General features: G+C 69.9%; 49 protein-coding genes (2 of these 49 cut by a window edge). 34 read left to right on the top strand and 15 right to left on the bottom strand.

The window, feature by feature from the left end; translation table 11 throughout:
* From ACZ6O0_RS17765 to ACZ6O0_RS17755, 3 genes are all read left to right on the top strand, one after another.
* Positions 1 to 1,024 carry the 3' portion of a ferrochelatase gene (locus ACZ6O0_RS17765; protein ID WP_465765988.1) on the top strand. 56 nt of this gene lie to the left of the window's left edge, so the window shows 1,024 of its 1,080 coding nt (coding positions 57–1,080); the start codon falls outside the window, past its left edge; its stop codon occupies positions 1,022 to 1,024.
* A 73-nt stretch (positions 1,025 to 1,097) separates the two neighbouring features.
* Positions 1,098 to 1,898 (top strand): inositol monophosphatase family protein, encoded by an 801-nt coding sequence (locus ACZ6O0_RS17760; RefSeq protein WP_465765987.1) that lies wholly within the window; start codon positions 1,098 to 1,100, stop codon positions 1,896 to 1,898.
* Positions 1,899 to 2,193: 295 nt separating this feature from the next.
* Positions 2,194 to 2,493: a DUF4193 domain-containing protein gene (locus tag ACZ6O0_RS17755; RefSeq protein ID WP_130379292.1), complete on the top strand. Its 300-nt coding sequence runs from the start codon at positions 2,194 to 2,196 to the stop codon at positions 2,491 to 2,493.
* 74 nt (positions 2,494 to 2,567) lie between these two features.
* On the opposite strand, the gene ACZ6O0_RS17750 is transcribed toward ACZ6O0_RS17755, so the two are convergent.
* Together ACZ6O0_RS17750 and ACZ6O0_RS17745 are read right to left on the bottom strand one after the other, a co-directional pair.
* On the bottom strand, positions 2,568 to 2,894 hold the full coding sequence (locus ACZ6O0_RS17750; RefSeq protein ID WP_465765986.1) for a DUF4235 domain-containing protein: 327 nt from the start codon (positions 2,892 to 2,894) through the stop codon (positions 2,568 to 2,570).
* A gap of 29 nt (positions 2,895 to 2,923) precedes the next feature.
* Positions 2,924 to 3,379 (bottom strand): DUF3093 domain-containing protein, encoded by a 456-nt coding sequence (locus ACZ6O0_RS17745; protein WP_465765985.1) that lies wholly within the window; start codon positions 3,377 to 3,379, stop codon positions 2,924 to 2,926.
* A 52-nt stretch (positions 3,380 to 3,431) separates the two neighbouring features.
* Here ACZ6O0_RS17745 and dut point away from each other — a divergent pair, with 52 nt between their 5' ends.
* From dut to ACZ6O0_RS17725, 4 genes are all read left to right on the top strand, one after another.
* Positions 3,432 to 3,884 (top strand): dUTP diphosphatase, encoded by a 453-nt coding sequence (gene dut / locus ACZ6O0_RS17740; RefSeq protein ID WP_465765984.1) that lies wholly within the window; start codon positions 3,432 to 3,434, stop codon positions 3,882 to 3,884.
* A 72-nt stretch (positions 3,885 to 3,956) separates the two neighbouring features.
* Positions 3,957 to 4,613, top strand: a complete 657-nt coding sequence (locus ACZ6O0_RS17735; RefSeq protein WP_465765983.1) for a DUF3710 domain-containing protein — start codon at positions 3,957 to 3,959, stop codon at positions 4,611 to 4,613.
* Positions 4,614 to 4,631: 18 nt separating this feature from the next.
* Positions 4,632 to 5,021 (top strand): OB-fold nucleic acid binding domain-containing protein, encoded by a 390-nt coding sequence (locus ACZ6O0_RS17730; protein WP_465765982.1) that lies wholly within the window; start codon positions 4,632 to 4,634, stop codon positions 5,019 to 5,021.
* Positions 5,014 to 5,796: a DUF3159 domain-containing protein gene (locus ACZ6O0_RS17725; RefSeq protein ID WP_465765981.1), complete on the top strand. Its 783-nt coding sequence runs from the start codon at positions 5,014 to 5,016 to the stop codon at positions 5,794 to 5,796. The genes ACZ6O0_RS17730 and ACZ6O0_RS17725 overlap by 8 nt, the downstream gene beginning before the upstream one ends.
* Before the next feature lie 582 nt (positions 5,797 to 6,378).
* On the opposite strand, the gene ACZ6O0_RS17720 is transcribed toward ACZ6O0_RS17725, so the two are convergent.
* A complete protein-coding gene (locus ACZ6O0_RS17720; RefSeq protein WP_131341098.1) occupies positions 6,379 to 7,053 on the bottom strand; it encodes a potassium channel family protein in 675 nt (224 codons plus the stop codon).
* Positions 7,053 to 7,715, bottom strand: a complete 663-nt coding sequence (locus ACZ6O0_RS17715; RefSeq protein ID WP_465765980.1) for a potassium channel family protein — start codon at positions 7,713 to 7,715, stop codon at positions 7,053 to 7,055. The genes ACZ6O0_RS17720 and ACZ6O0_RS17715 overlap by 1 nt, the downstream gene beginning before the upstream one ends.
* A gap of 95 nt (positions 7,716 to 7,810) precedes the next feature.
* Between ACZ6O0_RS17715 and ACZ6O0_RS17710 the strand changes: the two genes are divergently transcribed.
* The 10 genes from ACZ6O0_RS17710 to ACZ6O0_RS17665 all read left to right on the top strand — a co-directional run bounded on the left by ACZ6O0_RS17710 (position 7,811) and on the right by ACZ6O0_RS17665 (position 24,557).
* On the top strand, positions 7,811 to 9,841 hold the full coding sequence (locus tag ACZ6O0_RS17710) for an APC family permease (RefSeq protein WP_465765979.1): 2,031 nt from the start codon (positions 7,811 to 7,813) through the stop codon (positions 9,839 to 9,841).
* A complete protein-coding gene (locus ACZ6O0_RS17705) occupies positions 9,838 to 11,034 on the top strand; it encodes a class I SAM-dependent RNA methyltransferase (protein WP_465765978.1) in 1,197 nt (398 codons plus the stop codon). The genes ACZ6O0_RS17710 and ACZ6O0_RS17705 overlap by 4 nt, the downstream gene beginning before the upstream one ends.
* Before the next feature lie 35 nt (positions 11,035 to 11,069).
* Positions 11,070 to 16,331 (top strand): hypothetical protein, encoded by a 5,262-nt coding sequence (locus ACZ6O0_RS17700; RefSeq protein WP_465765977.1) that lies wholly within the window; start codon positions 11,070 to 11,072, stop codon positions 16,329 to 16,331.
* Positions 16,332 to 16,341: 10 nt separating this feature from the next.
* Positions 16,342 to 17,274 (top strand): LLM class F420-dependent oxidoreductase, encoded by a 933-nt coding sequence (locus tag ACZ6O0_RS17695; protein ID WP_465765976.1) that lies wholly within the window; start codon positions 16,342 to 16,344, stop codon positions 17,272 to 17,274.
* A gap of 195 nt (positions 17,275 to 17,469) precedes the next feature.
* Positions 17,470 to 18,579 carry a Fic family protein gene (locus ACZ6O0_RS17690; protein WP_465765975.1) on the top strand — a complete coding sequence of 370 codons (1,110 nt, stop codon included), beginning with the start codon at positions 17,470 to 17,472 and terminating at the stop codon, positions 18,577 to 18,579.
* A gap of 173 nt (positions 18,580 to 18,752) precedes the next feature.
* A complete protein-coding gene (acnA, locus tag ACZ6O0_RS17685; RefSeq protein ID WP_465765974.1) occupies positions 18,753 to 21,527 on the top strand; it encodes an aconitate hydratase AcnA in 2,775 nt (924 codons plus the stop codon).
* Positions 21,528 to 21,581: 54 nt separating this feature from the next.
* Positions 21,582 to 22,160, top strand: coding sequence for a HEAT repeat domain-containing protein (locus tag ACZ6O0_RS17680; protein WP_465765973.1), 579 nt, complete (start codon positions 21,582 to 21,584; stop codon positions 22,158 to 22,160).
* Between the two features lie 37 nt (positions 22,161 to 22,197).
* Positions 22,198 to 22,563: a YciI family protein gene (locus ACZ6O0_RS17675; protein WP_465765972.1), complete on the top strand. Its 366-nt coding sequence runs from the start codon at positions 22,198 to 22,200 to the stop codon at positions 22,561 to 22,563.
* The gene (locus ACZ6O0_RS17670) at positions 22,553 to 23,791 is read left to right on the top strand and encodes an RNA polymerase sigma factor (protein ID WP_465765971.1); all 1,239 of its coding nucleotides are present in this window, start codon (positions 22,553 to 22,555) and stop codon (positions 23,789 to 23,791) included. Before ACZ6O0_RS17675 ends, ACZ6O0_RS17670 begins: the two co-directional genes overlap by 11 nt.
* A 73-nt stretch (positions 23,792 to 23,864) precedes the next feature.
* A complete protein-coding gene (locus ACZ6O0_RS17665; protein ID WP_465765970.1) occupies positions 23,865 to 24,557 on the top strand; it encodes a dihydrofolate reductase family protein in 693 nt (230 codons plus the stop codon).
* A gap of 608 nt (positions 24,558 to 25,165) precedes the next feature.
* Here the strand turns inward: ACZ6O0_RS17665 and ACZ6O0_RS17660 are convergent.
* Entirely contained in the window at positions 25,166 to 25,582 is a 417-nt protein-coding gene (locus ACZ6O0_RS17660; protein WP_465765969.1) for an HIT family protein, read from the bottom strand.
* Positions 25,582 to 27,489: a Na+/H+ antiporter gene (locus ACZ6O0_RS17655; protein WP_465765968.1), complete on the bottom strand. Its 1,908-nt coding sequence runs from the start codon at positions 27,487 to 27,489 to the stop codon at positions 25,582 to 25,584. The genes ACZ6O0_RS17660 and ACZ6O0_RS17655 overlap by 1 nt, the downstream gene beginning before the upstream one ends.
* A gap of 132 nt (positions 27,490 to 27,621) precedes the next feature.
* On the opposite strand from ACZ6O0_RS17655, the gene ACZ6O0_RS17650 reads away from it, so the two are divergent.
* Positions 27,622 to 29,139 (top strand): CocE/NonD family hydrolase, encoded by a 1,518-nt coding sequence (locus tag ACZ6O0_RS17650; protein ID WP_465765967.1) that lies wholly within the window; start codon positions 27,622 to 27,624, stop codon positions 29,137 to 29,139.
* Here the strand turns inward: ACZ6O0_RS17650 and ACZ6O0_RS17645 are convergent.
* Positions 29,118 to 29,612 carry a DUF402 domain-containing protein gene (locus ACZ6O0_RS17645; protein WP_465765966.1) on the bottom strand — a complete coding sequence of 165 codons (495 nt, stop codon included), beginning with the start codon at positions 29,610 to 29,612 and terminating at the stop codon, positions 29,118 to 29,120. The genes ACZ6O0_RS17650 and ACZ6O0_RS17645 overlap by 22 nt on opposite strands.
* 1,158 nt (positions 29,613 to 30,770) lie before the next feature.
* A complete protein-coding gene (locus ACZ6O0_RS17640; RefSeq protein ID WP_465765965.1) occupies positions 30,771 to 31,271 on the bottom strand; it encodes a DUF402 domain-containing protein in 501 nt (166 codons plus the stop codon).
* A gap of 147 nt (positions 31,272 to 31,418) precedes the next feature.
* Here ACZ6O0_RS17640 and dxs point away from each other — a divergent pair, with 147 nt between their 5' ends.
* From dxs to ACZ6O0_RS17615, 5 genes are all read left to right on the top strand, one after another.
* Positions 31,419 to 33,305: a 1-deoxy-D-xylulose-5-phosphate synthase gene (gene dxs / locus ACZ6O0_RS17635; RefSeq protein WP_465765964.1), complete on the top strand. Its 1,887-nt coding sequence runs from the start codon at positions 31,419 to 31,421 to the stop codon at positions 33,303 to 33,305.
* Between the two features lie 27 nt (positions 33,306 to 33,332).
* A complete protein-coding gene (locus tag ACZ6O0_RS17630; RefSeq protein WP_465765963.1) occupies positions 33,333 to 34,682 on the top strand; it encodes a gluzincin family metallopeptidase in 1,350 nt (449 codons plus the stop codon).
* A gap of 65 nt (positions 34,683 to 34,747) precedes the next feature.
* Positions 34,748 to 36,115 carry a hypothetical protein gene (locus tag ACZ6O0_RS17625; protein WP_465765962.1) on the top strand — a complete coding sequence of 456 codons (1,368 nt, stop codon included), beginning with the start codon at positions 34,748 to 34,750 and terminating at the stop codon, positions 36,113 to 36,115.
* 69 nt (positions 36,116 to 36,184) lie between these two features.
* Positions 36,185 to 37,666 (top strand): amino acid permease, encoded by a 1,482-nt coding sequence (locus ACZ6O0_RS17620; protein ID WP_465765961.1) that lies wholly within the window; start codon positions 36,185 to 36,187, stop codon positions 37,664 to 37,666.
* Positions 37,667 to 37,721: 55 nt separating this feature from the next.
* Positions 37,722 to 39,032 (top strand): hypothetical protein, encoded by a 1,311-nt coding sequence (locus ACZ6O0_RS17615; protein ID WP_465765960.1) that lies wholly within the window; start codon positions 37,722 to 37,724, stop codon positions 39,030 to 39,032.
* Positions 39,033 to 39,074: 42 nt separating this feature from the next.
* Here ACZ6O0_RS17615 and ACZ6O0_RS17610 read toward each other — a convergent pair whose 3' ends face one another.
* Positions 39,075 to 41,189 (bottom strand): 3-hydroxyacyl-CoA dehydrogenase NAD-binding domain-containing protein, encoded by a 2,115-nt coding sequence (locus ACZ6O0_RS17610; RefSeq protein ID WP_465765959.1) that lies wholly within the window; start codon positions 41,187 to 41,189, stop codon positions 39,075 to 39,077.
* Positions 41,186 to 42,388 carry a thiolase family protein gene (locus ACZ6O0_RS17605; RefSeq protein WP_465765958.1) on the bottom strand — a complete coding sequence of 401 codons (1,203 nt, stop codon included), beginning with the start codon at positions 42,386 to 42,388 and terminating at the stop codon, positions 41,186 to 41,188. The genes ACZ6O0_RS17610 and ACZ6O0_RS17605 overlap by 4 nt, the downstream gene beginning before the upstream one ends.
* 187 nt (positions 42,389 to 42,575) lie before the next feature.
* Here ACZ6O0_RS17605 and ACZ6O0_RS17600 point away from each other — a divergent pair, with 187 nt between their 5' ends.
* The 6 genes from ACZ6O0_RS17600 (at position 42,576) to ACZ6O0_RS17575 (ending at position 47,028) form a co-directional block, all read left to right on the top strand.
* Positions 42,576 to 43,241: a hypothetical protein gene (locus ACZ6O0_RS17600; RefSeq protein ID WP_465765957.1), complete on the top strand. Its 666-nt coding sequence runs from the start codon at positions 42,576 to 42,578 to the stop codon at positions 43,239 to 43,241.
* A 186-nt stretch (positions 43,242 to 43,427) separates the two neighbouring features.
* The gene (locus ACZ6O0_RS17595; protein WP_465765956.1) at positions 43,428 to 44,105 is read left to right on the top strand and encodes a dienelactone hydrolase family protein; all 678 of its coding nucleotides are present in this window, start codon (positions 43,428 to 43,430) and stop codon (positions 44,103 to 44,105) included.
* Positions 44,102 to 44,590, top strand: coding sequence for a glutathione peroxidase (locus tag ACZ6O0_RS17590; protein WP_465765955.1), 489 nt, complete (start codon positions 44,102 to 44,104; stop codon positions 44,588 to 44,590). The genes ACZ6O0_RS17595 and ACZ6O0_RS17590 overlap by 4 nt, the downstream gene beginning before the upstream one ends.
* A gap of 98 nt (positions 44,591 to 44,688) precedes the next feature.
* The gene (locus ACZ6O0_RS17585; RefSeq protein ID WP_465765954.1) at positions 44,689 to 45,279 is read left to right on the top strand and encodes a winged helix-turn-helix domain-containing protein; all 591 of its coding nucleotides are present in this window, start codon (positions 44,689 to 44,691) and stop codon (positions 45,277 to 45,279) included.
* Positions 45,276 to 46,478 carry an MFS transporter gene (locus ACZ6O0_RS17580; protein ID WP_465765953.1) on the top strand — a complete coding sequence of 401 codons (1,203 nt, stop codon included), beginning with the start codon at positions 45,276 to 45,278 and terminating at the stop codon, positions 46,476 to 46,478. Before ACZ6O0_RS17585 ends, ACZ6O0_RS17580 begins: the two co-directional genes overlap by 4 nt.
* Positions 46,479 to 46,542: 64 nt before the next feature.
* A complete protein-coding gene (locus ACZ6O0_RS17575; RefSeq protein WP_465765952.1) occupies positions 46,543 to 47,028 on the top strand; it encodes a VOC family protein in 486 nt (161 codons plus the stop codon).
* 6 nt (positions 47,029 to 47,034) lie between these two features.
* Here ACZ6O0_RS17575 and ACZ6O0_RS17570 read toward each other — a convergent pair whose 3' ends face one another.
* Positions 47,035 to 48,300: a ribonuclease D gene (locus tag ACZ6O0_RS17570; RefSeq protein WP_465765951.1), complete on the bottom strand. Its 1,266-nt coding sequence runs from the start codon at positions 48,298 to 48,300 to the stop codon at positions 47,035 to 47,037.
* Positions 48,297 to 48,905, bottom strand: coding sequence for a DUF3000 domain-containing protein (locus tag ACZ6O0_RS17565; protein WP_360380164.1), 609 nt, complete (start codon positions 48,903 to 48,905; stop codon positions 48,297 to 48,299). Before ACZ6O0_RS17565 ends, ACZ6O0_RS17570 begins: the two co-directional genes overlap by 4 nt.
* Positions 48,906 to 49,132: 227 nt before the next feature.
* On the opposite strand from ACZ6O0_RS17565, the gene hemE reads away from it, so the two are divergent.
* Genes hemE through ACZ6O0_RS17540 form a run of 5 tightly spaced genes read left to right on the top strand, consistent with a single transcriptional unit; the run spans position 49,133 to position 53,165 of the window.
* Positions 49,133 to 50,197, top strand: a complete 1,065-nt coding sequence (gene hemE / locus ACZ6O0_RS17560) for a uroporphyrinogen decarboxylase (RefSeq protein WP_465766425.1) — start codon at positions 49,133 to 49,135, stop codon at positions 50,195 to 50,197.
* Positions 50,184 to 50,681: a GNAT family N-acetyltransferase gene (locus ACZ6O0_RS17555; RefSeq protein ID WP_465765950.1), complete on the top strand. Its 498-nt coding sequence runs from the start codon at positions 50,184 to 50,186 to the stop codon at positions 50,679 to 50,681. The genes hemE and ACZ6O0_RS17555 overlap by 14 nt, the downstream gene beginning before the upstream one ends.
* Positions 50,678 to 52,087 carry a protoporphyrinogen oxidase gene (gene hemG / locus ACZ6O0_RS17550; protein ID WP_465765949.1) on the top strand — a complete coding sequence of 470 codons (1,410 nt, stop codon included), beginning with the start codon at positions 50,678 to 50,680 and terminating at the stop codon, positions 52,085 to 52,087. The genes ACZ6O0_RS17555 and hemG overlap by 4 nt, the downstream gene beginning before the upstream one ends.
* Entirely contained in the window at positions 52,084 to 52,782 is a 699-nt protein-coding gene (hemQ, locus tag ACZ6O0_RS17545; protein WP_465765948.1) for a hydrogen peroxide-dependent heme synthase, read from the top strand. Before hemG ends, hemQ begins: the two co-directional genes overlap by 4 nt.
* A gap of 5 nt (positions 52,783 to 52,787) precedes the next feature.
* On the top strand, positions 52,788 to 53,165 hold the full coding sequence (locus tag ACZ6O0_RS17540) for a VOC family protein (RefSeq protein WP_465765947.1): 378 nt from the start codon (positions 52,788 to 52,790) through the stop codon (positions 53,163 to 53,165).
* Here the strand turns inward: ACZ6O0_RS17540 and ACZ6O0_RS17535 are convergent.
* From ACZ6O0_RS17535 to ACZ6O0_RS17525, 3 genes are all read right to left on the bottom strand, one after another.
* Positions 53,162 to 55,198: an AAA family ATPase gene (locus ACZ6O0_RS17535; protein WP_465765946.1), complete on the bottom strand. Its 2,037-nt coding sequence runs from the start codon at positions 55,196 to 55,198 to the stop codon at positions 53,162 to 53,164. The genes ACZ6O0_RS17540 and ACZ6O0_RS17535 overlap by 4 nt on opposite strands.
* Positions 55,199 to 55,246: 48 nt before the next feature.
* Positions 55,247 to 55,669, bottom strand: a complete 423-nt coding sequence (msrB, locus tag ACZ6O0_RS17530; RefSeq protein ID WP_465765945.1) for a peptide-methionine (R)-S-oxide reductase MsrB — start codon at positions 55,667 to 55,669, stop codon at positions 55,247 to 55,249.
* A gap of 69 nt (positions 55,670 to 55,738) precedes the next feature.
* Positions 55,739 to 57,671, bottom strand: partial view of a lamin tail domain-containing protein gene (locus ACZ6O0_RS17525; protein ID WP_465765944.1) — the 3' portion only. 461 nt of this gene lie beyond the right edge of the window; the window shows 1,933 of its 2,394 coding nt (coding positions 462–2,394); its start codon lies beyond the right edge, outside the window; its stop codon occupies positions 55,739 to 55,741.

Raw genomic sequence — 57,671 nt, 5'->3', positions numbered from 1 at the left:
CTTCGGTGGTCCCGAGAAGCCCGACGACGTGCTGCCGTTCCTGCAGAACGTGACGCGTGGCCGCGGGATCCCGGACGAGCGGCTGAAGGAGGTCGGCGAGCACTACTACGCGTTCGGCGGGAAGAGCCCGATCAACGACCAGAACCGTGGGCTGCTCAGGGCGCTGCGGGAGTCGTTCGACGAGATCGGTCTGGACCTGCCGATCTACTGGGGAAACCGCAACTGGGCGCCGTACCTGACCGACACGATGCGCGAGATGGCCGCCGACGGGATCCGCCGGGCTGTGGTGATCGTCACGTCCGCCTACCCGTCGTACTCCGGCTGCCGGCAGTACCGGGAGAACCTCGAGGACGCGGCCCGCGAGGTCCCGGACGCGCCGCGGATCGACAAGCTCCGGCACTACGCGAACCACCCGGGCTTCGTCGGCTCGTTCGTCGAGTCGACCGCGGAGGCGCTGAGCACGCTGCCCGAGGGATCGGCGATCGCCTACGTCACCCACTCGATCCCGACCGCGATGAACGCGACCAGCGGCCCCGACGGCAACGCGTACCTCGACTGGCACCTGGACGTGGCCGCCGAGATCAGTGCCGAGCTCGAGCGCCGGACCGGGCAGACCCGGCGGACCGATCTGGTCTACTGCTCGCGGTCCGGCCCGCCGCAGGTGCCGTGGCTGGAGCCGGACGTGAACGACCACCTCGAGGCGCTCGCGGCCGAGGGCGTTCCGGGGGTCGCCGTCGTACCGATCGGGTTCGTCAGCGACCACATGGAGGTCATCTACGACCTCGACACCGAAGCCGCCCGGACGGCCGAGAAGTTGCACCTGCCGATGGCCCGGGCCGCGACCCCCGGCACCGACCAGAGGTTCGTCACCATGCTCCGCGACCTGGTCGTCGAGCGGGCCGCGGCCGAGCGCGGCGAGCAGCCGGCCCGGCCGTGCGTCGGAAAGCTCGGCCCGGCCTGGGACGACTGCCGCCACGACTGCTGCCCACCCCTGCGCCGACCTACCCCTAAGGAAACTCAATGAACGAGCGGAGCGAGTTCATCAACAAGCACAGCACTAAAAGGTCATGCGCGCCCGGAGCGAAGCGAGGACGTGTATGACCGCCGAGAGCCCCCAAGACCTCCTGAAGTTGGCCGTGGAGGTGGCGGAGGAGGCGGCCCGGCTGATCGTCGAACGCCGCCGCGGCACGATCACGGTCGCCGACACCAAGAGCACGGTCACCGACGTCGTCACCGCGGTCGACCGCGAGTCCGAGGAGCTGATCCGGGCCCGGGTCCTGCAGGCCCGCCCGGGCGACTCGTTCCTCGGCGAGGAGGGTGACGACGTGGTCGGCAGCAGCGGCGTGCGATGGGTAGTCGACCCGATCGACGGCACGGTCAACTACCTGTACGACCTCCCGACGTACGCCGTCTCGATCGCGGTCGAGTACGACGGGGAGACGGTGGCCGGCGTGGTCGTGGACGCGCCCAAGGGCGAGGTGTTCACCGCCACCAAGGGCGGCGGCGCGTTCGTGGACGGTAAGCCGATCCAGGTGTCGGGGTGCACCGAGCTGAGCACGGCGCTGGTCGGGACCGGGTTCGGCTACGACCCGGGCCGCCGGCAGGTCCAGGCCGAGGTGATCCAGCACCTGATCACCAAGGTCCGCGACATCCGCCGGATCGGGGTCGGTGCGATCGACCTGTGCTACGTCGCCTGCGGCCGACTGGACGCGGTCTTCGAACGCGGACTGAATCCGTGGGACTACGGAGCGGGTGCGCTGATCGCGGCCGAGGCCGGCGCGACGATCGGTGGGCTGCACGGGGCGCCGGTGTCGCCGGAGATGTCGATCGCGGCCAGTCCGGCGCTGTTCGGGCCGTTCCACGATCTGCTGGCGGCCGCGAACCCCTTGCGCGCGTAGACGGCTGTGACTGCTTGTTTCTGCGCAGTATCGCGCACTAACGAGCATTATGGTGTTCGGTCCTGACATTTGTGGCGACACGCGGGTCACACCATGGACCCAGTCGTGCATCTAGCCCGGTTATAGGGCACAATCCCGTCCTCGGGAACGGTGTTTGCCGGTCCCGGCCTGGCTGTCAAGGGTTTCGGGGGACGAAGATTCAGCGCGGTGCTTCGGCGCGGAATTTCTCGGCCGCTCTACCCGTTCAAGGGCTCAGCAGGCAACACCACGGGTATGAAGAGGGCAGGGAAAGAGCATGGCGACTGATTACGACGCCCCGCGCAAGACGGACGAGGACGCTTCCGAAGAGTCGATCGAGGAGCTGAAGACTCGCCGCCACGACAAGAACTCCGGCAAGGTCGACGAGGACGAGGCCGAGGCCGCCGAGAGCTTCGAGCTGCCCGGCGCCGACCTGAGCCACGAGGAGCTGGCGGTCCGGGTGCTTCCGCGCCAGGCCGACGAGTTCACCTGTTCGAGCTGCTTCCTGGTTCACCACCGCAGTCAGCTCGCCGAGACGAAGAACGGGCAGTTGATCTGCCGCGACTGCGCAGCCTGACACCAGCGCCCTTCTTCTGCTGAGACGACGGCGGGACCGATCCCCGAGGGGAACGGTCCCGCCGTCGTGCGTCGTCAGTCCTCGTGGACCTCTTTCGCGATGCTCTTGGCCAGCCCGCCCGGCGCCTTCGCGTCCTGCTCGTACCCCGGCGGCGCGTAGCCGGTCGACTTCAGCCAGTACTCCGCCGCCCGCCGCTCGGCGAACAGTTTGGCCGCCGCGGCCGCGGCACCACTGGCCACCGCCCAGGTGACCACCTCGGCGTACCCGCCCTCGCCGTGCTTCGGCGGCTTCCCGCCCGAACCGAGCTTCCAGGCCGTGCTGACCGCCTTGTTCACGACCAGGCCCACCACCAGCGTGAACACGGCCAGCACCAGCTTCCAGCCGATCTTCGCTCCGACCACAGCAGCCTCCTATTGCAAGTCCCCGACAGTCAGGATCTTGTCACGCTGTGCCCGGTCAGCGCCGCCGCCAACCGTTCGGGATGCCGCGTGGCGATCACCCAGTACGGCGCCGGGTCGCGCGGATCGGTGATCTCGACCCGGACCGCGCCCCGCACGTAGCTCCGCAGCAGCAGGTACGCCTTCGGGTCGCACCCACGCCCGAACGCGTCGCGCGCGTCCTGCCCGGTCAGGGCCTCGACCTTGCCGAGATAGGTCCGCTCGATGACCGCCTTGCCGGCCCGCAGCCGCTCACCGTCCACCTCGACCCGCGCCCCGCCGTACTGGACGAAGGTGAGGACCAGGATCAGCGCGGCCACACCACCGACGAGGGCGCCGCCGAACGACCCGACAGGGAAGTAGGTGATCCCGAAGAGCGTGACGACCAAGGCCGTGCCGATGATCCACCACGCCACCGGCACGCTCAGGCGCTCGCGATATGTGCCCACGGGACCAGCCTGGCACGCGGGTGGTCCAGCCGTCTCGATAGGGTCGCCTCTCGTGACCGAGGTTCTGATCCAGCGACTCGACCCCGACCTGCCGCTCCCGTCGTACGCGCATCCCGGCGACGCCGGCGCGGACCTGGTGGCCTCGAGCGACATCACTCTCAAACCCGGCGAGCGCGGCCTGGTCGGCACCGGCATCGCGATCGCCCTGCAGGACGGGTACGCCGCCTTCGTTCACCCGCGCTCCGGCCTGGCCGCGAAGCACGGGGTGTCGCTCGTGAACACACCGGGCACCGTGGATGCGGGCTACCGTGGCGAGATCAAGGTGTGCCTGATCAACCACGACCCGCACACCGAGGTGACGCTGCGGCGAGGCGACCGGATCGCCCAGCTGATCATCCAGCGGGTGGAGAAGGCGCGGTTCGTCGAGGTGACCTCACTGCCCGGCTCCGCGCGGGGTGAAGGGGGACACGGCTCGACCGGCGGTTTCAGTGGTGTGACACGCTGAACAGGTGCACCAGTTGAGCTGACCGATGCGCGAAACTACGGCGGGCTTGTACCGACACCATAAGGAAACAGAATGATTTTCCGCCGCAAGGCCAAGAACGAAGACCCCGAGACGACCGAGACGGAAGCCACCGTCGAGGAGACCGAAACGGCGGAACCCCGCGCCGAGGGGCCGTTCGACTCCAGCGAGGTCGACCCGTCGGTCCTGGAGGCGGAGGACCGGATCGACCTGGGTGCGCTGGTGATCACCGGGATGCCGGGGATGGAGCTGCGGCTGCAGGTCGACGAGCAGACCGGCCAGGTGCAGGCGATCCTGCTCGTGCTGGAGGACTCCGCGCTCGAGCTGCGGGCGTTCGCGGCCCCGAAGAAGTCCGGTATCTGGAACGAGGTCCGGCGCGAGATCGCCGCCGAGGCCAGCCGGATGGGCGGTACGGCGACCGAGACCGAGGGACCGTTCGGCACCGAGCTCGTGCTGGTGGTGCCGGTCGAGGACCCCGAAGGACAGATCTTCAGCCAGACCTCCCGGGTGATCGGGGTGGACGGTCCGCGCTGGCTGCTCCGGGCCACGGTGCTCGGCCGGGCCGCTGTCGAGCCCGACTCCGCGCCGCCGATGGAGGCGACGCTGCGCAGCGTCGTCGTGGTCCGCGGTGCCGAGCCGATGGCCGTCCGCGAGTCGCTGCCGTTGCGGCTGCCGCCGGGTGCTCAGCCGGCGGACGAACCAGAGGCGTGACGGGACTACACTCGAACCATGGGTAGTGACAAACCCGCGGGGCTGTGGAAGCGCGCGTTCCGGGGACTGGCCGGAGACCGTGACCAGCAGGACGCCGAGGTTCTCCAGGACTTCGCGCAGGACTGTGGTGCGCGGTCGATCACCGGCTGCCACGACCGGGAGATGGTCACGCTGTACGGAACGCTGCGCACGATCACGTTCAGCCCGCGCGGCGGCGTACCGGCCTTGGAGGGCGAGTTGTACGACGGCACCGGCACGGTCAAGCTGATCTGGCTCGGCCGGCGCAAGATCGCCGGGATCCACCCCGGCTCGGAACTGATCGCCTCCGGGCGGATCGGGGTCGTCGACGGTGACCGCGTGATGTTCAACCCGCGGTACGAGCTCCGCCCGACGGCCGCCCATGGCTGAGCCGACGTCGCGCCGGGACCAGGTCGAGGAAAACCTGGAGGAGAAGCTGGTCGAGATCCTGAAGCCCGAGGTGGAAGCCGCCGCGACCACCCCGCCGGCCGAGGAGCCCGCGAAGCCAGCGCAGACCACCGAGAAGGACTTCTTCCACGCGCTCGGCGGCTGGGGCGCGCTGCTCGACATCGGCCTGCCCTGGATCGCGTTCCTGATCGTCTACGCGGCCACCGACCACAACCTGCGGGTCGCGCTGATCGTCGCGGTCGGCTGTGCCGCCGCGGTCGCCCTGCTGCGGCTGCTCCGCAAGCAGGCGCTCCGCAACGTCTTCGGCGGTTTCGTCGGCGTCCTGATCTCCGCCTGGGTCGCGAACCGCACCGGCAACGCCAAGGACGTCTACGTCCCCGGCCTGCTCACCAACCTCGGGTACGGCGCTCTCTACCTGATCACCGTGCTGATCCGCTGGCCGCTGTTCGGCGTGCTGTACGGCGTGATCACCCAGACCGGCACGGCCTGGCGCAAGGACCCGGCGATGCTCAAAGGCTTCACCCGGGCCACGCTGGTGTTCGTCGGCCTGTTCGCGCTCCGCCTGATCGTCCAGGTGCCGCTCTACTTCACCGGCAGCCTGAACGCGCTCGGCATCGCGAAGATCGGCCTGGGCCTCCCGTGCTACGCGCTCGCGCTCTGGCTCGCGTACGCCGTCCTGCGCGGATCGCTGCCGCCGGAGAAGTGGGACGAGACCCGTGACCACGTCACCCACCTGCTCCGGGGCAACAAGAAGTAGCCAGCCGGCCACGGCCCACGCAGGGCCCACGCACGCTACGCGGGCGCTACTTCGTCGCTTCGCTTCTCAACGCGCCCGCTCCGCGCGCTCCCACCCGCCCCCGGCTCAGCGCCGTCCTTCTCTTTGCCGGCTACCGCCGGGCGAGCACGTGGGGCTGCCGCCCACATGGCGCGGGCCGCCGCCCACGTGCTGCGGGCTGCCGCCCGCGGTTTGCTCGCTGCCGCTCGCGTGCGACCTCCTACGTCGGCTGCTCCGCGGTAACAGGATGTGGTGGATAGGCCCCCCGCGTGACACGCCGGTGCTACTTCGTCTCTGCGCTCCTCGTCGTGCGTCGACCAGGCTGGCCAACCAGTGCGTCGTCCCAGTTCAACGATGGATCCGGCAGACGTGGTCGCACGCGAGCGGCAGCGAGCGAACCGCGGGCGGCAGCCCGCCACCCCCGGCGGTAGCCGGGAACTCGCCGGCGGCAGCCAGCAAAGACAAGGACGGCGCCAAGCCGTGGGTGGGTGGGAGCGCGCGGAGCAGGCGCGTCGAGGAGCGCAGCGACGAGGGTAGCGGCCTGCGTAGCACGCGGGGGTCTGTTTACTCAGACTTACGGTGGTGCGGGGAGAGCATGTCCTCGAGCTGCTCCTCGGTCTCGTCCGCGGCGACGAACAGCAGCTCGTCGTTCAGTTCGAGGGTGCCTTCCGGGTCCGGCCGCAGTACCCGGCCCTCGCGGAGGATGACGACCAGTGCGGTGTCCAGCGGCCAGTCGACGTCGCCGACCCGCTGACCGATCATGGGGGAGTCCTCGGGCAGCGTCAGCTCGACCAGGTTCGCGTCGCCTTGGCGGAAGGTGAACAGCCGGACCAGGTCGCCGACCGAGACCGCCTCCTCGACCAGTGCGGACATGATCCGCGGTGTCGAGACCGACACGTCCACGCCCCAGGCCTCGTTGAACATCCACTCGTTCCGCGGATGGTTGACCCGGGCAACGGTCCGGGGGACGCCGAACTCGGTCTTGGCGAGCAGCGAGACGACCAGGTTCACCTTGTCGTCGCCGGTACTCGCGATCGCCACCTGGCAGCGCTGCAGCGCGGCCTCCTCGAGCGAGGACAGCTCGCACGCGTCGGCCAGCAGCCACTCGGCCCGCGGCACCGACTCGGCCTTGATCGCCCGCGGGTCCTTGTCGATCAGCAGCACCTCGTGGCCGTTCTCCAGCAGCTCGCCGGCGATCGAACGACCGACGTTGCCCGCTCCGGCGATGGCTACCCGCATCACAGCTCCTCAGGCTTGGTGCCGAGTTGGGACTCGACCGCGGCGGCGTCGCGTTCCAGCATCACCACGTGCACCAGGTCACCCTCCTGGATGACCGTGTCGGCCCGCGGCAGCATGCCCTCGCCGAGCCGGGTCAGGAACGCGACCCGGGCGCCGGTGGCCTTCTCGATGTCGAGCACGAGCCGGCCGACCCAGTCGGAGTGCACATGGACCTCGGCGAGCCGGACCGTCCCGGACGGGTCGCGCCACTCCGGCTCGGAGCCCTCCGGCAGCAGCCGGCGCATCATCTGGTCGACGGTCCAGCGCACCGTGCCGACGGTCGGGATGCCGAGCCGCTGGTACACCTCGGCGCGCCCCGGGTCGTAGATCCGGGCGACCACGTTGCTGATGCCGAACGTCTCCCGCGCCACCCGGGCGGCCAGGATGTTGGAGTTGTCACCGTTCGAGACCGCGGCGAACGCCTCGGCGTCCTCGATCCCGGCCTCGATCAGGACCTCCCGGTCGAAGCCCATCCCGACGATCGTCCGGCCGGTGTAGTTCGGGCTGAGCCGGCGGAAGGCGTCGGCGGACTGGTCGATGATCGCGACCGTGTGGCCGCGCTTCTCCAGACCTCGCGCGAGCGTCGACCCGACGCGGCCGCAGCCCATGATGACGACGTGCACTCGGTGATCACTCCTTGCCCCGCCTGGGGGCCACTGGCTCGGTTCGGCAGGGATAGACGCTACACCGACCCAGGCCGCCCTCTAACATCACCGGTGTGACTCCCGCTCTAGGCGATATCGGTAAACGGCTGCTGCTCGGGCGCAAACTGCGCAGCACCCAGCTGGGTGAGACCCTGCTGCCGAAGCGCATCGCCCTCCCGGTCTTCGCCAGCGACGCGTTGTCGTCGGTGGCGTACGCCCCGGACGAGATCTTCCTGACCCTCTCGATCGCCGGTCTGGCGGCGTTGACCATTTCCTGGAAGATCTCGCTCGCCGTCGCGGTGGTCCTGGTCGTGGTGGTGCTGTCCTACCGGCAGAACGTGCACGCCTACCCGTCCGGCGGCGGTGACTACGAGGTCGCCAACGTGAACCTCGGACCGACGGCCGGACTCACCGTGGCCAGCGCGCTGATGGTCGACTACGTCCTCACGGTCGCCGTGTCGATCTCCTCCGCCGCCCAGTACGCCGCGTCCGCGATCCCGGCCCTGGAAGGCCATCAGGCCACGGCAGCCGTGATCGCGGTGCTCTTCCTGACCACGATGAATCTGCGCGGGGTCCGCGAGTCGGGGGCCGCGTTCGCGATCCCGACGTACATCTTCATGTTCACCATCCTCGGGATGGCGGCCTGGGGCTTCGGCCGGCTGTTGTTCGGGACCCTGCCCGACGCGAGCAGTGCGGGCCTCGACATCGCCGCCGAGAACCAGTTCGCGCACGGCGCGAGCGGGCTGGCGATGGGGTTCCTGATCCTCCGGGCGTTCTCGTCCGGGTGTGCCGCGCTGACCGGTGTCGAGGCGATCAGCAACGGCGTACCGGCGTTCAAGAAGCCGAAGAGCAAGAACGCGGCGACCACGCTGGCGCTGCTCGGCACCATCTCGATCGCGATGGTGGTCAGCGTGGTGGCGCTGGCCAACGTGATGAAGGTCCGGTTCGCCGAGGACCCGGCCACCCAGTTGCTCGACAACGGCGTACCGGTCGGCGAGAGCTACCACCAGGACCCCGTGATCGGTCAGCTGGCCAAGGGGATCTTCGACCACTTCTCGCCGGGCTTCTACCTGGTCGCGGCGGCGACCGGCGTGATCCTGGTGCTGGCCGCGAACACGGCGTTCAACGGGTTCCCGGTGCTCGGCTCGATCCTGGCCCGCGACGGCTACCTGCCGCGGCAGCTGCACACCCGCGGCGACCGGCTCGCGTTCAGCAACGGCATCGTCATCCTGGCCGGCTTCGCGATCGTGCTGATCGTGGCGTTCAACGCCGAGGTGACCCGGCTGATCCAGCTGTACATCGTCGGTGTGTTCGTGTCGTTCACGATCAGCCAGACCGGCATGGTCCGGCACTGGACCCGGCTGCTGCGCACCGAGCAGGACCCGGGGCAACGGGCCCGGATGAAGCGGTCCCGGGTGATCAACACGGTCGGCCTGACGCTGACCGGCATCGTGCTGATCATCGTGCTGATCACCAAGTTCCTGCTCGGCGCGTACATCGCGATCATCGCGATGGGCGTGCTGTTCATGCTGATGAAGGGCATCCACCGGCACTACGACACGGTCCGCAAGCAGATGGCGGCCGAGGGGGACGAGCCGCTGATGCTGCCGTCCCGCGTGCACGCGATCGTGCTGGTCTCCAAACTGCACAAGCCGACCCTGCGGGCGCTGGCGTTCGCCAAGGCGGCGCGCCCGTACATGCTCGAGGCGGTCACGGTCGACGTCGATCGCGACGAGTCGGACCAGCTCCAGGCCGAGTGGGACACCCGGGGGATCCCGATCCCGCTGAAGCGGCTGGCCTCGCCGTACCGGGAGATCACCCGGCCGATCCTGCAGTACGTCCGGGACATCCGGCGGCAGTCCCCGCGGGACGTGGTGATGGTCTACATCCCGGAGTACGTCGTCGGCCACTGGTGGGAGCACTTCCTGCACAACCAGAGCGCCCTGCGGCTCAAGGGGCGGCTCTTGTTCACACCTGGTGTGATGGTTACGTCCGTTCCGTACCAGCTGATCTCGGCGAGTGAGGCGGAGGAGCGGCAGGACCGGGTAGAACGGGTCGCAGGCCAGGTACGGCGTGGAGCCCGCAAGGGGTCAGGAGATCGGTGACAGACGAGGACATCGTCGGGACGGTAGTCGAGCTGGAGGTCGGGCCGGTCGCGCACGGAGGACACTGTGTAGCCCGGCACGAAGGACAGGTGGTCTTCGTCCGGCACGCGTTGCCCGGTGAGCTGGTGCACGCTCGCATCACCGAGCAGAACGCCAAGTACCTGCGGGCGGACGCCGTCCAGGTGCTCACGGCGTCCCCACAACGGATCGAGCCACCCTGCCCGTACGCCGGCCCCGGCCGGTGTGGCGGCTGTGACTTCCAGCACGCCAACATCGTGGAGCAGCGCCGGCTGAAGGCGACCGTGGTGTCGGACACGCTCCGGCGCATCGGCGGGATCGAGCGCACGATCGTGATGGAGTCCCCGGGCGACGACGGCCTCGGCTGGCGGACCCGGATGCGGTACGCCGTGGTGGACGGGCGACCGGGGATGTACGCGCACCGCTCGCACGACCTGATCCCGATCGACCGGTGTCTGATCGCTCATCCCGGGACTCCCGACGTACTGAGAGAGCGCTGGCCGGATGCGTCGTCCGTACAGGCTGTGGTGTCGTCCGAGGGCAAGACCGCCGTACTGACCGACGCGGACGGCGGTGGGCGGGTCGTCGAGGTGGTGCGCGGCCGGCGGTTCCGGGTCGAGGCCGGTGGGTTCTGGCAGGTGCACCCGGCGGCTCCCGGGACGCTCGTGGACGCCGTACTGAGTGGGCTGGAGCCGGCGGCGGGGGAGACGGCACTGGACCTGTACTCAGGGGTCGGGCTGTTCGCGGCGTTCCTGGCCGAGGCTGGGTGTGCGGTGCTGGCGATCGAGGGTGACAAGGACGCCGTACGCAACGCTCGGCGGAACCTGCACGACCTGCCGGACGTGACCTTGGAGAACGGTGACGTCGACCGGGTGCTGAACGTGGCGGCCGGGAAGGGGCTCGAGCACGTCGACCTGGTCGTCCTGGACCCACCGCGGACGGGTGCCGGGAAGGACGTCGTACGTCGGGTCGCCGCTCTGGGACCGCGGCGAGTGGCGTACGTGGCGTGTGATCCGGCGGCGCTGGCGCGGGACCTGAAGACGTTCGGGCGGCTCGGGTACGGGATCGCGTCGCTGCGGGCGTTCGACCTGTTCGGGATGACCCACCACATCGAGTGCGTGGCCATTCTCGAACCTGTGGACAGTGAAGTGGTGAGTGGGGGTGGCCTCGGGTAGCGTTCTGGCCTGGATTCCAATGCGCTGGAGACCCGATGCCGCTCGTTGACCTGGATGACCCGGAGGAGTTGCGCGCCCGCTGGACCGCACTCGCCGCGGTCGCCCATGCCACGGGCTTCGACCGCCGGTGGTACGCCGACGCCGACGGGTACCACCATCAGGACGAGACCGGCTCGGTGCTGCAGATGGTCCGGCTGGGCGACGGGCGGGCGGTGCTGTTCGGGTTCCACACGCACCACAGCCAGACTGCCCGCGCCGACCTGCTGGCAGGGTCGCCGGACTGGATCGGCCAGCCCGAGGTGCGCCGGCGGGCGACCGCGGGCGAGCTCGGGTTCGTGTACGGCGCGTTCAACGGGACCTGGGCGCGCGCGTCGTACCCGGGAGACCCGTGGCAGCCGGCCGAGGACGGGTTCGCGCCGATCGGGCAGTGGATCACCTCCGACGAGGCCACCGCCGACGAGATGATCGAGTGGGTCGCGGAGTGGGCCGACTACCTCGGCAGCCTGGACGAGCTGCGGCCGTTCGGGGTGGAGCTGATCCGGACCACAGCGGCCTCAGGAGTGAGTCTCGAGTCGCTGGGCGAGTTCTTCAGCCACTTCAAGATCGACCGGCGCTCCCCGGTCCAACCGGACCTGCCGGCCGGGGTGGTCGCGGGGGAGGACTTCACCCGGAACTTTGCGATCCCGGAAAACTTCCCCGACGACCCTGACACAGCCGAGGTCTCGGTCGTTGAGGATGTCGTGATCGGAACACCCGACGGCCGACCGACCGACGACGAGGAAGAATCCTTCGTCGTCCCACCCGGCATCAGCCCCTTCACCGGCCAGCCGATCGACGACCCGCCCCCGGTCATACCGCCGTTCGACCAGGCTCCGTTCGACCAGGCTCCGTACGACCAGGCTCCGTACGACCAGGCTCCGTACGACCAGGCTCCGTACGGCGAGGCCCGCGGCGAGTCGCCCCGTGCCGCCCGCGGCGAGTCACTCCGCCCTGCCCGCGACGAGTCACCCCGCCCCGCCCGCGGCGACGAGTACGGCGTCACCGCGAAGAAGCAGGGCTGGCTCCGCCGCCGCAAACACGACGACACTCCCGAGCCCACGCCCTCCCAGGACGCACCCGCCGCCCACCCATCGGGCGGCCCCGCACCGGGCGGGTCGGCTGCCGGCTATCCCCAAGGCGGCCCCGCACCGGGCACCTACCTCCCCGACGGCACGACGGGCACCTACCTCCCCGACGGCACGACGGGCACCTACCTCCCCGGCCGCCCGGCGGGCACCGGCCTCCCCGCCCGCCCGGCGTACGACCCCACCCTCCCCTCCTCCGAGCCGCCCCGAGTAGGCGGCGGCGTCCACGAGGGCGAAGACTTCTACGCCAGCCTCTTCGCCGACGCCCCCGCCGCGGCCTACCAGCCGGACCCCGCCACCCCCGACGAACAAGAGTGGGAAACCGCCGAACAACCCTCCTGGTCCGACCAGGACGCCACCGGCGAATACAACCCCTTCGCCGAAGACACCACCCCCAACCAGCCGGCCCGCGACTGGGTAGGCGGCGCCTGGATCAACGGCGAATGGGTAGAAGACCCCACCAATTCCCCCTTCCCCCCACCCGGCCCCCAGCCAGCCGCCCCCCGCTCCACCTCACAGCCCGGCCCCCAGCCATCCGACCCCCGCTCCGCCGCACAGCCCGGCTCGCACCCCACCGCCCCGCACCCGACCTCACACCCGAACGAGTCACCGTTCGCGCCATCAGCCGGCCCCCAGCCGAGCGCGTCCCCGTTCGCCCCGTCGCCCGAAGCCCAGCCGACCGCGTCCGCTCTCACCCCACCCCCCGACGCCCACGCAACCGACCCACGCGTCGCCCCACCGGCGGACTCCCAGCCGACCGCGTCCCCATTCACCCCGCCGGCGGACTCGCACCCCGCGGACACCCGCTCCGCATCACAGCCGACCGACTCACCCTTCGCGCCGGCAGCAGGCCCGCAGCCGAACGCATCCCCGTTCGCCCCACCCGCCGACGCCCACGCAACCGACCCACGTGTTGCCCCGCCGGCGGACTCCCAGCCGACCGCGTCCCCGTTCACCCCGCCGGTGGACTCGCAGCCCGCTGACGCCACCTCCGCGTCACAGCCGCCCGACTCACCTTTCGCCCCTTCACCGGATGCCGCGGACCTGGAGGACGACGAGGCCCCCACCGCCGAGATCGCCGCCGTCCTCGACGCCGACCCCGCGGAAGAAGAGCCGTCTTCCTTCACCGGCCCATCCCCGTTCGCCCCGGTCCAGCAAGCGGAGCCCGCCGCGCCGACCACCGACGACTCGGACGACCAAACAGCCGAGATCCCCGCCGTACCGGCCGCCCTCACCATCGACGCGGCAGCCGAGCACGCTCCCGCATCACCGGCGACCCCAACCGCAGAGGACACGCCCGCAGCACCACCGGAGCCCCTCACCGCAGCCGCACCCCAGACCGAGCACGACCTTTCCACCAGCCGTGCCCCAGAGGCTAAAGCTCAAGTTCACCCTCAACCCCAACCATGGCCGCAGCCCGAACCCCACCCCGAGCCATGGCCCCAGCCCGAGCCACACCCAGCCCCCTGGCCACAGCCCACCCCGCCCCACCCAGAGCCCACTCCACCCACGCCCGGCCCGACCCCCGACCCATTCCCCCAGCCCACCCCACACCCCGAGCCAACGCCAGGCCCGCGCCCCACTCCCGAGCCGATCCCAGGCCCGGACCCCCAACCGTCACCCGAGCCAACCCCAGACCCCGAACCCCAGCCATGGCCCGACCCCGAGCCACACCCGTGGCCGGACCCAGAGCCAACCCCTCAACCAGAGCCCGGCCCACAACCCGAGCCCGACCCTGCCCCCTGGCCGGACCCGGAACCAGAACCACCCACCGAGCAACACCCACACCTCCACCCCGAGCCCACCCACGCCGAACACCCCGCCTGGCTAGGCGAACTAGACGAAGCAGAATCCGCCGCAGCCAACCTCCCCTCCCCGTCCACCCCCATCCCGGCCGCACCCAACCCCAATCCACCCCACGCCCCAGCCGCGGCCGAGCACGACCCACCCCAAGCACCGGCCGCCAACGCCCCCGAGTACGCCGCCCCCGCAGACACACGCGAGTACGCGGCCTCCGCCGACGGCCGCGACCACGGCGCCCACCTCGACGCACGCGAGGACGCGACTCCCGGCGGCGCCCGTGACCAGGCCTCCTCCGGCGATGCCCGCGAGTATGTCGCCTCCGCCGACGGCCGGGACTACGCCGCCCCCACCGGCCCTCGCGACGACGCCACTCCCGGCAGCGTCCGTGACGACGCCGGCCCCGGCGATGCCCGCGAGTACGTCGCCTCCGCCGACGGCCGCGACTACGCCGCCGCCACCGAGGCACGCGAGGACGCGACTCCCGGCGGCGCCCGTGATCTCGCCGCCTCCGGCGATGCCCGCGAGTACGTCGGCCCCGGCGACGCCCGCGAGTACTCCACCCCGGCCAGCGCCGCCGAGTCCGACGCCGTGCACGCCGACGCCGCCGAGTACGCGGACCGCGGGTCCGTGCCGGCCGCAGACGAGCAGGCGGGGTTCGCGTCCGCGCCAGACGCCGACGAGCGTCCTGGGTCCGTGGCCGCAGTAGACGCCGACGAGCGTGCCGGGCTCATGTCCAGGGCAGATGCGGACGAGCGAGCTGAGTTCGTGTCCGGGGCAAACGCGGACGGGCGTGCTGGGTTCGTGGATGAGGACGACGAGCCGACCGGCTTCGTCCCGGTGGTCGAGGTGGACGAGCCGAGCCGCGCGCCAGCCACCGACGCCCCCGAGTACACCGACGCCCCCGAGTACGCCGACGCCGCTGCTTACGCCGACGCCGGCCAGTACCCCGACGCCGCTGCGCACGCCGGTTCCGGAGAGTTCCCGTTTGCGTCGGATGGGGACGAGCGTGCTGGGTTCGTGGATGAGGACGACGAGCCGACCAGCTTCGTGCCCGTGGTCGATGAGGATGACCCGAGTTACGCGCCGGACGCCGACGCCCAGGAGCACGCCGTACGCGCCGACGCCGCCGAGTACGCGGAGTACGCCGAGGACGCGGAGTACGCCGAGCGCGTGGCGTCCGATGAGCGCGGCGACTTCGCGTCCGCGTCGGATGCGGACGAGCCCGGCAGGTTCGTGCCGGCGGCGGAGGAGGCCGGGCACGCGGCGTTCGTGGATGAGGATGACGAGCCGACGGGGTTCGTGCCGGTCGTCTACGCCGACGAGGATGCGGAGTTCGCGTCCGCCGCAGAAACCGAGCAGGGCGAGCCGCAGGAAGGTTGGCCGGACACCGGGAGACCCGCGGGCGCCAACGGGCACGACTACGCCGCGCGTCAGCGCGAGGAGGCGAACGGGCACGACTACGCCGCAGATGAGCGTGCGGCGGGCGATGGGCGGAACTATGCCGCCGATGACCGCGCGGTGGGGAACGGGCGCGACTACGCCCTGGATGAGCGTACGGCGGACCGGGCGGCGAACGGGCACGAGTACGGCGCGGATGAGGGTGCCGCTGCGGAGACGCCTAACGGGTACGACCACGCGGCGGCGGCCGACGAGTACGACGACGCGCCGACGGGCAATGGGTACGACCGCGGGGCCACCGGCAACGGGTATGACCATGCGGCGGCGGCCAACGGGCGGGATCACGCGGAGACGGGCAACGGGCACGACCTCGCGGGGGCCGAGGAAGCTAACGGGCACGACCGCAGCGCCAGGGAGCGGGCTGCTGCCGTCGTGGCTCGGATGTCTATTCCGGGGTTGGGGCTGGTGGGGGCTGACGGGCCTCGGATTCAGCCGGAGCCGGGGTCGATCGAGGAGGCTATGCGGGCGGAGGTGGAGCGCCCGAGGCCGCGGCCGACGGAGTCGGAGGCGATGACGGCGTTGCATGCGTGGTGCCGGGCGCGGACCGCGGTCGTACCGTCGGGGTTCACCATCCAGGTCCAGGTGCTGGACCCGAGCGCCCCGTCGTACCGGTTCGATCTCGAGCCGCCGGAGATCGACGACCCGGAGTTCGCCGCGGACAAGCTGAGCGGGCTGCTCGGGGATCTGTGGCAGACCGAGGCGCAGACCGAGCCGGGCGGCTGGCTGTTCGCGCGGATCGACGCGGCCGGACGGACGTTGCGGATCGACCGGTGGTACGACCAGGTGCCCGACTGGTGGGACAACCCGATCGAGCCGCGCCTCGACGTCAACGGGCTGGTACGCCGCCTGTACAACCGCGGCCCCCAGTGGCAACCGTCGTACCTGGAGAAGTTGTACGTCAGCGCGAGATAGCGTTGGCGCCATGCTTCTCAGGATCTTCACCGAACCTCAGCAAGGTGCCTCGTACGACGATCTGCTCGCGGTGGCACGCAAGACCGAGGAGAACGGCTTCGACGCGTTCTTCCGGTCCGACCACTACATGGTGATGGGCGACAGCGACGGCCTGCCCGGCCCGACCGACGCCTGGATCACCCTGGCCGGCCTCGCGCGGGAGACGAGCCGGATCAAGCTCGGCACGCTGGTCAGCTCGGCCACCTTCCGCAACCCGGGCGTGCTGGCGATCAGCGTCGCCCAGGTCGACCAGATGAGCGGCGGCCGCGCGGAGCTCGGGCTCGGCGCGGGATGGTTCGAGGCCGAGCACCAGGCGTACGGCCTGGACTTCCCGGACACGCCCGGCCGGTTCGACCTGCTGACCGAGCAGCTCGAGCTGATCACCGGACTGTGGGACACGCCGCTGGGGGAGAAGTACAACTTCCAGGGCAAGCACTACCAGCTGACCGATTCGCCGGCGCTGCCGAAGCCGGTCCAGCAGCCGCACCCGCCGGTCATCGTCGGCGGCGCGGGCAAGAAGCGTACGCCGTCACTCGCGGCCAAGCACGCGAGTGAGTTCAACGCCGGCTTCCGCTCCGTCGAGCTCACCGAGACCCTGTTCAAGCGTGTCCAGGCCGCCTGCGACGAGATCGGCCGCGACCCGAAGACCCTGGCCCTGTCCACCGCCCACACCGTCGTGGTCGGCAAGGACGACGCACAGGTCAAGCAGCGCGCCGCCGCCATCGGCCGCGACGTCGAAGACCTCAAGGCCAACGCGATCGCCGGCACCCCCGCCGAGGTCGTCGACCGCCTCGGCCAGTTCGCCGCCGTCGGCTCCCAACGCCAGTACGTCCAGATCATGGACCTCCAAGACCTGGCCCACCTCGACCTCATCGCCGCCGAGGTCCTCCCACAGGTTTCCTGAGCGAGCACCAAGTCGGAACGAGACGGCAGATAGTCTGAGTTAGACTGCATAAGTCGGAATATCTCCGGCCTTGTTCCGACTTGGGGAACGAAGTTGGTCTTCGAGAACGCAGACGCTGAGCCGGCATGGCCTGCCCACGTGCCGGAACCGCGACCATGGCGGCAGCGCAGCCGCGGTGGCATCGCCGCGGATCGCATGCTCAGCGAAGTGATCGCGATGCGGCCGCCGTTGATCGCGGATCGCCAGGCGCGGCTCGGCCCCGAGCTCCTGGTCGCGATGGAGACGTGCGTACTGGAGATCGCGGCGCTCGATCACTCCCACGGCGCCGAGCTCGGGGCGCTCGAGACGTTGCTGCTCCGGACCGAGTCGGTCGCCTCGTCGAAGATCGAGCACATCGACGCGTCGGTGGACGACTACGCCCGGGCGCTCCACGGCATCAGGTCGAATCCGTCGGCGACATCGATGGCAGCGTCGACCGCCGCGCTGGCGGCGCTGATCGGCTCCGTCGACGCCGGTGCGGATATCGAGATCCAGATGATCCTGACGGCCCACCTCGCGCTGATGCTCGATGATCCGCAGGAAGGCGCGTACGCCGGCCGCTTCCGCGACCTGCAGAACTGGATCGGTGGCAGTGACTACTCCCCACGGAACGCTGTCTACGTCCCGCCGCCTCCCGAGACGGTCGAGGAGTACATGGCTGACTTGGTCGCATTCGCGAACCGGACCGATCTCCCCGTGCTGGTCCAGGCGGCGGTCGTCCATGCTCAGTTCGAGTCCATCCATCCGTTCACCGACGGAAACGGCCGGATCGGTCGTGCGTTGATCAACACCGTCCTGCGCCGGCGCGGTGCGACCCGTCGGGTGGTGGTTCCGTTGGCCTCGGCTCTGGTGGCGCGTCGCGACGACTACTTCGACGTACTGGGGGAGTACCGCGAGGGCAGGATCGAACCGATCGTCCAGTCGTTCACCACGGCTTCCGCCATCGCGGCGCGCGAGGCTCGGGTGACCGCGGCGAAGATCGCGGAGTTGCCGCCGCGGTGGCAGCGCGAAGTCGGAGCGCGGCGCGGCAGCGCGGCCGCGCGCTTGCTGGACGGGCTGATCGCGGCGCCGATCTTCTCAGCGAGTGACGCGGAGGAGCTGGTTGGCGGCGCGGCGAGCAGCGTGTACGCCGGTATCGAACGCCTGCACGCGGCCGGGGTCATCCGCCCACTGACGGCGCGAACGAGGAACCGGGTCTGGGGTGCGGCGGATCTCCTGGACGAGTTGGACGACCTCGCAGTCCGGATCGCGGCCGCGGCGCGCTGATCGCCAAGGGTTTGTCCACAGGTTCTCGATTGTTCGGTGTGGTGGCTCGATGTCGTGTATCTTGATGTCGAGAGAGTTTTGGCGCGAGGTTAGGGGAGCCTGATCTCGCGGATCGGTGGTGGGCTCGGCAGGATGGGCCTCAGTGGATCAGGACTGGACAGAGGAGCAGGTTGATGGCGAGCGTCGACAGCTTCGGTGCCAAAGGGGCACTCGAGGTCAACGGACAGTCGTACGAGATCTTCAGGTTGGCGGGCATCGAGGGTGCGGACACGCTGCCGTACTCGCTGAAGGTCCTGCTGGAGAACCTGTTGCGCACCGAGGACGGCGCGAACATCACCGCCGAGCACATCACCAAGCTCGGCAACTGGGACGCGAACGCGGCGCCCGACACCGAGATCCAGTTCACCCCGGCCCGGGTGATCATGCAGGACTTCACCGGTGTGCCGTGTGTCGTCGACCTGGCCACGATGCGCGAGGCGGTCGCGGAGCTCGGCGGCGACCCGACCAAGATCAACCCGCTGGCCCCGGCCGAGCTGGTCATCGACCACTCCGTCATCACCGACGTCTTCGGCCGGCCGGACGCGTTCGAGCGCAACGTCGAGTTCGAGTACCAGCGCAACGGCGAGCGGTACCAGTTCCTCCGCTGGGGCCAGACCGCGTTCGACGACTTCAAGGTCGTCCCGCCGGGCACCGGCATCGTGCACCAGGTGAACATCGAGCATCTCGCGCGTACGGTCATGGTGCGCGACGGCGTCGCCTACCCCGACACCTGTGTGGGCACCGACAGCCACACCACGATGGTGAACGGCCTCGGCGTGCTCGGCTGGGGCGTCGGCGGCATCGAGGCCGAGGCGGCCATGCTCGGCCAGCCCGTGTCGATGCTGATCCCCAAGGTCGTCGGCTTCAAGCTGACCGGCTCGGTGCCGGCCGGCGCCACCGCGACCGACGTCGTGCTCACCATCACGCAGCAGCTGCGCAAGCACGGTGTGGTCGGCAAGTTCGTCGAGTTCTACGGCGAGGGTGTCGCGGCGGTCCCGCTGGCGAACCGGGCCACGATCGGCAACATGAGCCCGGAGTTCGGCTCCACCTGCGCGATCTTCCCGATCGACGACGTCACCCTGGAGTATCTGCGGCTGACCGGCCGCAGTGACCAGGAGGTCGCGCTGGTCGAGGCGTACGCCAAGGAGCAGGGCCTGTGGCACGACGTGTCGGTCGAGCCCCGCTTCTCGGAGTACCTCGAGCTTGACCTGTCCACGGTCGTCCCGTCGATCGCCGGCCCGAAGCGGCCGCAGGACCGGGTCTCGCTGAGCGAGTCGAAGGAGGCCTTCCGCGGCGCGCTCGCCGACTACGCCACCGAAGAGCTGGACGTCGACCCATCGGAGACCGGGAGCTTCCCGGCCAGCGACGCTCCGAACGGTCACGGCAACGTGAACGACGAGCCGCACGTCCCGCACGGCGGTCCCGGCCGGCCGGCGAAGAAGACCAAGATCACGCTGAACGGCGCGGAGACCGAGCTCGACCACGGCCACGTCGTGATCGCCAGCATCACCTCCTGCACCAACACCTCGAACCCGTCGGTCATGCTCGCCGCCGCGCTGCTCGCGAAGAACGCTGTGGACAAGGGCCTGAGCAGCAAGCCGTGGGTGAAGACCTCGCTCGCGCCCGGGTCGAAGGTCGTCACCGACTACTACGACAAGGCCGGCGTCACGCCGTACCTGGAGAAGCTCGGCTTCCACCTGGTCGGCTACGGCTGCACCACCTGCATCGGCAACTCCGGCCCGCTGCCGGAGGCGGTCTCGGCCGGTGTGCAGGAGGCCGACCTGGCCGTGGTCTCGGTGCTGTCCGGCAACCGGAACTTCGAGGGCCGGATCAACCCGGACGTGAAGATGAACTACCTCGCCTCGCCGCCGCTGGTGATCGCCTACGCGCTGGCCGGGACGATGGACTTCGATTTCGAGACCGATGCCCTCGGCCAGGACACCGACGGGAACGACGTGTTCCTGAAGGACATCTGGCCGGCCGCGGACGAGGTCGAGAAGGTGATCGCCTCCTCGATCAGCAAGGAGATGTTCACCAAGGACTACGCCGACGTGTTTGCCGGTGACGAGCGCTGGCAGTCGCTGCCGACGCCTGAGGGCAAGACGTTCGCCTGGGACGCCGAGTCGACGTACGTGCGCAAGCCTCCGTACTTCGAGGGTATGGCGAAGGACCCGTCGCCGGTCACCGACATCGCCGGCGCCCGGGTGCTGGCCAAGCTGGGCGACTCGGTCACCACCGACCACATCTCCCCGGCCGGTTCGATCAAGGCCGACAGCCCGGCCGGCAAGTACCTGGCCGACCACGGCGTGGACCGCAAGGACTTCAACTCGTACGGGTCGCGCCGCGGCAACCACGAGGTGATGATCCGCGGCACGTTCGCGAACATCCGGCTGCGCAACCAGATCGCGCCGGGCACCGAGGGCGGCTTCACCCGCGACTTCACCAAGGACGACGCGCCGGTCACGTCGATCTACGAGGCCGCGCAGTCGTACGCCGAGGCCGGCACGCCGCTGGTGATCCTGGCCGGCAAGGAGTACGGCTCGGGTTCGTCGCGCGACTGGGCCGCCAAGGGGACGGCGCTGCTCGGGGCGAAGGCCGTGATCACCGAGTCCTTCGAGCGCATCCACCGGTCGAACCTGATCGGCATGGGCGTGCTGCCCCTGCAGTACCCGGAGGGTGAGAACGCGGAGTCGCTCGGCCTGACCGGCGAGGAGACGTTCGACATCACCGGCGTGACCGCGCTCAACGAGGGCACGATCCCGCAAACCGTGCACGTCAAGGTCACCTCGCCCGACGGCGGCGTGAAGGAGTTCGACGCGGTCGTCCGGATCGACACCCCCGGCGAGGCCGACTACTACCGCAACGGCGGCATCCTGCAGTACGTGCTCCGCTCGCTCATCGCGGGCTGACACAAGCAGCAGGAAAGGGCCGGTCCGGTGCGGACCGGCCCTTTCTGTCGGTGCGTGGCGTTTTACTGGGGCATGGCCACTGAGCGGGAGTCGCCGCGCGAGGTAGTCCGCGCGGCCTGCGCCGAGTACGGCGAGGACACCGTGATCGACTGGTGCATCGCGTTCCTCACCGGCGAGATCTCGGGGGAGGAGGCGTACGGCGCCGAGCTGCCGAAGCTGGTCGCGATCACGGGGAGTCCCAACCCGGGCGGCTGGTCCGCGCCGGTCGATCCGGTGAACTACTACTGGATCCGGGTCTGGGCTGCTCGGGTGTTCCTGTACGTCTGGCGTGACGACGCGGTCGACGCGCTCCTGGTCGCCGTGAAGGATCCCGCCTGGCGGGTCCGCGAACACGTCGCCCGGATCACCGCGCAACGCGAGCTCGGCCAGCTGGCCGACGCGTTGCTGCCCGATCTCGAGCACGAGCTCCCCAGAGTGCGCGCCACCGCGGCCCGCGCGCTCGGAGCCGCCGGCGAGGCCGAGCACGCCGAAGCCCTGCAGGAGCTCCTCGACGACCCGGACGCCACCGTCCGCGCGGCCGCCGAAAAGGCCCTCGACAGGCTGGAAGCCCGACTCGACCGCAGCTTCCGCTGACCCGTCGCCGGCGTGACGCACTCCAGGAGGAGACGCAATGAAGTACCTGATGCTGATCTACGGCAACGAGGACATCTGGAACAGCTTGGCGCCGGACGACCTGGCCGCCCTGATCGACGAGGTCGACGGCTTCAACGAGGAGTTGCGCGAGTCCGGAGAGCTGCTCAGTGCCGAAGGGCTCATCTCCCGGCCGCGCTCGGTGCGGTCGGTCGCCGGCGAGGTGATCGTCACCGACGGTCCCTACATCGAGTCGAAGGAGTTCGTCGGTTCCTACTTCGTCGTCGAGGTCGACCACGAGCAACGGGCCGGCGAGATCGCGAAGTCCTATCCGGGGCTGCGCTACGGCGGCGGAGTGGAGGTCTGGCCGCTGATGGCGAGCGGATGGATGAGCGTTGAGCCGTGACGAGCCGGTCGAGCAGCTGATGAGGTCTCTGGCGTCCCAGGTGCTCGGTGCACTCATGCGGCGGTACGGCGATTTCGCCCGGTGCGAGGACGCGGTCCAGGAGGCTCTCATCGCCGCGAGCGAGAGCTGGCCGCAGGCCGGTGTTCCGGCTCGTCCGCGGGGCTGGCTCACCACCGTCGCGGTGAACCGCTACATCGATTCCGTGCGGTCCGACAGTGCCCGGGAGCGTCGGGAGCGGGCCGCTCTGGATGCCACGCCGCGTGATGCGCTGGTCGCCCCACCGCCGGACACGGAGGAGGTCCGCGACGACCTGCTCGAGCTGCTGTTCCTGTGCTGCCATCCGGCCTTGACCGCCCCGTCCCAGCTCGCGCTGACGCTGCGGGCCGTCGCCGGACTGACCACGAGTGAGATCGCCGCGTCCTTCCTCGTGCCCGAGAAGACGATGGGTCAGCGCATCTCCCGGGCCAAGCTGCGTCTCCGCGAGGCCGGAGCGCGGTTCGCCGTACCCGCGCAGCCCGAACTGGAGTCCCGGCTGCAGGTCGTCCTGCACGTGCTGTACCTGATGTTCAACGAGGGCTACAGCGCCAGTTCCGGCGCGCATCTGCGACGGCCCGACCTGACCCGGCAAGCCCTGACTCTGGTACGGCGGTTGCACGCGCGGCTCCCCGAGTCCGGCGAAACCTCGGGCCTCCTGGCGTTGATGCTGCTCACCGAGGCCCGCAGCGCGGCACGAACCGGCCCGGACGGTGTCCTGATCCCACTCGCGGAGCAGGACCGCGCAGCCTGGGACAGCGCCGCCATTGCCGAGGGCACCGAACTCCTCACCGCCACGCTGGCCGCTCGCCCGCTCGGTCCGTACCAGGTGCAGGCGGCGATTGCGGCGATCCACGACGAGGCACCGTCGACCGACGCAACCGACTGGCCGCAGATCCTGGCGCTGTACGGGATCCTCGAACGCCTGCAACCCCACCCCGTCACGACCCTCAACCGGGCGGTGGCACTGGCGATGGTGCGTGGACCCGACGCGGGACTGGCGTTGCTGAAGGAACTGGAATCAGGTGCGCTCGCCGGCCACCATCGGCTGCTGGCTGTTCGCGCGTACCTGCTCGACCAGGCGGGCGAGGGGGCGGCCGCCGCGGCGGAGTACCAGGAGGCCGCACGTCTGGCGGGCAGCAAGCCCGAGCAGCGGTTCCTTCTGCAGCGTGCAATCCGCTGCAGGGGCACGTAGAAATCCGGTCTTTGGCTCCGATCCTCCTGTGAGCAGCTCACATCTGGAGCTGCCGGAACAGGAGTGAAGCGAAATGACAAAGGTCACGGCTCAGATGTCGGTGTCGCTCGACGGCTGTTACGCCGGCCCGCGCCACGAAGGCGACGACAGTGAATGGATGCAGTCGGCGGAGGCGGCGGGGTTCTTCCGGGTCACCCGCTGGGTGATCGACGCGATGGCCTGGCGGGAACGGCTCGGCTTCGCCGGAGGCGAACGCAACCCCGACTCCGACATCGTCGCCGAGTCGTTCGACGCCGCCGGCGCCTACGTGATGGGGCGGCGGATGGCTGACGGCGGTGAAGTGCCGTGGGGTGAGACCCCGCCGTTCCGTGCGCCGGTGTTCGTGGTCACCCACCGCGCCCGCGAACCTCTGGTGCGGAAGGGTGGAACGACCTTCACGTATGTCACGGACGGGATCGCCGAAGCCATCGAGCAGGCGCGGGCAGCAGCCAACGGTAAGAACGTCGCGATCGCCGGCGGCGGAACGTTGCTGCGCCAGGTTCTCGCGGCCGGTCTGCTGGACCAGCTGGAACTGCACATCGCCCCGGCCGTCCTGGGCGGAGGCATGCGCCTGCTCGACGGCGTGGGACCGGCCGGCGAGGAAGCGATCGAGCTCACGCCCACCAGGGTTGTCCACAGTCCCGGGGTCACCCATCTCCGCTACACGGTGAACGGACGGGCACCCCTCGTCCTCGACGACCGCGGCCGCGAGGCAGGCGTCGCCTGAGCTGACGCGCCCAGCAGATCACCTCGTCCTGCGGCGGCGGGGCCCGCCGCCCAGCGGCGACCCAGTCGTCCGACGCCGCCGCAGCCGAGGCATCGGAGGCCCCGGTCAACGCCAACTTCGGAGGTGGTGATGACCGGGGCCTGACTCACACCTAGCAGGCATCCCCTGAACGGTCGATCGAGCGCGCTGACCTACTGGGCGGATGTGATGCCGCCGTCTCGGCGGCCGCTCGCACAGGGTGGGGATGGGAGCCCCGCACAACGTCGCGACAAGCCGGCAGGTCGGCGGATCAGCCCGCACGGCCCCGGGGCGACAAGCCCGTGGGCGCGGTAGACAGAGGGTTCGCGCGATAGCGGATGGAGCTGGCGGAGCCCGCACAGCGCGGGGCGGCGCCCCGACACGGCGTGGGGCGGCAGCCCCGGCACGGCGTGGGGGCGATAAGCCCCGCAGGGCGCGGGCGGTAGCCCGCAAGGTCCGGCGGTAGCCGGACACGTTCGCGCGGTAGCGGAAGGAGCGGGCGGCAGCACGCACCGCTCTCGGGTGGGTGGGAGCGCGCGTAGCAGGCGCGACGAAGGAGTGCCTGCTGTAGCACGCGTGGGCTGCACCTGTTAGCCGGACAGGGCAGCGCGGAGTTTGCCGGCGTACTCGGCGGCTTCGGCGTCGTCGGCGTATTTGGTTCGGGGCCAGAAGAAGCCTCGGAGGCCGTCGCCTTTTGTCCGTGGAACCACGTGCACGTGGACGTGCGGGACGGACTGCGAGACCACGTTGTTCACGGCAACGAATGATCCCTGGGCGTCGAACGCGGTGCGGACGGCCGCCGCCACGGATCGGGCGGCGCCGAAGAGCGGGACCATCAGCTCGTCCGGGAGCTCGACCAGCGTCGCGACATGCTCCCGGGGCACGATCAGCGTGTGGCCTTTGAACACCGGCCGTACGTCGAGGAACCCGACGACCTCCGGGGTGTCGAGCACGATCTGCGCCGGCGTCGTACCAGCGATGATGGAGCAGAACAGACAGTCCGCCATCAGCCCAGCTTCTCGTCTACGAAGCACCAGCGCCAATTCTCGCCTGGTTCGAAGCTGCGCATGACCGGGTGCTGGGTCTCGTCGTAGTGCTTGCTGGCGTGCTTCATCACCGAGGAGTCGCAGCACCCGACGTGCCCACACCCGAGGCACAGCCGTAGGTGCACCCAGGTTCCGCCCTCGGCCAGGCACTCCTCACAACCTTCGGGCGTGTTCGGCGCGACGACGATCGGAGCCTGCTCGAGGTGCTGGCACGCCCCGCCTGGAAGCATCTTGATCCGCAGGTCCTCGGACCGCCCGCCGACGTCGTCGTCCTCGTCCCGATCCAGGATCGACTCCTCGATGTCCAAGGCGATTTGCGCCCGCTGCAGCACCTCGTCGGCGACGAGTCCGGCATCGCGGACCTTGAGGATGTGCTCGCGTTCGGCCTCCAGCATCGCGATCCGCAGCCGGCGATACGCCTCGCTCGGCGTCTCGTACTCGCTCTCCGGCCGCCCGAGCCGCTCCCACGCGGCCTGCGCCCGCGCCTCGCCGCGCTGCCGGAGCAGGTTGACCACCTCGGGCGGGTCGTCCGGCGTGACGATCTCCTGGAGCTTGTCCTCCGCCGCACGATGGGCACCTTGCAGTACGGCGGCCTCCTGGAGCGCATCCTCCGCCGGATCCGGTCCGGGCAGACGCAACCGGCGTACCAGCCAGGGCAGCGTCGAGCCCTGCAGCAGCAACGTCCCCGCGGTCACGGCCAGCGCGATGAATACGAGCACCTCGCGATCCGGCGTGTTCTCGGGGAGCGTGAAGACCGCGGCCAGCGTGACCACGCCGCGCATCCCGGCCCACGACACCACGATCAGGCCCTGCCACGACACCGGCCCCGGCCGGGACGGGCCGAGGATCCGCCGGGACAGCAGCGTGGTCGGGATCAGCCAGATCGGCCGGAGCAGTACGACGGCCGCGAACACCGCGATCGTCGACGCCGCGATCAGCCAGGCCGGCAGCGGGCTCTCCGCCAGGTCGTCGAGGATCCACCGGGTCTGCAGCCCGATCAGCAGGAAGACCGTGTTCTCGAGCAGGAACTGGAACGTCCGCCAGTTGGTCCGCTCCGACATCCGCGACTTGGCCGACTGGATGATCGGTGCCTTGTGTCCGAGCACCAGGCCACAGACGACCACCGCCAGTACGCCGGACGCGTGGATGTAGTGGTTCTCCGCCGCGATGTAGGCGATGAACGGGGCGGTCAGGCTGAGCGTGGTGTCGAGCACCGGGTCGGTGAACCGGCGGCGGATCTTGGCCAGCACAATGGCGACGAGCAGACCGATCGCGACTCCGCCACCGGCGGCGCGAAGGAAGTCCAGCCCGACGTCCAGCACAGTCGGCGCGACCACGGCGGCCGCGAGCGCCGTACGCAGGCAGACCAGGGCGGTGGCGTCGTTGACCAGGCTCTCGCCCTCGAGGATCGTGACGATCCGGCGGGGGAGTCCGACCCGCTTGGCGATCGCTGTCGCGGCCACGGCATCGGGCGGCGCGACGACAGCGCCGATCGCGAACGCGGCCCAGAACGGGAGCGGTTCGTGGCCCTGGGCCTCGGCGACCGAGCCGAGCAGCCACCAGGCGACGACGCCGACGCCGAGGGCGGTGAACACGACCAGCCCGACCGACAGGAAGCCGATCGACCGGCGGTGTTTGGAGAAGTCGACCAGGCTGGTCTTGATCGCCGCCGAGTAGAGCAGCGGCGGCAGGAAGCCGACCAGCACGACTTCGGGCTCGAGTTCGACCCGGGGGACGAACGGCAGGTACGACGCGGCGATCCCGATGACCACCAGCAGCAGGGGAGCCGAGATCCCGAGCCGCCGGGCCAGAGCGGCCCCGGCCGCGACCACGGCGACCAGGGCTACGACCTCGATCGCGATATGCACGCTGCACAGTGTCGCAGCGTCGGCCGGGTTTCGGTGTGCCGGTTCGCCGTCGGCTGAGCCGGGAGCTGGTCAGTGCGGTCCCGGTCGTCTAGCGTGTGCGGAGCGGGATCCATCGATCACTGGGGGTGACTGATGCGCCGTCGTGTCGTCTCACTGGCTTGTGTGCTCGTTGTTGTCGGCTCATCGCTGCTCGCGGTCCCGGCCGCGGCCGCGCCGACGGTCACCAACGGATGCGTCGCCTCGGTCCCAGAGCCTGGTACGACGACACCGGTCCGGATCTGCTACTCCCTCTTCGAGCCCGCCGGCGCCTCGGCCGCGCATGCCGTCCCGCTGATCTTCCACAGTCACGGGTGGGGTGGGAGCCGGACCAAGGACCCGGCCGCGTTCAAGGCCTGGCTCGACGCCGGCTTCGGCGTACTGAGCTTCGACCAGCGCAGCTTCGGCGAGAGTACGGGCGTCGCCCACGTGATGAACCCGGACTACGAGGGCCGCGACGTGGTCGAGCTCGTCGACCTGGTCGCCGGCCTCGAGTGGGTCACCAAGCAACGGCCCGGGGATCCGCTGATCGGTGCGATCGGCGGATCGTACGGCGGCGGGTACCAGTTCGCCGGCGCGTTCACCGAGCTGCGGGATCGCGGGCGGACCCGGTTCGACGCGCTCGCGCCCGAGGTCACCTGGTGGGACCTGAAGCAGAGTCTTGCCCCGCAGGAGGCGGCCCGAACGCTCTGGCTCTCGCTGCTCTACGCCGGTGGCGGCACTCATCTTCCACCGTCGGTGTCGGCCGCGTTCGTCGCGCTGATCGCGACCGGCGCGTGGCCGCCGGGGAAGGCCGGGCGGGACCTGGATGCGTTCTTCGCGCACAACGGGCCCGCGTGGCACGTATCCCAGGGCCGCAAGCTCGACGTTCCGGTGCTGTTCGGTCAGGGGATCTCGGACAACCTGTTCAACCTCAACCAGGGGCTGGCGAACTTCGATCACGCGCTGACGGACCGGGCCCGGGCGCGGGCGATCTTCGTCGGGTACAACGGTGGTCATACGCTGCCGAGCGTCGTACCTCCTGGTTTCGGGACCGCCGGTGATCCGTGCTCGATCGCGCTGGGGTCGCCGAACTTCTCGGACCTCGCGGTGCGCTTCATGGCCGCGAACCTGCTCGGCAAGCCGACCGGGCTGTCCGGCTTCGGCACCTATCACCTGTCCACCGCGGGCGGTCGTTGCCTGACGCAACAGACCCTCGCGGCGAACACGCGGTCGGCACTCGGCAAGATCCTCACCCCGACCGGCGCCGGCCTGCCGCTCAACCTGAAGATCGCTGCCGGTCCGCTGACTGTCGCCGGCACCCCACGGCTCTCCGCCAAGGTCTACACGGTGGTCCCGGACTCGGGTGCCTTCTTCGCGCTCAGCGTCGGTACCAACCCGCTGACCGCGAAGGTCGTGCAGAACAACACGATGCCCCTGCGGGAGAAGCGCGCTGCCAAGGGCGTTCGACGGACGATCGAACTCCCAGCGATCGCCGTCAATGTGCCGGCCGGCCAGAACCTGTACCTCACGGTCACGCCGGTGGCTGACATGTTCGCCGGCCAGCGCGGCCCGATCCCCGGCGTACTGCTCCTGAAGAACGCGACGCTGAGCTACCGGATCTTGTCGAGATAAGTCTTGTAGACGGACAGGAACGGCTCCTCCGTCGCGACCGCACCGACCAGCCGGTCACACGTCTCCTGCGCCGTCGCGATCACGTCGGCCGGATACCCGTACTTCACCTGGTGCTCGGCGAACTCGTCCTCGTCGTCGACGAGCACCCGCCCGTCCCGCTTCTTGATCACGTCCAGATCGAGATCGATCATCGTGATCACGTCCTCGGAGAACTCCACCGGCGTGGTGATGTCGCAGTAGATCTCCGTCGACCGCGGCTCGTCGTTGAAGATCGCCGTGAACCACTGGTCCCGCGGGAACAGCTGCACATGCGCCTGCTCCTGCGTCACCACGGGCTCGTCGCCGCGCTGCGACACCGAGTTCGCCGGCGCGCCCAGCCACACCCCGAACTCGTCCTCCCCGAGATACCGCATCCACTGATGCCAGTGCAGCTTCTCGTCGTACTTCCGATAAACCACCCGAACATCACGCATGCCGCCCAACCTATCGCCGCGCGGGTGCGCGGCCGGCGGCAGGCGTTACAGGAATTGCAGGTTGCTGCAGATCGGTGGATCGCCCCCTCGGCGGACCTCCAGGGTGAGGGCTCGTGACGACGTCCAGGGAGGGCGAACGAGGCGGGGGGACGGGTGCGGATCCTGCTTGCGGACGGTGTGCGCGAAGATCGTGGTGTTCGACGATCCGGCCGCCGGACGAAGGCTGGGTCACGCTGCAGGTGCAGGCGATCAGCTCGGAAGGTCAGTTCAGCAACACCACCTCGTTCCTGTTCAACGTCACGCCGGCACCGGGCCGACTGGACGGGTCCTTGGCGCTGGACGGCGTGGGCGACTATGCGGACGCGAGCGAGTCGGTGGTCGACACGTCGCAGAGCTTCACGCTCTCGGCCTGGGCGCGACCGACCAGCGGCAGCAAGCTCGGAGTGGTTGCTGCGGTCAACGGCACGACCAGAAGTGCGGCGGGACTCGGCTACGAAGCGCTGGATCTTCGCGCGTACGTCCGCCGACAGCCGCAAGCCGACGCTCTACCGCGCGTCTTCGACGGAGGCTCCGGTCAATGGGGCCTGGTCAGCAGACGACCGCGTTCCCGGTTGCCAATGCGTGGAAGGCCGCCGGCCAGTTCACCGTCGGCAAGGGCCTGTACGCCGGTACGACGGGCGGCGCCTTCGCCGGGTCGATCGATCACGTGCAGGTGTGGCAGCGCGTACTCCGGGCGGACGAGATCACGACCCTGCAGGACCCCCGGATCGACGGTCGGGTTGCCTCCGGGACCGCAGCGCGCTGGCCCCTCGACTCCGTCGTACGTGGCGCCGATCGCGCGTGGCGCACACCGGAGACCGTCCGCGGACAGTTGGCGCCTGTCGTACCAGCCGGTCGACGGCTTCTTCAGTTAGTACACCTTCACCCGAAGCAAGGCCGACGGCACCGAGACCGTGGCGATGTCCACGGTCGACCGGGACTCGCTGGTGCGGCTCCTAGCCGCCGGTTCTGCAGGTTGATGCAACTTTGCTGTGAGGTATGGCTCGGGCGCGGATGGTGATCGAGCATGGTGGGGTTGCTGCCTGGGCGTGGCAACCGTCGATCGGCCCTCACCGGCTCAGGGGGGCTCCTAGCCGGCGAGGGCCGGTTGCTGCCCGGCTACAGGGAGCGGATTTGTTCTAGGTAGGGCTTGTAGGCGGTGGTGAAGGGTTCTGTGGTGGTGATGTGGGTGGCGAGGTAGTAGCAGGTGGCTCGGGCGGTGGCTACTACCTGGGGTGGGTAGTTGTAGAGGACCTGGTGGTGGTGGAACTCGTCCTCGTCCATGACGCGGACCGAGCCGTCTCGCATCAACCGGATGTCGAGGTCGAGGTCGACGGTGGTGACGGTGTCGACGCCGAACTCGGCGGGCATGGTGATGTCGCAGTAGATGGCGGTCTGGTGGGGGGTGTCGTTGAAGAGGGCGCTCCACCATTGGCCATGCGGAAACAGACGGACGCGGTGGTGGTCGATGGTGGTCCAGCTGCCGTCGGCGCGCTGGCCGCGGGTGCCGGGGACGGATCCGACCCAGAGGCCGTGCTCGTCCTCACCGAGGCGGACCGCTTCCACGAGCCGGTGCGGCTGTCCGTCGTACTTGCAGAACAGAGTCCTCACCAGCTGCATGCGATCACTCTAGGTGAAAGCCGAACCAACCTGCCGGAGCCGGCGTCCTGGAATGTGAGATTGCTCCGGTGCCGCTTGCCAAGTTCGGAATCCGGGCGCCGGGTGAATAGACTCAAGTGTTCGAGGACGACCTGCGGGAGGAGCTCGATGCGTGTGCTGGAGACGGTCGGAGGGCCGGCGGACCTCAAGAAGCTGACCGATCAGCAGCTCACTGATCTCGCCGCGGAGATCCGGGACGTGCTGGTCGAGACCGTGTCGCGGACCGGCGGGCACCTGGGTCCGAACCTCGGCATGGTCGAGATCACGCTGGCGATGCACCGGGTGTTCGACTCGCCGCGGGACCGGTTGATCTTCGACGTCGGTCACCAGGCGTATGTGCACAAGCTGGTCACCGGCCGGGCGGCGGAGTTCGACACGCTGCGTCAGCAAGGTGGCCTCTCGGGCTACCCGAACCAGGCCGAGTCCGAGCACGACATCGTCGAGAACAGCCACGCCTCGACCGCGTTGTCGTACGCCGACGGCCTGGCCAAGGCGTACAAGCTCCGCGGCGAGGACCGGCACGTGGTGGCGCTGATCGGTGACGGCGGCCTGACCGGGGGCATGGCCTGGGAGGCGCTGAACAACATCGCCGCCGCCAAGGACCTGAAGCTCGTCATCATCGTCAACGACAACGGCCGCTCGTACAGCGACACCGTCGGCGGCCTCGCCACCCACCTGACGAGCCTGCGCACCAACCCGCGGTACGAGAAGATCCTCGACCTGATCAAGAAGAACCTCGGCCGCACGCCGCTGGTCGGCGCCCCGATGTACGAGGTGCTGCACGGGGTGAAGAAGGGCCTGAAGGACATGCTCGCCCCGCAGGGCATGTTCGAGGACCTCGGTCTCAAGTACGTCGGCCCCGTGGCCGGCCACGACCGCGACGCGGTGGAGGACGCACTGCGCAAGGCGAAGTCGTTCGGCGGCCCGGTGATCGTGCACGCGGTGACCCAGAAGGGCTTCGGGTACGCCGCCGCCGAGCAGGACGAGGAGGACAACTTCCACCAGGTCCGCCCGGTGAACAAGCCGCGCGGCTGGACCGATGTGTTCTCCGACGAGATGGTCCGGATCGGCCACCGGCGCCCGGATGTGGTCGCGGTGACGGCGGCGATGCTGCACCCGACCGGCCTGGCGCCGTTCGCGGCCGAGTTCCCGGACCGGATCTTCGACGTCGGGATCGCCGAGCAGCACGCGGTGACGAGTGCGGCCGGTCTCGCGATGGGCGGTCTGCACCCGGTCGTCGGCTTGTACGCGACGTTCCTCAACCGCGCCTTCGACCAGGTGCTGATGGATGTCGCGCTGCACAACTGCGGCGTCACGTTCATGCTCGACCGCGCGGGCATCACTGGTGATGACGGCCCGAGCCACAACGGCATGTGGGACCTGTCGATCCTGCAGGTCGTCCCCGGCTTGCGCCTCGCGGCGCCCCGCGACGGCAAGCGACTCGAGGAGCTCCTCAACGAGGCCATCGACGTCAAGGACGCGCCGACGGCCCTGCGCTACGCCAAGGGCGAGGTGTACCCCGACATCGATGCGATCGACCGCATCGGCGGCGTCGACGTCCTCAAGAAGTCCGGCACCGACGTCTTGCTCGTCGGGATTGGCGCGATGGCCGAGACCGCGATGGACGTGGCCCAACGACTCGAGGCACAGGGCTTCGGCGTCACCGTGGTGGACCCGCGGTGGGTGAAGCCGGTCGACCCGGCGCTGGTCGAGCTGGCCGCGGACGTCAGGCTCGTGGTCACCATCGAGGACAACGGCCGCGCCGGTGGCTGCGGCTCGATGATCGCCCAGGCTCTGCGCGACGCGAAGGTCGCGACGCCGGTGCGCGACTTCGGCATCCCGCAGGAGTTCCTGCAGCACGCCAAGCGTCCCGCCGTACTGCAGGAGATCGGGCTCAGCGGCCAGGAGCTCGCTCGCGACATCACCGAACTGATCGCCCAGCAGCACGGCGACGCTCTGAACGAGCCGGCCGGCGGCCGACCGGGCAACGCCTGAGCCGGACCCGAGCCGGAATGCGGGACCGTGACTGAGGAAGGGCGGCACACCGCACCACCGCGCAGCCGGCATGCGGCCGCCCGCCGGCGGACGCGGGCCTGGCCGTTCCTGCTGTCCCTGGTCCTGGTGGCGGTCGCGGTCGCCGGCGGTCTGGCCCTGCACAACTCCAGCGAGCGGGCCGGCGGCCCGGGTGCCGCGGTGGCGACCACGCCGGACATCGACCTGGCCGCCCGGGCCGCGGCCGTCGACAAGGTGCTGAAGAAGCGCGCCCAGGCAGTCCTGACCGACAACGAGAAGGACTTCCTGGCCGACGTCGACCCGGCCGACAAGAGTTTGATGGCCCGGCAGCGGACGCTCTTCACGAACCTCCGCCAGTTCGGGTTCGCCCGGCTCGCCTACCAGCAGCTGGCCCAGCAATACGACGACGCCATCACCCAGAAGTACGGCCCGACGACGTACCTGGTCGCGATCGCGATGACGTACCAGATCCGTGGGATCGACATGGTGCCGGTGCGAGCGATGCTCGGCTACACCTTCACCGAACGGCCGACCGGCGCCTGGATGCTGGTCTCCGACAGCGACCTGGACAAGCGACTGCCCCGTGGGTCGCACCAGGAGGCCTGGGACACCGGCGAGGTGCTGGTGAAGCGCGCACCGCGGGTTCTCGTGGTCGTCGAGAAGGGTCAGGAGCAACTCGCGTCCAGGCTGGTCGGGATGGCGAGCAGCGCGGTGAAGGCGGTGACCAAGAGCTGGCCAGGCGGCTGGAACGGCTCCGGTCTGGTGATCGCACTCGACGACAAGATCGTCCGCGGAGCCGACTACACGCAGCCGAAGAACGCCGAGGACGCGCTGGCGATGGCGACCTGGGTCTACCGCACACTGCCCGGCGAGGTCACCGTTGAGGGGGAGCGGGCCGACTCGTACGTCGTCATCAACCCGCGCAACCGCGACAAGGTCGACGCGCGAACGCTCGCGCACGAGTTCACCCATGTCGCGACCGCGCCGTACGGGCCGTACGCCCCACGCTGGCTGGTCGAGGGCGCGGCGACGTACGTCGAGTTCCTGCCGATGGACGGCGAGGAGCCGCTGGCGCTGGGCAAGTACAAGCTGGACGTCAGGACGAAGTACCTGGCCAGAGCGAAGAGCCTGCCCGCCGACGCGGTCTTCTTCCAGCAGTCCGACAGCTCGTACCCGCTGTCCTGGCTGGCGGTCGACTATCTCTTCGGCCGGTACGGCGGGACCGAGGTCGGCACGCTCTACCGCGAACTGGCCGCGCTCGGCTCGACCCAGGCCGACCGGGACCGGATCATGCTGGAACACATCGGCATGACCGAAGCCGGACTGTTCCGCGCCCTGAAAGCCGCAGCAGCGGCTTAACCCGGCGAGGTCGAGTAGGGTAGCCGGGCTGTGACTGACGGGTACTCGGAGGGGAACGACCCGAAGTGAGTGCGACCACCCCTAGCGCCGGACCGCCGGGCGCTCAGGTTCCGCGTGCCGGCCCTCGCCGCTGGCTGGGGTTGCTGACGGCCGTGGCGCTGGTCGTCGGGGGCGTGGTCTACACCGTTGAAGAGCGGAACGAGGACGCCCGGGCCAGGTCCGTGGCGCCGCAGACGCCGGAGCCGAGCGCCGGTATCACGCCGTCGCGGACGGCCGCCGCGGTCACCGCCCGCCGGGTCGCGATCGACACGATCCTGCTGCGCCGCGCGCAGGCCGTGCAGACCGGCAACGAGACGCTGTTCCTGTCCGACATCGATCCGGCCAACCGGAAGCTGGTCGCCGCGCAGAAGATCCTGTTCGCGAACCTGGTCGAGATCGGCTTCACCGAGCTCGGCTACAGCCAGGCCGAGGAGCGGTTCAACCCGGCGGTGCTGCAGGCGCACGGGCGGACGACCTACCTCGTCCGGGTGCTGATGCGCTACCAGATCCCGAAGGTCGACATCGCGCCGGTGACGACCGAGCTCGGGTACACGTTCGTCAGCAAGGCCGGCCGGTGGGTGCTCACCGACGACGACGATCTCGACAACGACCTCGGCCCGGGCGCGCACCAGGAGGCCTGGGACCTGGGCCGGATCGAGGTGCTGCGCGGGCCGCGGGTGCTGGTCGCGGTGGAGAAGGGCGACACCAAGCGCGGCCGGGCGATCGTGACCGAGGCGTCGGAGGGGCTGGCCGAGGTGTCGGCGTACTGGCCGCGGAAGTGGCGCGGCTCGGTCTTCGTTATCGCGCTCGACGAGACCGACGTCCGCGACGCCCGGTTCGCCGACGAGGACATCGAGTCCGCCGCGAGTGCGGGCTCGACGTTCTCCTCGCTGCCCGGTCAGGACACCGCCGACGGTACGGTCGCCGGCGCCTACATCGTGATCAACCCGAACGAGCGCGACCGGGTCGACGAGATCCTGATGTCGCACGAGACCACCCACGTGGCCACCGCGGACCTGGGCGGCTACGAGCCGCTGTGGCTGGCCGAGGGCGCGGCCGAGTACGTGTCCTGGCGCGGGATCGAGGCGATCAGCGGGCCGGGTGAGGTCGCCAAGTGGGAGCAGGAGGTCATCGACGACGCGCTGCCGGCGCTGAGCTCGCTGCCCGACGACGCCGGCTTCTACCAGAACTCCGCCGACGTGTACGGCGTCAGCTGGCTGGCCGTCCGCTACCTGGTGCAGCGGATGGGGCTCGACCACGTCGAGGAGCTGTACGAGGACATGGCGATGCACGGCACCGACCAGACGTCCCGCGACCGCATCCTGCTCAGTCGCAGCGGACTGACCGAGGCGACGTTGTGGACCTCACTGCGGACGTACCGGCCGCAACGCTGAGTGGCGGTTTGACCTCAAGCGGTCAGAGAGGCAGTCTCGAATGGTTCCGTCCACTTCGAGGAGGCGCAGATGAGTCTTGTCCGGAAGAAGACGATCGAGCAGTCGATCGCCGACACCGACGAACCGGAGTACCAGCTCAAGAAACGCCTCACCGCGATCGATCTGACCGTCTTCGGCATCGGTGTCATCATCGGCGCCGGCATCTTCACGCTGACCGGTCGCGCGGCCAAGACGTACGCCGGGCCGGGGATCGCGCTCTCCTTCGTGCTGGCCGCGATCTGCTGTGCGCTCGCCGCCCTGTGCTACGCCGAGTTCTCGTCCACGGTCCCGGTGTCGGGGTCGGCGTACACGTTCTCCTACTTCTCCCTCGGTGAGATCTTCGCCTGGATCATCGGCTGGGACCTGCTGCTCGAGTTGATGCTCGGGGCAAGCGTCGTGGCCCAGGGCTGGTCGACGTACGCCGCCTTGTTCCTCGAACAGATCGGGTTGGGCTGGCCGGCGTCGATCGGGCCGGACAGCAACGTGAACGTGCTGGCGATGCTGCTCGTCGCGGTGCTCGCGACGCTCGCCACGATCGGGATCAAGGAGTCGCTGCGGGTCAACCTGGTGCTGGTCGCGATCAAGCTCTTCGTGGTCCTGTTCGTGATCATCGCCGGCCTGTTCTACATCAAGGGTTCGAACCTCTCGCCGTTCATCCCGCCGAGCGTGCCCGCGCCGAACGGCGACGTCACCATCACCACGCCGCTGTTCCAGGCCTTGTTCGGGTTCACCCCGTCGACGTTCGGCGTGATGGGTCTGGTGTCGGGCGCGTCGCTGGTGTTCTTCGCGTTCATCGGGTTCGACGTGGTCGCCACCACCGCCGAAGAGGCGAAGAACCCGCAGCGCGACCTGCCGCGCGGCATCATCGGCTCGCTGGCGATCTGCACCGTGCTCTACGTGCTGGTCTGCATCGTGATCACCGGCATGGTGCACTACCCCGACATCAACGGCGAGGCTGCGCTGGCCGAGGCGTTCCGGTCGGTCGGCCGGGACAACTTCGCGACCCTCATCTCGGCGGGTGCCGTGGCCGGTCTGACCACGGTGGTGCTGACGCTGATGATCGGCGCCGCGCGGGTGGTGTTCGCGATGAGCCGCGATCATCTGATGCCGCGCCAGCTCGGCAAGACCCACCCGAAGTGGGGTACGCCGTACCGGCTGACCATCGCGATCGGTGTCGTCGTCGCGATCGTGGCCGGTCTCACCCCGATCGGGAAGCTCGAGGAGATGGTGAACATCGGCACCCTGGCGGCGTTCACCCTGGTGTCGATCGCCGTACCGCTGCTGCGCAAGAGCCGGCCGGACATCCAGCGCTCGTTCCGGGTCCCGGGGAACCCGGTGATCCCGATCCTGGCCGCGCTGATCTGCCTCTACCTGATGCTGAACCTGTCGCTGGAGACCTGGCTGCGGTTCGCCATCTGGATGGTGCTCGGCTTCGTCGTCTACGCCCTCTACGGCTACCGCAAGAGCCGGGTCGGCATCGAGGAGCGCACCGGCGAGGTCACCAAGGCCTGACACTCGCGGTCCCCCTCGGACGGTAGGATCAGCCGATCATCCGAGGGGGACACCCATGAATCACCCGAGGCGCTGGCTCGCGGGCTTCGCCGCGCTGGCGCTGGCCACGACCGCGGGGGTGGTCGTCGTCCGTGGCCAGCAGGGCGCGCCGCCCGGCGGCAGCGCGGTCGCCGCGGTCGAGGCCAAGGCAACGCCCGGCCGCCTCACGGACGCGCAGAAGAAGGTTCGCAAGGGCCAGATCGACGTCATCCTGGCGGCCCGGGCGAGGGCCGTGCTGAAGGGCAGTCAACGCGGATTCCTCGCCGCGGTCGATCCGAAGCAGCCGCAGCTGGTGGCCCGGCAGCGGCTGTTGTTCACGAACCTGCGGAAGTTCGGTTTCGCCAAGCTGACGTACTTCGCCGCGGAAGAGCGCGAGTCGCCGGAGCTGACCACGAAGTACGGACCGGGCGTGTTCACGACCCGGGTGATGATGCGGTACCAGCTGGCGGGCCTGGACGCGAAGCCGGTGCAGACCGACCTCGGGTACACGTTCGTCCAGCGGTCCGGCCACTGGGTCCTGGTCGAGGACAGCGCGATCGACGGCGAGCTGAGCGACGACGGGCACCGGCAGCCATGGGACTACCAGGAGGTCGCGGTGGTCCGCCGCGGCAAGGTCGTCGTCGTGGTCGACAAGCGCGAGCTCGCGCTCGGCCAGAAGGTCGCGCGGGTGTCCCAGGGCGCGGTCGACGCGGTACGGCGGCACTGGCCGCGACCGTGGAACGGCGCGGTGATGGTGGTCGCGATGGCCGAGCCGCGGGTGATGTCGCTGCTGTGGACGTCCGGCTCGGGCACCGGCTGGACCATCGCCGCGAAGGCGGTCACGCTGTACGACGGCGAGCCGATCGGGCCGAAGAAGACGACGCCGGTGAGCAGCCGGATCGTGGTGAATCCCGCGGTCCGCAAGCAGCTCGACGAGGACCTGCTGGTGCACGAGATGACGCACGTCGCGACCGTCCCGATCGGCACCAACACGCCGATCTGGCTGGTCGAAGGGCTCGCGGAGTACGTGCGCTGCGCGTCGATCGAGGACGATCCGCACTGGACCGTGGATCCGTACCGCAAGATGGTGCGGACCAAGTATCTGCCGGGGATGAAGGTGCTGCCCGGTCCCGCGGAGTTCGACACCGACGGGGACCGGTCGTACGGGCAGAGCTGGTGGATCACGGCGTACCTGGAGTCGAAGCTGGGGGAGAAGGGTGTGGCGTCGCTCTACACCGATCTCGCGCAGCACAGCACGACCGAGGCGGCGTACGAGTCCATCCTGGAGAAGCACACGGGGAAGACGCCGGCGCAGCTGGTCGCCGCGGTCAAGAAGTTCAAGGGATAAAAGCACCCGCCCCCAAGCTCGGCTTGGGGGCGGGTGTGTAGTTCAGCTCAGGCTTGCGATGCCCTTGGGGAGGAAGCGTGAGCCGTTGACCTTTTCCGCGATGCCGGTGCGGTCCAGGTACGGGGTGATGCCGCCGAGGTGGAAGGGCCAGCCGGCGCCGAGGAGCAAGCAGAGGTCGATGTCCGCGGCCTCCGCGACCACGCCCTCGTCGAGCATGATCTTGATCTCCTCGGCCAGGGCGGTCAGCACCCGGTCGCGCAGCTCGTCGGCGGTGGACGGCTTGTCGCCGACCGTCACCAGCGCCTCGACCTCCGGGTCCACCACCGGCTTGCCCTCCGGCCAGAGGTAGAACGAACTCTTGCCCGCGGCAACCACCTTGGCCAGGTTCTCCGACACCGCGAACCGGTCCGGGTAGGCCCGGTTCATCGTCTCGGCCACGTGCAGCGCGACCGGCAGCCCGACCAGCTGCAGCAGCACGAACGGCGGCATCGGCAGCCCCAGCGCCGACAACGCCTTGTCCGCCGCGGGAATCGGCGTCCCTTCGTCCACCGCCGCGCTGACCTCACCGAGGAACCGGGTCAGCAGCCGGTTCACCACGAACGCCGGAGCGTCCTTCACCAGGACGCACGACTTCTTCAGCGTCTTGCCGACCGCGAACGCGGTGGCCAGCGACGCGTCGTCGGTCTGGCCGGCCCGGATGATCTCGAGCAGCGGCAGCACCGCGACCGGGTTGAAGAAGTGGAACCCGACCACCCGCTCCGGGTGCTCGAGGTCCGCGGCCATGTCGGTGACCGACAGGGAGGAGGTGTTGGTGGCCAGGATCGCGTCCGGCCGGACGATCTTCTCCAGGTCGGCGAAGATCGTCTTCTTCAGCTGCAGCTCCTCGAACACGGCCTCGATCACGAAGTCCGCGTCCGCGAACACGGCCCGGTCCACCGAGCCGGTGACGAGCGCCTTCAGCTGGTTCGCCTTGTCCGGCCGGATCCGGCCCTTGCCGAGCAGCTTGTCGATCTCACCGTGCACATACCCGACACCGCGGTCCACGCGCTCCTGATCGAGATCCGTGAGTACGACGGGGACCTCGAGGCGCCGGACGAACAGCAGTGCCAGCTGGCCGGCCATCAGGCCCGCACCGACGACGCCGACCTTGGTGACCGGGCGGGCGAGCGCCTTGTCCGGTGCGCCGGCCGGGCGCTTGGCCCGCTTGTTCACCAGGTCGAAGGCGTAGAGGCCGCTGCGTAGCTCCTCGCTCATGATCAGGTCGGCCAGCGCCTCGTCCTCGGCCGCGAATCCACGGTCGCGGTCGTTGTCCCTGGCCGCCGCGATCAGCTCCAGGGCCCGGTACGGCGCCGGTGCCGCACCGCTCACCTTGACGTCGGCGAAACCTTTGCCTCGGGCAACGGCTGCGTCCCACCCGTCGCCGCGGTCGATCTCGGCCCGCTCGACGGTGATCGCACCGGTCAGCACCTTGCTCGCCCAGATCAGCGACTGCTCGAGGAAGTCGGCCGAGTCCAGCAGGACGTCGCCGATGCCGAACCGCACCGCCTCCGGCCCGCTCAGCATCTTGTTCTGGTTCAGGGCGTTCTCGACCACGACCTTGACGGCCTTGTCGGCGCCGATCAGGTTCGGCAGCAGGAAGTTGCCGCCCCAGCCCGGGATCAGGCCGAGGAAGACCTCCGGCGTCGAGAGCATGCCGGCCGCGGCCGAGATGGTCCGGTAGGTGGCGTGCAGCGCGACCTCCAGACCACCACCGAGCGCGACACCGTTGACGAACGCGAACGACGGCTTGCCGCCGTCGACCAGCTTGCGCAGCACGCCGTGGCCGATCCGGCCCAGGTTCAGCGCCTGCTCCCGGTCGACCAGCTTCGGTACGCCGGTCAGGTCGGCGCCCGCGGCCAGGATGAACGGCTTGCCGGTGACCCCGATCGCGACGATCTCGTCGCGGGCCAGCGCGGCGTCGATCGCCGTGTTGAGCGAGGCCAGCCCCTTCGGGCCGAAGGTGTTCGGCTTGGTGTGGTCGTGCCCGTTGTCGAGCGTGATGAGGGCCATCGTGCCGGCCTTGTTCGGGAGCACGACGTCGCGCGAGTGCGCGAGCGTGACGACCTCGTCGTCCGACAGTGCGACCGCGGTGTCGATCAGTTCCTGCAAGTCGCTCATGCGGCCGCGTTCCCTTCCCAGTTCGGGTTCTCCCAGATGACGGTTCCGCCCATGCCGAGTCCGACGCACATGGTGGTGAGGCCGTAGCGGACCTCGGGGCGCTGCTCGAACTGCTTGGCCAGCTGGTTCATCAGCCGGACGCCGGACGAGGCCAGCGGGTGGCCGTAGGCGATCGCACCGCCGTACGGGTTGACCCGCGGGTCGTCGTCGGCGATGCCGTAGTGCTCCAGGAACGCGAGCACCTGGACGGCGAACGCCTCGTTCACCTCGAAGGCCTGGATGTCGTCGATGGTCAGCCCGGCCAGCTTCAGGGCCTTCTCGGTCGCGGGCACCGGCCCGACACCCATCACCTCGGGCTCGACGCCGGCGAAGCCGTACGAGACCAGCTTCATCTTCGGGGTCAGCCCGAGCTCGGCCGCGGCCTCGGCGGACGCGAGGACGCAGGCGGTCGCGCCGTCGTTGATGCCGGCGGAGTTGCCCGCGGTGACCCGGCCGTGCGGCCGGAACGGAGTCTTCAGCGTGGCGAGGTCCTCGACCGTGGTGCCCGGGCGCATCGGCTCGTCGGTGGACGCGTAGCCCCAGCCCTGCTCGGCCGACCGGGTCGCGATCGGGACGAGGTCCGGCTGGATCATGTCGTTGGCGTAGGCCTTGGCGGCCCGCTCCTGGGACGCAGCGGCGAACGCGTCCGCGCGCTGCTTGGTGATCCCGGGGAACCGGTCGTGCAGGTTCTCCGCGGTCGACCCCATCACCAGGGCCGAGGTGTCGACCAGCTTCTCGGAGATGATCCGCGGGTTCGGGTCGACGCCCTCACCCATCGGGTGCCGGCCCATGTGCTCGACACCGCCGGCCACGACCACGTCGTACGCGCCGAAGGCGATCCCGGCGGCGGTGGTGGTGACGGCGGTCATCGCGCCGGCGCACATCCGGTCGATGGCGTAGCCGGGGGTGGTGTTCGGCAGGCCGGCCAGCAGGGCCGCGGTCCGGCCGATGGTCAGGCCCTGGTCGCCGATCTGGGTGGTGGCCGCGATCGCGACCTCGTCCACCCGCTCCGGCGGGAGCTCGGGGTTCCGCCGCAGCAGCTCCCGGATGCACTTGATCACCAGGTCGTCGGCGCGCGTCTCGGCGTACTGGCCCTTGGCCTTGCCGAACGGGGTGCGAACGCCGTCGACGAACACGACATCGCGGATCTCACGGGGCACGAGGGCCCTCCTCTGGGGGTCGGGAAAGCTACCGCCGATGCTACCCGTCGGTAACAGAACTCCCCAACCACCCCCGCCTGTGCGGCTGCTCACAAAACACACCCGTGTGATCACGCAGGGCCTGACCCGTGGCGATCGGCGTCGAATCGGCGCATGCTGGTGCCAGGTAGCTATGGGGAGCCGTTCTATGAACAATCTCGATCTTGCCGTGCCGGTTCTCAGCCGGGGGAAACACCGCAATCCGCGTAAGGGCGCCTGCTTCATGGAGTTCGCCTCGTACCTCGCCGGCGAGCCCTGGTCCGATCACCCGGCGTGTACGCACCCGCTGCTGGCGGGCGTGGCCCGGGACGTCAACGACTGTACGACGGACTCCGGCCGGTCCCGGCTGGCGCCGTTGATCCCGTCCGTGATCGGCCTCACGCCGGACGACCCGCACGTCGTGCCGCGGGTGACCGCGCGCTGCATCCAGCACGCGCTGCCGGTGGTCTCGCAGGAGCGCCAGTACATCCTGGCCGTCGCGTTGCTGGTGGGGGAGAGGCACCTGGCCGCGCTGGACGGGCGTCCGCTCGACGACCTCGAGCCGGACTCGCTCGCGGTGCTGGAGGCCGTTCCGGCCGCGACTAAGTGGGCGCGGTCCTTCACCGCCCGGGCCCGCCGGGGGACGCCGGACTTCGCCCGCCGGACCGCACCGCGGGCCGTCTCGTGCGCGGTCGAAGGCATCTCGCAGGCGTGCGTCCCGGACCCGGACGACCGGCTGTACAACCTGCTCACCGCGGCGATCGCGGAGTGCAAGTCCTGGGTGCCCAAGCCCGCTCCGATGCCGGTCAGGCAAGACCGCGTGGAAGTTCGCTAGGGGCGTGGCTAGCAGCCCCGTGCCTACTGCGCGGCACTCGGCACGGCACCTCGCCGCACTGGCGCAAAGGCCACGATGCTCCGCATCGAGACCTTCGCTCCAGCACGCCGATGCACCGCACCGAGCACCTGCTCGCTACGGCACGGGACTGCTAGCCACGCCCAGGCGACCAGTAGGCTTCACCGTGTGACGTTGGAGATCGATACCGGTACAGGGTTGATGCCCGTCCACGAGTGGGGTGCCACGGACAGCGACGCGCCGGGGCTGCTGCTCCTGCAGGAGATCTTCGGGGTCTCGGACTACATCCAGCAGCGCGCGGCGGATCTCGCCGCGCTCGGGTACTACGTGATCGCGCCCGAGATCTACTGGCGGCTGGACGACACCTCGCTGGACGAGTCGGACCCTGAGCTGCTGCAGCGCGCCATGGGGATCGTGCGGCGGCTCGACTGGGATCTGGCCGTCTCGGACGCGGTCGCCGCACTGGAGTACCTGCGCGGTCGCGACCGAGCCGCCGGAGTGATCGGCTTCTGCTTCGGTGGCGGGCTGGGCTTCAACGTCGCCGCGGCCTCGTCGACCGACGTCCTCGTGAGCTACTACGGCTCCGCGCTGCAGCAGCTCGCCGAGCTCGCGCCGAAGGTGGAGGCGACCAGCCTGCATCACTTCGGCGACGCGGACACGTATCTCGACGTGGACGCGATCATCCCGACGCTGGGCGACGCCGAGATCCACCGGTACCCCGACGCCGGTCACGCGTTCGACAACCCCCTGCCTGCCTTCCACCACGCGGACGCCTCCGCGCTCGCGTGGCGCCGTACCGTCGACTTCCTCGCCCGTCACCTCCCAACCTCCCAAGGAACAGCATGAGCCTGTACGACATCCCGCTGACGACCCTTTCCGGTGCGCCGACCTCTCTCGGCGACTACAAGGGCAAGACCGTCCTCGTCGTGAACGTCGCGTCGAAGTGTGGTCTGACCCCGCAGTACGAAGGCCTCGAGAAGCTCCAGGAGACATACGCGTCCCGCGGTTTCACCGTGCTCGGCGCTCCGTGCAACCAGTTCGGCGGCCAGGAGCCGGGCACGGCCGAGGAGATCGAGACCTTCTGCTCCACGACGTACGGCGTGACCTTCCCGATGCTCGACAAGCTCGAGGTGAACGGCGACGCCCGCCACCCGCTGTACGCGGAGCTGACCCAGACCCCGGACGCGGCCGGCGAGGCCGGTGACATCCAGTGGAACTTCGAGAAGTTCCTGATCAGCCCCGAGGGCACCGTCGCCGCCCGCTTCCGCCCCCGCACCGAGCCGCAGTCCGAGGAGATCGTCACCGCGATCGAGGCCCAGCTCCCCGCCTAGTTCCGCCGCTCGCCACCTCGCCCGCCGCGTCTCGCGGCGGGCGATTTCTTTGGCCGGATTCCATTGCAACAACTCTTTCGAAAGAGTACTTTCGACGCATGCCGAACCCGCATCGTCGCCTCAGCGACCCGCGTGAACTCAACGCCCTGGCGCATCCGGTGCGGATGGCCATCATCGAACTGCTGTCGATCAGCGGTCCGCTGACGGCGACCGAGCTGGCTGACCGGCTGGACGAGACTCCGGCGAACTGTTCGTGGCACCTGCGCAAGCTGGCGCAGTACGGGTTCGTCGAGGAGGCCGCGGGTGGCAAGGGCCGGCAGCGTCCGTGGCAGGTGCCGGGGCTCGGATTCCGGTGGGACGAAGAGCAGGCGACGGGGTCGATCGACGAGCGGCGGGCTGCGCAGGCGCTGTCAGAGGTGGTCATGGGTCGCGCGGTGGACCGGCTGCGGGAGGCGCAGCAGCGCGCGCCGGAGGAGTCCGAGGAATGGCGCGAGGCGCACAGCAACACCGAGATGGTCGCGTGGCTGACCGCGGCCGAGCTGAAGGAGATGAACGACGCGATCAACGCGGTGCTCGACCGGCATGTGGAGCGCCTGACCGAGCCGGGGCAGCGGCCGGCGGGTGCGCGGCTGTGTGAGTTCGTCGCGTGGGGCGTGCCGACGTACTTCCCGGGGGTCGAGCCGGCGTGAGGAAGCTGTTCGCGCAACCAGGGTTCCCGCGCCTGTTCGGCGGGCTGAGTACGTCGATGCTCGGCGACTCGGTGATGCTGCTGGTGCTCAGCATGTGGGTGAAGACGCTCACCGGCTCCAACGCGCTCGCCGGGCTGACGTTCTTCTTCATGGTGCTGCCCGCGCTCGGGGCTCCGTTGCTCGGTGTCTGGGTCGACCGGCTGCCGCGTAAGTCGATCCTCGTCTGGGGGAACTTCGCCAGCGCGGCGGCCGTGCTCCCGCTCGTGCTCGTGCGGGACGAGAGCGACGTGTGGCTGATCTGGGCAGTCGCGTTCCTGTACGGCGTCTCGTTCGTGGTCCTGCCCGCCGCGGTGAACGGGCTGCTCAAGGAGTTGCTACCGGACGAGCTCCTCGTCGACGCCAACTCCAGCCTCGCCACGATCAAGGAGGGCTACCGGCTGTTCGGGCCACTGGTCGGGGCCGCGATCTTCGCCACCGCGGGCGGCTGGCTGGTGGCGGTCGTCGACGCGGCCAGCTTCGTCGTCGCCGGGCTGCTGATCGCGACGATCAAGGTCACCGAGAGCCCGGCACCGGTGCGGAACACCTTCCGGGAGGACGTCCTCGGTGGTGTCCGTTTCCTGGTCGGCGACCGGGTGCTCCGCCACGTTCTCGCCGGGCTCGCGATCTCGATCCTCGTCATCGGCTTCTTCGAGTCGTCGATCTACGCGCTCATGGACGCCTTCGACAGACCGCCGACCTTCTCCGGTGTGTTCGTGACCTGCCAGGGCGTCGGCGCGGTCGTCGGCGGACTCACCGCGAGCCGCGTCGTACGCCGTTTCGGCGAGGTCGCCGGCTGTACGGTCGGCCTGATCGCGCTGGCCGTCGCCACCATCGTCCGCGCCGCCGCGCCCACCATCGCGGTGGTGCTGGTCGGCGCGGGGATCTGCGGTCTCGGCCTGCCGTGGACGTTCGTCGCGTTCACGACATTGATGCAGCGCCGTTCGCCCGGCCACCTCATCGGCCGGGTGTCGACCGCGGTCGAGGTGCTGCTGTCCACCCCGCAGGCGATCTCCCTGGCCCTGGGCAGCCTGCTCGTCAGCCTGCTGAGCTACCGCACGATCTTCGTCATCATCGCGACGGTGATCCTGCTCGGCGCACTCCAGATCGTTCTCACCCTTGGCGACCAGCTCCGCCGGAAGCCGGCCGTCAGCGTGGAATAGCGGCCAGAACCTGTCCTGATCTGCTTCTAGCGTGGGGGTAACCGATCGTGAAGGAGCAGGAATCATGACGACTGTGAACCCGATCCCCGAGGGATACCACTCGGTGACGCCGTGGATCATCGGACATGACACCGCGGGGCTGATGGAGTTCCTCGCGGCCGCGTTCGATGCCGAGGATCTGGGCGGGCGGGTGGTCGACGCGAACGGGAACATCGGGCATGCCGAGATGCGGATCGGGGACTCGGTGGTGATGATGTTCGACAAGCCGGACTGGCCGGCGACGCCGGCGTTCCTGCGGCTGTACGTGCCGGACGTGCAGGAGACGCTGAAGCAGGCGGTCGCGGCCGGCGGCACGGTGGTGACCGAGCCGACGCATCTGTTCTGGGGCGACGTCGTGGCGCGGGTGCACGACCCGTTCGGGAACCTGTACTGGCTGCAGACCCGGATCGAGGACGTCGACGAGGCCGAGATGGGCCGCCGGTTCGGCGACGAGAAGTTCACCAAGGCGCTGGAGTACGTGCAGAGCTCGCTGTTCCGGCCGGTCGGCTGAGCCCAATCAGTCGAGGGGTTCGGCGGGCGCGGCCTCGGAGGACATCGCCTCGGTCAGCGTCTCGGCGGTGAGGCCGATCTGCCAGCCGCGGGCGTTGTGCTCGCGCAGGAACGTCGTCACCACGTCGAGGCTCAGATCGGGCGGCGGTGACCACGCGAGGCGCCGGATCGTGTCGGGGGAGAGCAGGTTCTCGGTCGGCAGCCGGTGCGCCTCGGCGATTTCCGAAACCGCCGCTCGCGCGGCCGACAAGCGGGCGGCGGCGTCCGGGTCCCGGTCGGCCCAGGCGCGGGCCGGCGGCGGGCCGTCGTACCGCGGTCCTTGCTTGGGGAGCTCGGACTCGGGCAGGCGGCGCGCGTGGTCGATCGCCTCCCACCAGGTCCGCATGTGCCGGTGCGCGCCGCGGCCCTTGAACGCGGTCAGTCGCTGCAGCGTGTCCCGGTCGGCCGGCATCGCGGACGCGGCCTCGACGATTGCGGCGTCCGGCAGGATCCGGCCGGGGGAGATGTCCGCGGACTCGGCGATCTGGTCGCGGGCCTCCCACAACGCCCGGACGACGGCCAGGCTCCGGCGGTTGCGGACCCGGTGCATGCCGGACGTCCGTCGCCACGGGTCGGGCTTCGGCTCCCGCGGCGGAGCCTCGAGGATGGCGGCGAACTCCTGCGCGGCCCAGTCCCACTTACCTTCGCGGCGCAGCTCCTGCTCGATCGCGTCGCGCAGCTCGATCAGCATCTCGACGTCCAGAGCGGCGTACACGAGCCAGGGCGCGGGGAGCGGGCGGGTGGACCAGTCGGCGGCCGAGTGCTCCTTGCGCATCCGGTAGCCCAGGACTTCGCTCACCAGCGAGGCGAGGCCGACCTTCGGGTACCCGAGCAGGCGGCCGGCCAGCTCGGTGTCGAAGACCTTCCGCGGCACCATCCCGACCTCCGCCAGGCAGGCCAGGTCCTGGTTGGCGGCGTGGATGATCCACTCGGTGTCGACGATCGCGTCACCGAGCGCGGACAGGTCGCCGAACGGGATCGGGTCGATCAGGGCGGAGCCGGCGCCCTCGCGGCGCAGCTGGACCAGGTACGCGCGGTGCGAGTAGCGGTAGCCGGACGCGCGTTCGGCGTCGACGGCGACCGGGCCGGTGCCGGAGCGGAACGCGTCGACCACCCCGGTCAGCGCGGAGCCGGTGTCGACGACCTCGGAGAGCCCGTCGCGGAGCTCGAGCAGAGGCAGGTGCGCGATCGGGTCGTCCGGGACGGGCGACTGCTGGGTCTCGGCTGGGCTCATCGGCCCCGCTGTCCGCGCCGGGTCGGCATCGCGACCACTCCCGGCGGAACCGGCGGCAGGCCGGCGGCCGTGCAGAGCACTTCGCCCCACGCCTCGGCGTGCCGGGTCACGTCCACGCTGCCGCCGTCACCAGGTCCGGGCACCGGGCTCCAGGACGCGCGGATCTCGATCTCCGCCGTCGCGTCGTCGTCGGCCATGCCGCCGAAGCTTTCCGATACCACTCTGGTGACGGTACCGCTCGGAGCCAGGAAGTCGGCACCCCGGTCGGTCAGCGCCTCCATCAGCCAGGTCCAGCCCACGCCACCGAGCAGCGCGTCGGTCACCATCTCCGGTTCGACGGCGGCACGCACGTACGCGACACAGCGGAAGGTCGACTGCCAGGCGTCGTTCCCGTCCGGGTCGTAGAGGATGACGAGCCGGCCGGTGGCGATGTCGTCGCCGTCGACCGTCACGTCGGCGCTGACCGCCGCCGCATGCGGTGCGATCCGCTGCGGTGCGGGCATCTCCTCGACGAATACCTCGGGCCGGAACCGGGCACCGCGCAATTGCGACACTGCCTCGGCGAACTCCGCGGGTGGCGCGTCGACCTGCTTGCGGGCACCCATGCTTCGCAGCCTACGACTGATTACTCACCGACGCCTGTGACGACGCGCCGGTAACAGGCGGTGTGGGATGGCCGCGCCTTCGCCACGGCGCGTCCCGGGGCCTTGGTTCCCGGCCTTCCCTCGTCGCTCCAGTCGCTTCGCTCCCTGCGCTCCTCAGTCCAGGCCGGGAGGCCCCGAGACCACCGCATCAGGGGCTAGCGGCAGCGTGGGATCATCGCTGTGTGCCGTTGACACCACCTCCCGCGACCGCCCGTTCCCCCTTCCTGCTCGCGGCCCGCGGCGAGCCCGGACCGCACACGCCGGTGTGGTTCATGCGGCAGGCGGGGCGCGCGTTGCCGGAGTACCGCGCGGTGCGCGAGGGGACCACGATGCTCGAGTCCTGTATGCGTCCCGACCTCGTCGTCGAGATAACGCTGCAGCCGGTCCGCCGTTACGGCGTCGACGCGGCGATCTTCTACTCCGACATCGTGCTGCCGCTGAAGTCGGTCGGGTTCGACATCGAGATCAAGCCCGGCGTCGGCCCGGTGGTCGCCGACCCGATCCGCGACGCGGCCGGTCTCGCGACGGTCCGCCCGGTCACACCGGCCGACGTGCCGTACACCACCGAGTCTGTGCGGCAGCTCGTCTCCGAGCTCGGCGGGACCCCGCTGATCGGGTTCGCGGGCGCGCCGTTCACGGTCGCGTCGTACCTGGTCGAGGGCGGGCCGAGCAAGGACCACGCCAAGACCAAGGCGCTCATGCACGGCAACCCGCAGCTCTGGCACGCGCTCGCGGACCGGTTGGCCGACGTGGCGATCGCGTACCTGTCGGTCCAGGTCGAGGCGGGAGCCTCCGCGATCCAGCTCTTCGACTCGTGGGCGGGTGGGCTGTCGCCGCGGGACTACGAGCGGTTCGTCCAGCCGCACTCGGCCAAGGTCTTCGACGCGATGGCGTCGTACGGCGTACCGCGGGTGCACTTCGGCGTGAACACGGGCGAGCTGCTCGGCCTGATGAGCGCGGCCGGCGCCGACGTCGTCGGAGTCGACTGGCGGGTCCCCCTGGACGAGGCGGTACGCCGGATCACGGCGGCCGGCGCCGGCCCGAAGCCGGTGCAGGGCAACCTGGACCCGGCGCTGCTCTTCGCCGGCTGGGACGCCCTCGAGCCCGAGATCGACCGGATCCTCGCCGAGGGGCAGGCCGCGCCCGGCCACATCTTCAACCTCGGCCACGGCGTCCCGCCGGACGCCGACCCGGAGGTCCTGACCCGCATCGTGAAGTACGTCCAGGCGAAGTCGGCCCGTGTACCTGCCTGACCACGAGGTGACGCTGGAGCGTCTCACCGCCGCGCACGCGGAGCCTGTGCTCGCCTTCGAGCGGGAGAACCGCGCGTACTTCGCCTCCTGGATCCAGGACCGCGGCGACGACTACTTCACGTCGTTCGCGGCCCGTCATCAGGCGCTCCTGGTCGAGCAGGACGCCGGGACGTGCCAGTTCCACGTCCTGGTCGACAGCTCGGGTGCGGTGGTCGGGCGGGTGAATCTGGTGGACATCGAGAACGGCTCGGCCGAACTCGGCTACCGGATCGCGGAGAAGGCGGCGGGGCAGGGACTGGCGTCGGAGGCGGTGCGCGCGATCGTCGGACTCGCGGCGGCGAGGTACGGGCTGACGACGTTGCGAGCAGGGACCTCGGCGCGGAACCTGGCCTCGCAGGCGGTGCTGACGCGGGCCGGGTTCCAACGGGTGGGCGAGACGACAGGCGGCGGCCCGGCGTACGAGTTGATCGTGGAGGACGCGTGAGCAGGGTCGTTGTGGTCGGTGGCGGGATCAGTGGGCTGGCGGCCGCGCATGCGCTCGCGACCGGGCCGAATCCGCCACAGATCACCGTGCTCGAGGGATCGCCGCGGCTCGGCGGCAAGCTGGCGGGCGCTGAGCTCGAGGGGGTGCCGGTCGACCTCGGCGCCGAGTCGGTGCTGGCCCGGCGGCCGGAGGCGGTCGACCTGATCCGCGCGGTCGGGCTCGGCGACGAGGTGGTGCATCCGGCGTCGACGTCGGCCGGGCTGTGGGTCGGGGACAGGATCCGGGCGATCCCGCCGACCATCATGGGTGTCCCGGTCGATCCGGCCGCGACTGCCGACGTACTCGGATCCTCGGCGGCCGCGGAGGTGGCGCACGAGGCGGAGTTGCCGGCGCCGGAGCTCACCGAGGACGTCGCGATCGGGCGGTTCGTCGCGGAACGCATGGGTCACGCGGTGACGGACAAGCTGATCGATCCGCTGCTCGGCGGAGTGTATGCCGGCAAGGCCGACGAGATCTCGCTGGCGGCCGCGGTGCCGGAGCTCTACGCCAAGCTGCGGACCGCTCCGAGCCTGCTCGCGGCCACGGCCGAGCTGCGCGACGCGGGGAAGAGCCGGGCCGGGCAGCCGGTGTTCGCGGGCATCGTGGGCGGGATCAACCGGCTCGTCGACGCGCTCGAGAAGGACCTGACGGCTCGCGGTGTCGAGATCCGGCGCAAGCTCGCTGTGCGGCGGATCACGCGGACGGCGGGTGGTTACGCGCTGGAGGCCGGCCCGGTGCCGGCGCCGACTCTGATCGAGGCCGACGCCGTGATCGTGGCCGTACCGGCGACCCCCGCGGCCCGGATGCTGGCGGAGCTGGTGCCCGCGGCGTCGACCGAGCTGGCGACGATCGAGTACGCGAGCATGGCGATCGTGACACTGGCGGTCCGGAAGAGGGACTGGCCGGCCGACGCGACCGGATCCGGGTTCCTGGTGCCGTCGGTGGAGGGGCGGACGATCAAGGCGTCGACGTACTCGCACGCGAAGTGGGAGTGGTCCAGCGAGGCCGGGGGAGAGCTGGCGGTACTGCGTGCCTCGGTCGGACGGCTCGGTGAGGAGTACGTGCTACAGAGGTCCGACGAGGAGCTGGTGGCACTCGCTACCGCGGACCTCGGGCGTGCCATGGGTCTGCAGGCGCCCGTGGTCGGGTCTCTGGTGACGCGGTGGGGTGGTGGGCTTCCGCAGTACGCCGTGGGCCATCTGGACCGCGTTGACCGGGTGGAGGCGGCCGTGGCGGCGGAGCCCGGTCTGGCGGTGTGCGGAGCGGCGTACCGGGGTGTCGGGATCGCCGCCTGTGTGGCGTCAGGTGGCCAGGCAGCCACCCGGGTGCAGGCTCATCTGGCCACATTGGAGACAATGGCTCCGTGACGGAGAAGCCGAAAGCTCGTGAACTCAACAATGTGATCCGGTACACCCTGTGGTCGGTCTTCAAGGTCGAGACGCCGCTGGGGGACGCGGACCGGGACGAGCTGACGGCTGAGCTGTCCGACCTGCTCGCGAAGCTGCGGGCCGACGACGACGTGGTGATCCGCGGGATCTACGACGTCGAGGGGTTCCGGGCCGACGCCGACTTCATGATCTGGTGGCACGCGCCGACCTCGGACGCGCTGCAGAAGGCGTACCACGCGCTGCGCCGGTCGCGGCTCGGGCGGCACCTGGTTCCGATCTGGTCGCAGTTCGCGCTGCACCGGCCGGCGGAGTTCAACAAGAGCCACATCCCGGCGTTCCTGGCCGACGAGGAGCCGCGGGCGTACGTCTGCGTGTACCCGTTCGTGCGGTCCTACGAGTGGTACCTGCTGCCGGACGAGGAGCGCCGGTTCATGCTGGCCGAGCACGGGAAGATGGCGCGCACCTACCCGGACGTGCGGGCGAACACGGTGGCGTCGTTCGCGCTCGGCGACTACGAGTGGATGCTGGCCTTCGAGGCCGACGAGCTGCACCGGATGGTCGACCTGATGCGCGACCTGCGCGCGTCCACCGCCCGGCGGCACGTCCGCGAGGAGACCCCGTTCTACACCGGCAAGCGGACCGAGCTCGGCGAGCTGGTCGCGAACCTGGCCTGACAGTGGTGCACCGCAAGGCGTTCCCGGTGCTGTACGTCACGAACGTCCGTAGGTCCGTCGAGTTCTACGCGCTGCTCGGCTACGAGTCGACGTACCAGTTCCCGCTCGAGGGCGACCCGCACTACGTCGGCCTCGAGCGCGGCGACTCCTCGCTGGGCCTGTCCGACACGAGCTGGCCGGAAGCCCAGCTCGGCATCACGGTCGGTACGGCGCCGCGCTTCGAGCTCTTCGTGTACGTCGACGACGTCGACGCCGAGGTGGAATCGTTCCGGGCCGCCGGGTACCGGGTGCTGCAGGAGCCGGCGACCATGCCGTGGGGCGAGCGCCAGGCCTACATCTCCGACCCGGAGGGCAACCCGGTCGCCCTGGCGACGCCGATCTAGGTCCCCGGCTTCTGGAACAGGTAGTCCTCGGCACGCATCGAGGTGGGCGGCTTGACGTCCTCAGGGAGCAGCTCGCGCAGGTCGCGCTCGGTGAGGCTGTCGGCGTCGCGCGTGGACAGCCGGGTCGCCTGATTGGAGATGGCTTCCTCGAGCACGTTCCGGATGAACCGGCCGTTGCCGAAGTTGTGGCTGCGGGGAGCCGGGGGGATGACGCTGCGGACCATGGCCAGGACGTCGTCGGAGTAGACCATGCCCTTCTGCTTGGCCTGCAGTTCGAAGATCGCGATCAGCTGGTCGTTGTCGTACTCGCTGAACGACAGGAGCTTCGGGAACCGCGACGCCAGCCCGGTGTTGGACTCCATGAACCGCTGCATCTCGCGGTGGTACCCGGCGACGATCACGATGCAGTCGTCGCGGTGGTCCTCCATCATCTTCAGGATGGTGGTGATGGCCTCGAGACCGAAGTCGCCCGGGCTGTTCTCCGGCACCAGGGTGTAGGCCTCGTCGACGAACAGCACCCCGCCGATCGCCTCGCGGAACTTGGCCGCGGTCATCGGTGCCGTCTGGCCGACGCTGGACCCGACCAGGTCGGACCGGTCGACCTCGACCACGTGGCCCTGCTCGAGCACGCCCAGCTGCTTGTAGATCCGGCTGAGCAGGCGGGCGATCGTGGTCTTCGCCGTACCGGGCTTGCCGACGAACACCATGTGCCGGGCGCGCTCGTGCGTCGGCAGGCCGAGCTCCTTGCGGCGCAGATTGGTCCGCACCTCGGCCACCATCCGCCGGACCGCGTCCTTGACCGAGTCCAACCCGATCAACGTGTCCAGCTCCGCGAGCGGGTTGTCCCCGGGGGTCGCCCCCGGCAGAACCAACTCCTCAGGCTCCGGCTGGGGTGCGACGGCCGGCGCAGGCTCAGGCACAACCTCAGCCACTGGCTCAGGCTCGGGTACAGGTTCAGGTTCAGGCTCAGGCTCAGGTGTGATCTGCGGTGCGGTCTCAGTTGGTTGGTCGGCGTGGAGGACCCGGAAGAAGGCGGCCAGGTCCGGGACCTCTGGGTCCGGCCACGGTGCGTCGGACAGGACACCGGCCACGTGGACCGATACCCGGGTGGCGGCCGCGGCCCAGGTGCGCGCGAGTACCTGCTGGTCCTGGCGCACCGCGCGGGCCAGCCACTCGGTGTTCCCGGCCAGCCAGGCAGCCGGCTCGAAGTCGTCCTTGGTATCGGCGACCGCGTTCACGACGTCCCACCCGGCGCCGCCCATGACCTGACCCACGGCCGGCGGAAGACCCTCCAGCCCGGCGACCAGGATCAGCTGGGCCATCAGCTGCGCGAAGTCCCCGGCACGATCGTCCGGAACCGCCATCACCAGCTTGGTATGCGCGTCCTGCAGCGTGCTGAGCGAGTAGTGCAGAGCCGCCGCCGGCCCGGCCAGCTCCGGCAGCACCGTGCGCTCGTGGTCGCTGAGCGCGGAAGTCCGCCAGAACTGAGCGATCGTCTCGTAGTCCGCGAGAGTGTGCATGCGCGTGACCTCACGGTCCGCTAGCACTCGGTCGAACGCAGTGGTCAGGACACGGGCCCGCGCAGCCATCGGCGGCGCGTCGACGAACAGGCTGACCACGTCCCGGGACAATTGCAGTGCCTGCCGACGAGCCGGCTCGGGGAAGCTGCGCGCTCCCGACACCGCCTGCAGCGGCCAATCGGTCTCCGCGACCCGGACCACGTGGCCGGCACCGCCGAACCGGTACGCCGGCCGGTAGAAGTCCCGCGTGAGCTCGGCCGCGATATCGGCGTACTCGCCGTGCAGAACTGGGATCCAGCCGGTCAGCAGCGGCGCGACCTGATGGGTGAACCACACCGCGGCCGGCGTTCCGTTGACGAAGTCGGGGAAGGCGGCCGGCCGCAGCGTGTTCGGATCGTCGGCCCAGGCGCGCAGCTGGGCGCGGACACCGGCCAGCCAGTCGGTCGGCACTTCCCAGGGCTGGTCGGCAGCAAGGACGTCGAGAACGCGCGGTCTCCAGGTGTCGTCAGCCACGCCGGCTAACTTTAGTGCGTCAGCGGCCGACGCCCGGACATCCCTGCCTCAGGCTGAGGCCGGCTCGAGCTTGAGGCTGATGCTGTTGATGCAGTACCGCAGGTCGGTGGGGGTTCCGTAGCCCTCACCCTCGAAGACGTGGCCCAGGTGGGAGCCACAGTTGGCGCACCGGACCTCGACGCGCTTCATGCCCAGGGTGCTGTCCTCGATGTACTGGACCCGGTCCTCGGCCAGCGGCGCGAAGAACGACGGCCAGCCGCAGTGCGAGTCGAACTTGGTCTCGCTCCGGAAGAGCTCCGCGTCACACGCCCGGCACTTGTAGACACCGACCGTCTTGGTGTCGGTGTACTCCCCGACGAACGGCCGCTCGGTCCCGGCCTTGCGCAGCACGTGAAACTCGGCGGGGGAGAGCTGCGCCTTCCACTCCGCCTCGGACTTGGTTACGGCGTACTGCTTGGTGTCATCTGTCACGACTCCAGTATCGGCGCCCGGCCAAGGAAAACCCCGGCCGGGCGCCGTACGTAAGACTCCCGTGATCGATCAGCGCACCCAGGAGGGGAGCGGGATGACCCGCACCACCTGCGGGTCGTGGTCGCTGATCTGGTCCGGGAACTCGGCGTTCATGTGGACCACGTCGTACGTCGAGGCCGGCTGGAGGTTCTTCGAGATCAGGATCTGGTCGAGGATCTGGCTGTTGCCCTCGAACACGTAGCTGTAGCGCTGGTTCAGCGGCAGGGTCCGCGGCATGTCGATCAGCGCGGTCTTGCCGGACCCGACCAGGATGTCCGCGGTCTCGGACCAGTCGAAGTCGTTCAGGTCGCCGAGCACGATCACGTTCGCGCCCGTGTCCTTGGCGAAGATCTGGTCGACGAACCCGCGGACCGCCTGGGCCTGCAGGTGCCGCTTGGCCGCGGTGACCTGCACCGGCGGCTGGAACCGGCCCCACAGCGGGTCGTCGCCGCCCTTGGAGCTGAAGTGGTTGACCACCACGAACAGGCTCTGGCCGTGCCAGGTGAACTCGCCGGCCAGCGGGACACGGGTGGCGTCCCAGGCCGCCGTGTTGCCCGGGTCGACTCGGCCCGGCGACGAGCTGAGGTGCGGCCGGCCGAACCGGTCGGTGGTGATTGTGGTCGCGACCGTCGAGCCGCCACCCGGGCGGTCGACGAACTTCACCGGCTTGTCGGTCCGGTACAGGAACGCGACCCGGATGTTGCCGCCCGGCTCGCCGCCCTCCATGTTGTTGACCGGGTCGATCTGGCGGTAGGCGTACGTCGGTCCGCCCGCCTTCTGGATCGCGGCGACGAGCAGGTCGAGGGTGACGTTGGCCGCGGTGGTGCCGGAGTTCGTGGCGCCGTCGTTGTCCTGCACCTCCTCCAGGCCGATGATGTCCGGCGCGGCGAGGTTCTTCACCACCGCCTGAGCCAGCCCGTCGAACTTGGCGTCACCGTCGGACGGGTCCAGGTTCTCCACGTTGAACGTCGCCACCGACACCTGCAGCGGCGAGGACTTCTGCGTCGTCTCCCGCGTCACGCCGCCGTCGATCACGGTCGGGGTCACGGTCGGCAGGAACTTGAAGTTCCCGAACGAGTAGTCCAGGACACCGGTGACCACGCCGGCCAGCTTGTCCCCGGTCTTCGCGTCCGGGATCGGCGCCAGCACGTCGTCGAGCAGCACACGCTCGGGGTTGCTGTCGGTCTTCTGCAGCAGGATGCCGCCGCGCACGGTCCGCACCCCGGACCCGGCCGGTACGACGGACAGCTCGCGGAACGAGCTCGTCGGCCCGGTGACCTGCGGCTGGTCGATCCCCAGCCACATCCCTTCCAGCGACTCCCAGAAGTCGAGGCCGTCGTTGGCCGGGTCGAACGCCGTGCTCGTGGTCTCCACGTCACCGTTGGAGTCGTCCTCGATCACGGTCGACGGCGGCACCCGGCCACCAGGACCGACGATCGTCGGAGCCGGTACGGCGGCGGTGCCGGTGACCGTGACGGTCGGGTTGGTGAGCTCCGTGGTGGTCAGGTTGTCGGTGCCGCCGGAGCCGCCGGGGCGGAACTCGGCGACCGTGCCCTTGACCGTGACCGCGTCACCGACGGACACCGTCGGCGCGGAGCTGGTGAACACGAACAGGCCCTCGCTGGTCGCCGGGTCGTTGTCCGGCTGCGGGTCCTGGAACCAGAACCCGTTGGTGGTCTTCGCGGTGACCACACCGGTCACGTTCTGGGCCACCTTGCCGTTCAGCGGCGACAGGTGCGCGGCGCCCTGGATGTCGTGGATCTTCGCGTCGACGGGCGGTTCGGTCGGCGTCGAGGTCAGCGTGCCCGGCGAGGGGTTGCCGACGGCGAAGTCGGCGTTGTTGTTGTCGGTGTCCTTCGTCGGGTCGATCCGCGCCGCGGACGTCGTGTTCGACAGCGTGCCGGTCGGTGTGGTCTCGGAGTCGTTCGCCGCGGTGCCGTAACCCACGTAGTCGCGGACGGAC

It is taken from the genome of Kribbella sp. NPDC048837 (assembly GCF_055586945.1).
Note: the sequence above shows the minus strand (reverse complement) of the source record. Positions and strands in the feature narration are given on the sequence as shown.

Bases quoted from the DNA above. Each gene is read 5' to 3' on its own strand.
- ACZ6O0_RS17755 (WP_130379292.1), top strand. From the start codon at position 2,194: ATGGCGACTGATTACGACGCCCCGCGCAAGACGGACGAGGACGCTTCC.
- ACZ6O0_RS17590 (WP_465765955.1), top strand. From the start codon at position 44,102: ATGAGCCTGTACGACATCCCGCTGACGACCCTTTCCGGTGCGCCGACC.
- ACZ6O0_RS17640 (WP_465765965.1), bottom strand. From the start codon at position 31,271: ATGCAGCTGGTGAGGACTCTGTTCTGCAAGTACGACGGACAGCCGCAC.
- ACZ6O0_RS17610 (WP_465765959.1), bottom strand. From the start codon at position 41,189: ATGAGCGACTTGCAGGAACTGATCGACACCGCGGTCGCACTGTCGGAC.
- ACZ6O0_RS17645 (WP_465765966.1), bottom strand. From the start codon at position 29,612: ATGCGTGATGTTCGGGTGGTTTATCGGAAGTACGACGAGAAGCTGCAC.
- ACZ6O0_RS17760 (WP_465765987.1), top strand. From the start codon at position 1,098: ATGACCGCCGAGAGCCCCCAAGACCTCCTGAAGTTGGCCGTGGAGGTG.
- ACZ6O0_RS17570 (WP_465765951.1), bottom strand. From the start codon at position 48,300: ATGAGCCCAGCCGAGACCCAGCAGTCGCCCGTCCCGGACGACCCGATC.
- ACZ6O0_RS17660 (WP_465765969.1), bottom strand. From the start codon at position 25,582: ATGGCGGACTGTCTGTTCTGCTCCATCATCGCTGGTACGACGCCGGCG.
- dxs (WP_465765964.1), top strand. From the start codon at position 31,419: ATGCGTGTGCTGGAGACGGTCGGAGGGCCGGCGGACCTCAAGAAGCTG.
- ACZ6O0_RS17565 (WP_360380164.1), bottom strand. From the start codon at position 48,905: ATGGGTGCCCGCAAGCAGGTCGACGCGCCACCCGCGGAGTTCGCCGAG.
- ACZ6O0_RS17700 (WP_465765977.1), top strand. From the start codon at position 11,070: ATGCCGCTCGTTGACCTGGATGACCCGGAGGAGTTGCGCGCCCGCTGG.
- ACZ6O0_RS17575 (WP_465765952.1), top strand. From the start codon at position 46,543: ATGACGACTGTGAACCCGATCCCCGAGGGATACCACTCGGTGACGCCG.
- ACZ6O0_RS17665 (WP_465765970.1), top strand. From the start codon at position 23,865: ATGACAAAGGTCACGGCTCAGATGTCGGTGTCGCTCGACGGCTGTTAC.
- ACZ6O0_RS17585 (WP_465765954.1), top strand. From the start codon at position 44,689: ATGCCGAACCCGCATCGTCGCCTCAGCGACCCGCGTGAACTCAACGCC.
- ACZ6O0_RS17735 (WP_465765983.1), top strand. From the start codon at position 3,957: ATGATTTTCCGCCGCAAGGCCAAGAACGAAGACCCCGAGACGACCGAG.
- ACZ6O0_RS17615 (WP_465765960.1), top strand. From the start codon at position 37,722: ATGAATCACCCGAGGCGCTGGCTCGCGGGCTTCGCCGCGCTGGCGCTG.
- ACZ6O0_RS17600 (WP_465765957.1), top strand. From the start codon at position 42,576: ATGAACAATCTCGATCTTGCCGTGCCGGTTCTCAGCCGGGGGAAACAC.
- ACZ6O0_RS17675 (WP_465765972.1), top strand. From the start codon at position 22,198: ATGAAGTACCTGATGCTGATCTACGGCAACGAGGACATCTGGAACAGC.
- ACZ6O0_RS17730 (WP_465765982.1), top strand. From the start codon at position 4,632: ATGGGTAGTGACAAACCCGCGGGGCTGTGGAAGCGCGCGTTCCGGGGA.
- acnA (WP_465765974.1), top strand. From the start codon at position 18,753: ATGGCGAGCGTCGACAGCTTCGGTGCCAAAGGGGCACTCGAGGTCAAC.
- ACZ6O0_RS17720 (WP_131341098.1), bottom strand. From the start codon at position 7,053: ATGCGGGTAGCCATCGCCGGAGCGGGCAACGTCGGTCGTTCGATCGCC.
- ACZ6O0_RS17690 (WP_465765975.1), top strand. From the start codon at position 17,470: ATGCTCAGCGAAGTGATCGCGATGCGGCCGCCGTTGATCGCGGATCGC.
- ACZ6O0_RS17695 (WP_465765976.1), top strand. From the start codon at position 16,342: ATGCTTCTCAGGATCTTCACCGAACCTCAGCAAGGTGCCTCGTACGAC.
- ACZ6O0_RS17620 (WP_465765961.1), top strand. From the start codon at position 36,185: ATGAGTCTTGTCCGGAAGAAGACGATCGAGCAGTCGATCGCCGACACC.
- ACZ6O0_RS17650 (WP_465765967.1), top strand. From the start codon at position 27,622: ATGCGCCGTCGTGTCGTCTCACTGGCTTGTGTGCTCGTTGTTGTCGGC.
- ACZ6O0_RS17725 (WP_465765981.1), top strand. From the start codon at position 5,014: ATGGCTGAGCCGACGTCGCGCCGGGACCAGGTCGAGGAAAACCTGGAG.